This window comes from Micromonospora sp. NPDC047557, assembly GCF_043205095.1.
Taxonomy (GTDB): Bacteria; Actinomycetota; Actinomycetes; order Mycobacteriales; family Micromonosporaceae; genus Micromonospora.
Genome location: NZ_JBIDDK010000003.1, coordinates 226,766 through 282,014, shown reverse-complemented (window position 1 = coordinate 282,014; position 55,249 = coordinate 226,766). Strand labels below are relative to the sequence as shown.

Sequence of the window (55,249 nt, the reverse complement as noted above, 5' to 3'; positions counted from 1 at the left end):
GGGTGACCGGGTCCAGGTGTGGCGCGGCGGGCGGTGGCTGTCGTTCCGGGTGACCGGGTCGCTGCGTACCCGCAAGGACCGGTTCCCGACGGCCGTGGTCTACGGCCCGACGCCCGGGGCGGAGCTGCGCCTGGTCACCTGCGGGGGCGACTTCGACCGGCGGCGCGGGCACTACCGGGACAACGTGGTGGTGTTCGCGGTCGCCGACGGCTGATCAACTCGGCTTGCGGGATGTCGGGGTGTCCGGCTCGGCCCGATGCCCCGGATTCCCGGATCCCGAGTCGATCACCGCACCGCCTGGCGGGGCCGACGTCAGACCGGGCGGCGGCCGACGTCAGACCGGGCGGCGGCCGGCGAAGCCGCACTCGGCGCGGTGGTACCAGCGCACGTCGGAGTCGCCCTCCAGCCAGCACCAGAGCACCGCACGGCCGGCCCGCTCGCCGGGGAAGTCGAGCAGCACCGGCGCGATGCCCTTGACCTGGATCTCGTGCTGGTGCAGCTCCTCGACGACGGCGTGCAGCCGGGCCTCCAGCCCCTTCACCTCGGCCAGCCCGCCGAGCGCGCTGACGCCGTGGTCGGCCAGGTCGACGCGCAGCTCGGCGAGGTCGGCGCGGAGCCGGATCAGCTCGTCGACACGCGGCTGCAGGGTGGCCACCAGGTGCCGGGCCTGAGCGAGTGTGAACACGCCGCCAGTATGCGGCACGTGCCGTGCCGCGCATGCCCCGCGACATGTCGGTCGGCGGGTACGGGCCGCTCGGCGATCGTCAGTCGGCCTGGGCGGCCAGTTCGCGGGCGCGGTCCCGGGCGGCCTCCAGCGCGGCGAGCAGCGCCGCGCGTACGCCGTGCTTCTCCAGCTCGCGGATCGCGGAGATGGTGGTGCCGGCCGGCGACGTGACCGCCTCGCGCAGCTTGACCGGGTGCTCGCCGGAGTCGCGCAGCATCACGGCGGAGCCGATCGCGGTCTGCACGATCAGCTCGTGCGCCACCTGCCGGGGCAGCCCGAGCAGGATCCCGGCGTCGATCATGGCTTCGACCAGCAGGTAGAAGTAGGCCGGGCCGGAGCCGGAGAGCGCCGTGACCGCGTCCTGCTGCGACTCGGGCACCCGGATCGTCTGGCCGAGGGGCTTGAACATCTCCTCGGCCAGGGCGAGGTGTTCCCCGGTGGCGTACGCGCCCGCCGAGATGGCCGTCATCGCCTGGTCGACAAGCGCCGGGGTGTTGGTCATGACGCGGACCACCGGGGTGCCCTCGGGCAGCCGGCGGTTGAAGAAGCTGGTGGGCAGGCCGGCGCAGAGCGAGATGACCAGCTTGTCGGCGGGCACCTTGGGGCCGATCTCGTCCAGCAGCGCGGCGGCGTCCTGTGGCTTGACCGAGACCGCGAGCACGGCCGCCTCGTCGACGGCGGCCAGGTTGTCGACCACCCGGACGCCGTAGCGGGCGGTCAGCTCCTCGGCGCGGGCCGGTCGGCGGGCGGTGGCGAGCAGCCGCTCCACCGGCCATCCGGAGCGCAGCAGCCCGGAGAGCATCAGCTCACCGATCTTGCCCGCGCCGATCACCGCGACCGTGTGCACCTCGGCTGACATCTCGGCCGTACCCCCTCGCGTCGGGTCGCGGCGTGGCGGGCGGTGGGCCCGATGCGCCGCCGAACGTCGGGTCGCGGCGCGGCTGGCCCCGTGGCCCGCCGCGCCGCCTACCATCGATCAGCTGCCGAAGAAGACCTCAGCCTCGGCGTACCGCTCCAGCGGCACGGTCTTCAGCTCGCGGGTGGCCTCCGCGAGGGGCACCCGGACGATGTCGGTGCTCTGCATCGCGACCATCTTGCCCCAGTCGCCGTCGTTGACCGCGTCGATGGCCTGCAGGCCCAGGCGGGTGGCGAGCACCCGGTCGAAGGCGGTCGGGGTGCCACCGCGCTGGATGTGGCCCAGCACCACGGTGCGGGCCTCCTTGCCGGTCTTGGCCTCCAACTGCTCGGCCAGCCACTGGCCGATGCCGCCCAGGCGGACGTGACCGAACGAGTCCAGCTCCTGGTTGTGCAGCACCATCTGACCGTCCAGCGGCTGGGCGCCCTCGGCGACCACGACGATCGGGGCGTACTGGTGCTGGAAGCGCTTCTCGACGTAGCCGGCCACCTGGTCGACGTCGAACTGCCGCTCGGGCAGCAGGATCACGTTGGCGCCGCCGGCCAGGCCGGCGTGCAGGGCGATCCAGCCGGCGTGCCGGCCCATCACCTCGACGACCAGGGTGCGGTGGTGGCTCTCCGCGGTGGTGTGCAGCCGGTCGATGGCCTCCATCGCGATGTTGACCGCGGTGTCGAAGCCGAAGGTGTAGTCGGTGGCGCCGAGGTCGTTGTCGATCGTCTTCGGCACGCCGACGACGTGCACGCCCAGCTCGTAGAGCTTGGTGGCCACGCCGAGGGTGTCCTCGCCGCCGATCGCGATCAGCGCGTCCACGCCCTGGCTGGCGAGGTTGTCCTTGATCCGCTCGACGCCGTTCTCGATCTTGAACGGGTTGGTCCGGGACGAACCGAGGATGGTGCCGCCACGGGGCAGGATGCCGCGGACGTCCGCGATGCCCAGGGGACGGGACAGACCCTCCAGCGGGCCCTTCCAACCGTCCCGGAAGCCCACGAACTCGTGACCGTAGGTGGCGACGCCCTTGCGGACCACCGCCCGGATGACCGCGTTGAGACCTGGGCAGTCGCCGCCGCCGGTGAGCACGCCGATACGCATGATCCGCTCATCCTCCTGGAGCATCAGGTAAAGCCCGATATGCCCCAGGTATGTGTCAAGTCAGACCATCGGCGCCATTGCCGGCCCGGGGCGGGCCGTCACTGCGAACTGTAGTCGGCCTACCTGCGCGACGACAGCGCGCCCCGGGGGCGGCGGGTCAGTAGGTCACCTCGTGGTTCTCGCCGGGAGCCGGTGGGTGGCCGGTGACGGCGGCCTTGGCGAAGCCGAGCAGGTTGACCACCCTGCTGCTCGGCGACTCCCAGTACTCGGCGGAGCTGGCGTGCACCTTGATCAGGGTCAGGCCGGGCGTGTCCAACCCGTCCGGGAACCAGGCCTTGAGCAGCGGGTTCCACAGCCGCTTGGCACGCTCGGCGTCGAAGCCCTCATTGGCGGTGCCCGAGACCGACACCCAGGCGTTGTGCTTCTGGTCCGAGAAGGCGACGTTGACCTCCGGGTTCACCCGGATCTGGCGCACCTTGGCGGAGTCTGCGTAGGCGAAGAACCACAGGTCGCCGTCGAACTCGGCCTCCTGCAGCCCCATCGGCCGGCTCACCTGCCGCCCGTCCACCGCGATCGTGGTGAGCATGCCGATGCGTGCGGCACGGATCAGCTCGGTGACCCGCGTCCGGGCCTCGGCGACGCTTGTCGGCTCGTTGCTCATGGCACTCTCCCTCGGCTCGACTGGTCGAACCGTTGCCCGGGACAGAACCGGTCAAACCTCCAAACGTACGACGACTCTCAGCGCGCCGTCATCGCCCGCCAGCGGGCCAGGTTGTGCCGGGCGTCGACCAGGGCGTCGTGCCGGGCCGCGTCCGCGTCCGGCAGGGTCGGCCGGCCCCGGTCGTCCCAGAGCTGCCGCAGGTCCTTGGTGAACCGGGGGATCTCCCGGGGCAGCGCCGGCATCGCCCCCCAGAGCTGGGCGAGGACCACGTGGTCGTACGCCGCGTACCAGGCCCACAGCTCCAGCTGCTCCCCCGGCCGGTCGCGGACCGGCTCCATGAGGAAGTCGTACAGGTCGTCACGGATGCGCTCCCGCGAACGCCAGGCCCGGTCCGCCGGAGACGGCAGCCGGTCCAGCACGTTACGCCGGACCCAGGGCACGGCACGGGAGTCGTCGAACTCGGTGGAGACCGCGTAGAACTCGCGGCCGTACTCGTCGACGACGCCGATCGACACGAGGTCGACGATCCGGCCGTCCTCGATGAACTCGCAGTCGTAGAAATAGCGGTAGACCATTCCGGCCATCCTCGCCCACGGCCGGCCGGCGGCGCCCGGCGGGGCCCCGGGTGCGACCCACGGTCGGTCCGTCGCGGACCAGCGCCGACCTGCGACCGAGGGCCGGCGCAGGGAGTACGCCGCAGCTCGCGACGGTCACGGAAGTGCTTCGAGGGGTGTACAGCAAGCGACCGGACCGTCATGATCTGATGTGTACCGCTACCGGACGCCGAATCGGTGTCAGTTCACCTTGTCAGGGCCATCAGGTTCACCCGGTGAGCGATTGTGTGGTCCATGACCGGGGAGGGGTTGGGCCGTGGAGATGCGCCTGCCGGAGCCGGGTGACGCGCTCACGGGTGTCGAGATGTTCGCCGGGTTGGAGCCCGAGGTGCGCCAGCGCGTCATCGCGGCCGCTGTCCCGCGCACCTACCGCAAGGGTCAGTTGCTCTTCGTGGAGAACGACCCGGGCGAGTCGCTGATCGTGCTGCGCCGCGGCGCGGTCGCCGTCTTCCGCACCGCGCCGACCGGCGAGCGGGCGGTGCTGTCGGTGATCCGTCCGCCGGACGTGCTCGGCGAGGTCTCCCTGCTCGACGCCTCCACCCGGTCCGCGTCGGCCGAGGCCATCGAGGACTGCGCGGCGCTCGCGCTCTCCCGGGGCGCGTTCATGGAACTGGTGCACTCCAACCCGCGCATCCTGGACGCGGTGATGCGCTCGCTGGGCGGCCTGATCCGTCGGCTCACCGAGCAGAACGCCGACCACGTCTTCCTCGACCTGCCCGGCCGGGTCGCCAAGACACTGGTCCGGCTGGCCGGCGAGAGCCAGGCCCCGATGATCACGATCGAGCTCAACCAGAGCCAGCTCGCCGAGATGGCCGGTGGTTCCCGTCAGAGCGTCAACCAGGCCATCGGCTCCTTCGCCAGCCGGGGCTGGCTGCGGACCGAGGGGCGCCGGATCGTGGTCACCGACGTGGCCGCGCTGCGCCGCCGCGCCGGCATGAACGACCGCTGAGCCACACCTCCGCCGCGCCGGCATGAACGACCACTGAGCCGCGTCGACGGGCAGCGCACCTCGACACGACACGGCCGGGTCACCCGTGGGCGGCCCGGCCGTGTCGTCGCGTCACCGACGCGTGGTTCAGACTCCGGAGCTGCCCGGGCCGGCCCACTTGTCCGGGCCCTTGCCGTCGCCGCCCGGGCCGTGGGACTGCTCACTGACGATGCCCTCGGCCTGGAGCGTGGCGAGCGTGGCGGCGTCGACGTCCACCGACTCACCCGCGGAGTGGTTGACCCCGTTGCCGTCGGTCCAGTCGCTCTCCAGCTTGACGTACACCATTGACCTGTCCCCCTCTGGTCGCTGATCGAAGATGTGGCGGACTGAATGTAGTCCGCCGGACCCTTGGTGGACTGTCCACAAGCCAACAGGCCGGTACCTGACAGCCGCGCGGGCGGTGATACTCCCTGTGACGGGACGACGGGGGGCGTCGGTCCGGATCGCCATGGAGGGTGTGTCATCGCCGCGCAGTGTGGGCGCTGTGGACGCACGGCCGCCGACGGTGACCGCTTCTGCGGTGGCTGCGGCGCCGAGCTCGGTGCCGTCTGCCCGCACTGCCTTCGCCCCCTCGCCTCGGACGTCACGTTCTGCACGTCGTGCGGATCGCCCCGGCCGGGCGCGGACCGGCCGGTCGCCGTGGCGCCGCAGGAGGATCGCCGCCGGGTGAGCGTGCTCTTCGTCGACCTCATCGACTTCACCCCGTACGTCGAGCGGGCCGACCCGGAGCAGGTCCGCGGCATGCAGACCGGCTTCTTCTCCGCGGCCCGCCGGGTCGTCGGCCAGTACGGCGGGGTGGTGGAGAAGTACATCGGCGACGCGGTGATGGCACTGTTCGGCGCCCCGATCGCCACCGAGACCGACGCGCTGCGCTGCGTCCGGGCCGGGCTGGAGCTGCAACGGGTGCTCACCCGGTTCGCGCCGACCGGCAGCACCGAGATGCGGTTCCGGGTGGGGGTGGCCACCGGGGAGGCACTCGTCGACGTTGCCGCCGCCCGCGACGGCGGGCAGGCGATCGTTGCCGGCGACGTGGTGAACACCGCCTCCCGCATGCAGTCGGTCGCGCCACCGGGCGGGGTGCTGGTCTGCGGCACCACGCACGCGCTGACCAGGGACACGATCCGCTACGAGGAGCAGCCCCCGGTCACCCTGCGCGGCAGGTCGTCGCCGACCGAGGTGTGGCTTGCGCTGTCGCCGCTGCGCCGCCTGCCGACCGACCGGGAGCCGGACACCACGCCGCTTGTCGACCGCGAGCACGAGCTGGGCATGCTGGTCAACGCGCTGCACCGGTCGCTGCGCGACCGGCTGCCGCAGGTGGTGACGATCTTCGGCCGCGCCGGCATCGGCAAGAGCCGGCTGCTGCGCGAGCTGTACCGGCACACGGGCCGGCTGGTGGACGAGCCGCTGACGTGGCGGACGGGGCGCTGCCCGCCGTTCGGGGAGAACGTCACGTTCGCCGCGCTGGCCGACATCGTCAAGACCGAGGCCGGCATCCTGGACACCGACCCGGCCGCCAGCGCGGCGCAGCGGCTGACCGCCGCCGTGAACGAGCTGATCGGCCCGGGCGAGCGGGACCGGGTGGTGGACGCCCTACGCCCGCTGGTCGGGCTGCCCGGCACGCCGCTGCCGGCGGAGGAGGCCGAGTCCGCGTGGCGGCGGTTCCTGCTGGCGTTGGCCGCCCGCCGCCCCACCGTGCTGGTCTTCGAGGACCTGCACTGGGCCGACGACGCGATGCTGCGCTTCGTGGAACTGCTCGGGGCGGCGGCCCGCGAGGCGCCGCTGCTGCTGCTCTGCACCGCCCGCCCGGAACTGGTCGACCGGGACCCGAGCTGGGCCGGGACCATCACCGGCTCGGTGACCATCACCCTGCCGCCCCTGCGCGACACCGGCATCGCCGCCCTGTACGCGCACCTGTTCGGCCAGGCGGCGTTCTCCGCCGACATGCTGACCCCGCTCATCGAGGTGGCCGGCGGCAACCCGCTCTACGCGCACGAGTACGTCCGGATGCTCATCGAACAGGGCGCGCTGCGCCAGTCCGGGCGGGGCTGGTCGCTGGACAAGCAGCTCGAACTGACCATGCCGGAGAGCGTGCACGCGGTGATCGCCAACCGGGTGGACCTGCTCGACGCCAAGGACCGCTCGGTGCTGCTGGCGGCCTCGGTGGTCGGGGTGCAGTTCTGGCCGGGCGCGGTGGCCGCCGCGCTGGGGCAGCCGGTCGAGTCGGTCGAGCGTGCGCTGCGCCGGCTGGAGCAGCGCGACTTCGTGCACGAGCAGGCCGCGTCGACGATGGCGGGGCAGGCGGAGTTCCGGTTCCGGCATGTGCTGGTGCGCGACGTCTGCTACCAGCGGCTGCCGCGCACCGAGCGGGTGGCCCGGCACGAACGGGCCGCGGACTGGCTCGACGCGCTGTCGCAGAGCCGCGACACCGACCTGGCCGAGGTGCTCGCCCACCACCGCTGGGCGGCCCACGAGATCGCCCGCTCGCTCGGTATGCAGGTCCGCCGGTACGCGGGGCCGGCGCGGCAGGCGCTGCACCGGGCGGCCCGCCGGGCGTACGCCCTGCACGGGCTGGACGCGGCGGCGAGCCACGCGGGTCGGGCGCTGGGCCTGGCCGACGACAGCGACCCGGTGGGCCGGCTCCAACTGGAGCTGCTCAGCACGGAGATCTCGTTCTACCGCGACGGCAACGCGTTCCTCTCCGGCGGTGGGCCGGAGCAGGTGCACGCGCTGGCCGACCGGCTGGCGGCGCACGGCGACGACGCGTGCGCCGCGCGGGCGTGGACGCTGCTCGGCCAGGCGGCGTGGCTACGCGCCGACCGGGGTGAGGCGCTGGCCTGCCTGGATCACGCGGTCCAACTGTTCGAGCAGCTACCGGACAGCCCGCAGAAGGCCGACGCGTACGCCGAACTGGCCCGCCTGCACATGCTCAACTACGAGCGCGACCCGGCCGTGTCGGCGGCGGACACGGCGGCGGAGATCGCGGAGCGGCTGGGCCTGACCGAGACGCGCACCAACGCGCGGATCACCGCGGCCACCGCCCGCTACCAGGCCGGCGACCGGGTCGGCCTGGACGAGTTGCACGCGATCGTCGAGTTCGCCCGCGCCGGTCAGCTGCTCGCGCTGCCCCGGGCCACGCAGAACCTGGCCTGGGCCATCCGTGAGGAGGGCGACTGGCTGCGCTCGGACGCCCTGCTCTCGGCCGCGCCGGAGCGTACGGCCAGCGGGCAGACGCTGACCACCAGCTATTCGGCCGAGGCGATGCGGGCCTGGTTCGAGGGCGACTTCGGCGGGCTGCTCGCCGCGGCGGAGGCGTTCGTGGACACGCCGACCGGCAGTTGGGACATGCAGGTACGGGGGCTGCGCTGCTGCCTGCTCGTGCTGCGCGACGATGAGGACCCGGCCGACCTGGCCGACGCGCTGGCCACCGCCCGGCGCAGCGGCTTCCACCGCCCGCGCTGGACGATGCTGGGCATGGCGGCGCTGTGCCGGGCGTTGCAGGAACGCCACGCCGAGGCGGCGGAGCTGATCGACGAGCTGGACCGGTCCTGGTCGGCCGTGCCGGCGCTGGCCAGCGGGGAGTGGATCGCCGCCGCCGCGTACGCCGCCGCCCTGGCCGGGCGGGACACCGCCGTGCGGGTCCGGGCGATGCTGGACCGGGTCGGGCATCGGACGCCGTGGTCGGAGGCGGCGCTGCGGACGGTGACGGCGGCGGTGGCGGCGGCCGACGGCGACCACCGGCGGGCGGCCGAGCTGCACCTGGCCGCCGCCGAGACGTACGGGCGGATTCCGGACGTCAGCGACCGGGTGCTGGCGCTGGCGCTGGCGGCGGCGGAGCTGGCCCGCGCCGGCGACCCGGCGGGCGCCCGGGAGCCGCGAGCCGAGGTCCGCACCTTCGCGCTGCGCAACGACGCCCCGGGCCTGCTGGCGCTGGCCGGCCGGCCGATCAGCCCGACCGGGCCGGCCGTGGCCTGCTGAGACGACTCAGGCGGGCACCGGCTTGAGCTTCTGCGCGTAGATGTCGACGTACTCGCGGCCGGAGAGCTCCATCAGCTCGTACATGATCTCGTCGGTGACCGCGCGCTCGACGAACCGGTCGCCGGCCAGCCCCGCGTAGCGGGAGAAGTCCAGCGGGGCGCCGAAGCGGATCCGCACCCGGTCGATCCGGGGGATGAGCGTGCCGGGCGGTTGGATCTCGTCGGCGTTGAGCATCGCCACGGGGACGACCACCGCGCCGCTCTCCAGCGCGAGCCGCGCGACCCCGGTCTTGCCCCGGTAGAGCCGCCCGTCCGGGGAGCGGGTGCCCTCGGGGTAGATGCCGGCCACTCCCCCGGCACGCAGCACCCGCAGCTGGGTGTCCAGGGCGGCGCGGGCGGCCTGGCCGCCGGAGCGGTCCACCGGGATGGTGCCGGTGCCGACAAAGAACATCTTCGTCAACCAGCCCTTGATCCCCTTGCCGGTGAAGTACTCGGCCTTGGCCACGAAGGTGACCTTCCGCGAGATGATCAACGGGGTGAAGATCGAGTCGGAGAAGGAGAGGTGGTTGCTGGCCAGGATCACCGGCCCGGTCGCCGGCACGTGGTGCAGGCCCTCCACCTGCGGGCGGAAGATCAGCTTGAGCAGCGGACCGAGGAGAACGTACTTCAACAGCCAGTAGAGCACCGGCGTCCTTTCCCGTGATGTGCCCGCGACAGCGCCAGCCGTCGTCGCCGACGAGCCTACGAAGCCAGCGCTCGCACCACAACGGACGTTGACGCCTCTCATTCTCCCGATCGTCGGAGGGCTCGGCGGCGCGGCGTGGGCGGGTCGAACCACCCGGTCGCCGACGATCACCGAGATCGCACGTGTCGCGCAAGAACGGACAAAGAGCCACCGCCGCGACCTGCGACAGTGCCCCTGACTTTGGAAGACGCGACACAACGCACTCCCGGAACCGGCCTCCGACGTGTCACGATTCAGAGCACGGCGTGCGGACGGGCGCCGAGGGGGCAGGGGCGGCCGCGCCGATGGCGCGTTGAGGAGGATTGCCGGGTGTCAGCGGGTGGGGCCCGCCGGGGACGGCGGGACAACGGGCTCGACGCGAGCGAGTACGCCGTCGTCGGCGACGTCGATCCGCGCGTCGGCGAGCACCTGCTCGACGTGCTGGCCGCCGGCGGCATTGCCGCCTACCTGCAACCCTCCGCCGACCTCAACCCCGTCACCCGCACCACCACGGTTCCGGCCCGCCCGGTCGACCGGCTCTACGTCGACCGCTCGCACCTGACCACGGCCCGCGACTACCTCACCCAACTCGCCGACGAGAGCGCCCCGGAGCAGCCGCCGGCCCGCGACGAGCCGGACATCGACGCCGAGTGGGCCCGGATCGTGGCCGGCTTCCACACCACCTCGACCGCCGACGAGCGCCCCTGGCCGGCAGCGGAGGACGTGGACGAGCGCGACGACCGGGAAACCCGGGACGAGCCGACGGCTGGTCCGCTCGCCCGCTCCGGCGCCGACGAGGCCGGTCCGACCGCCACCGACGTCCGCCGCCTGCCATCGGCCACCGACTTCTCCGGGATCTCGGTCGGCCGGGGCACCCGCGGTGACGAGCCCTCGCTGCTGGACGGTCTGGACACCTTCGGCGCCGATCTGCCCGACGACGACGAGGACGAGGGTTACCACCCGCCGCCACCCCCGCCACTGCCGCGGATCTCCAAGTACGCGGTGGTCGGCGCGCTCGCGGTGGTCGTCGGGTTCGTGCTCTTCCTCTTTCCGTCGCTGCTCCCGGTGGACCGCTCGGCGGTCACCCTGTTCGGGTTCACCGGCATCCTGGCCGGCTTCGTCACGCTGATCTGGCGCCTGCGCCCCGGCGACGAAGACGACGACGACCCGGACAACGGCGCCGTCGTCTGACTCCCGCGCCCGCCGACCGCATTCCGGGACGACAACGCCCCCGTCCGGGGCGTAACAATGGTGTAACTTACTGTCAGTAGGAATACCGCTGTACGTCACTTCCCCCGCTGACTGACCGGTTTTTCCTTGCTCGTGGCGGTCAGTCCTCTGCTGATCGGAATGCCCGAGATGCGACAGAGTTCCCTCGTGGTGGTGGCCAACCGCCTCCCCATCGACGACAGCCAAGCGCCCGACGGCGCCTGCGAGTGGCGCCGCAGCCCGGGTGGGCTGGTCAGCGCGCTGCACCCCCTGCTCCGGCACACCCCGGCGACCTGGGTCGGCTGGGCCGGGGGCACCGGGGCCGCGCCCGCCCTGCCGGACGTGGACGGCGTCCACATGCACACCGTCGCCCTCAGCCACGAGGATCTGCGGGACCACTACGAGGGTTTCTCCAACGCCACCCTCTGGCCGCTCTACCACGACGCCGTCGAGCAACCCGAGCACCACCGCCGCTGGTGGGAGGCGTACCAGCGGGTCAACCAACGCTTCGCCGAGGCGACCGCCGAGGTGGCCGAGCCGGGCGGCGTGGTCTGGGTGCAGGACTACCACCTGCAGCTGGTCCCCGGGCAACTGCGCGCGCTCCGCCCCGACCTGCGCATCGGGTTCTTCCTGCACGTGCCGTTCCCGCCGCCGGAGCTGTTCATGCAGTTGCCCCGTCGAGCGGAACTGCTGCGCGGCATGCTCGGCGCCGACCTGGTCGGCTTCCAGCGCGCCCAGGCGGCGCACAACTTCGCCCAACTGGTCACCCGGGTGCTGGAGCTGCCGGCCACCGACCGCCGGATCGGGATCGACGACCGGGTCGTGCGCATCGGCGCCTTCCCGGTCTCCATCGACACGGCCGAGATGGCCGCCCTCGCCGCCCGCCCCGACGTTGCCGCGCGGGCCCGCCGCCTGCGCCAGGACCTCGGCGACCCCCGCCAGGTCATCCTCAGCGTCGACCGGATGGACTACACCAAGGGCATCGAGCAGCGCCTCAAGGCGTACAGCGAGCTGCTCGCCAGCGGCGACGTCAAGGTCCGCGACACGGTGTTGGTGCAGGTCGCCATGCCGAGCCGGGAACGCGTCGGGCAGTACCAGATCCTGCGCGAGCGGATCGAGCGCGAGGTGGGCCGCATCAACGGCGAGTTCGGCCGGGTCGGCGAGCCCGCCATCCACTACCTCACCCAGCCGTTCGACCGGGCCGAGCTGGCCGCGCTCTACCGGGTCGCCGACGTGATGGCGGTGACCCCGCTGCGCGACGGGATGAACCTGGTCGCCAAGGAGTACGTCGCCGCCCGGGTGGACGACACGGGCGCGCTGCTGCTCAGCGAGTTCGCCGGCACGGCCGCCGAGCTGTCCCAGGCGTACCTGGTGAACCCGCACGACCTGGAAGGGCTCAAGCAGGCGCTGCAAACGGCGCTGCGGGCCAGCCCCGCCGACACCACCGAACGCATGCGGGCCATGCGCGCCCACCTGCACCAGCACGACATCCGGGCCTGGGCGCGCTCCTACCTGAGCGCGCTGGACGAGCGCGGCGCCCTGGTCGGCCGCCTCACCAGCGCCGACGGCACCCCGCTGGTGCCGCGCCCGGCGACCCGGGCCGCCTCCGCGACGCAGCACGCCGGCGGCTGACCGGCGCGACCATTCATCGCGAAGCGGGCTCCTTCTCCAGCCAGTCCAGGATCGCGTCGATCGGCTCGGCCCAGCGCGCGTCGAGCATCAGGTCGTGCCCCATGCCGGGGAAGAGCAGCGGAGCCGAACCGTACCGGCGGGCGATCCGCGTCAACGTCGACGCCGGCACCACCCGGTCGTCCGGGCTGCCCAGCACCAGGACCGGCGGCGTGCCCACGGCCGGCTCGGCCTCCGGCTCGCCCAGCAGCGCCCACTGCGCCCGCCGACCGGCCCGACCCAGCCGCGCCACGTACCGCCGGGCCTCCTCGTCGGGCAACTCGCGGCTGAACAACTGCGTGCGGCTGAGCCGCAGCGGCCCGCCGAACACCGCCGGCAGCGTCCCGGCCGGGTTGCGGCGCACCGCCGCGGAGAGCACCCCCCAGCCGCCGAAGACCGGCGCCACCAGCACCGCGCCGCGCGCCGGGTAGCGCGCCAACGCGTGCGCCACCACGAGCGCCCCGGCGCCGTGTCCCACCAGCACCGCCTGGCGCGGCAGGCTCGCGGCCACCTGGACCACATCGTGGGCGTACGCGCGCAGCGTCGCCTCCGGCGCCGGCTCGCTGCCGCCGTGCCCCCGCAGGCTCAGCGCGTACGCCGGAAAGCCCCGCGACGCGGCGTGACCCAGCCAGTGCTCGGCGAACGCCCACGCGCCGTGCCCGAACCCGGGAACGAAGAGCAGCGGAGGACGCCCCTCTTCCACCTCGGGAACGGCGCTGAGCACCTCGCGTCGCGCCGGCCGGACCGGCCGGGACCACTCCCGCCCCCGCATGATCCGCAGCTCGCTCACTGATCCTGCCTTCCGTTCGCGACTGCGGGGCTCGCAAGCTCACTCCTCGCGCTCACTTGGCCTCCAGGTCGTGCAGGGCGCGCTGGACGGCGCGCAGGTAGTCGGCGTGCCCGACCTCGAACCAGTGCCGGCTACTGTCCTTGACCTGCCCCGAGTAGCGCTCCCCGGCCCGGTCGCGCACCCGCTGCGCGAACGCCGCGGCCCGCTCGGGCCGGTCCCGGCGGGCCCGCAACAGCCGAGCGAAGAGCACCGTCTGCCAGTGCGCCAGGGTGAACATCCCGGAGTCCGGTTGCACGAGGCCGGCGACCGCCAGCGTGGGGTGCCCCGGCGTGAAGGCGTTGAGCCAGAGCGTGGGCCGGCCCGTGCCGGCGCTGTCGCCGAACACCGACGCGTCGAGGAACTCGAAGCGCGGCAGGTAACCGGTGGCGAAGATGACCAGGTCCGGGTCGATCTCGCGGCCGTCGGCCAGTTCCACGGCGTACGGGCGGAAGCGGGCCAGGTCGGGCACCGGGGCGATCCCGCCGTGGCCCACGTAGTAGACGAGCTGGCTGTTGGCGATCGGGTGCGTCTCGTACACCCGGTGGTCGGGCTTGGGCAGGCCGAAGCGGGTCAGGTCGCCGACGGTCAGGCGCAGCGTCCAGTGGTAGAGCCACTGGCGGACCCGCAGCGGCACCCTCAGCGCCAGCAGGGCGTCGTTGACCTGGTCGGCCGGGCGCCCGAGGACGTACTTCGGGGCGTACCAGTAGCCGCGCCGGGTGGAGTGCCAGCACCGCGACGCCTGCTGGGCGGCCTCGACGGCGATGTCACAGCCGGTGTTGCCGGCGCCGACCACCAGCACCCGCTTGCCGCGCAGCTGCGCCGGGTCCTTGTAGGACGACGCGTGCATGATCTCGCCGCGGAACTCCTCCAGCCCTTCGTAGCGGGGCAGTTTCGGCGACCAGTTGTGCCCGTTGGCGATGACCACGGCCGCGTATCGGGAGGTGCGCTCCGGCCCGTACCCGCCGGTGGAACGGGTGGTCACGTCCCAGCGGTCCCCCTCGGCGGGCTCCACCCGGATCACCTCGGTGCCGAACCAGACGTGCGACCGCAGGTCGAAGTGGTCGGCGTACCGCTCGAAGTACGCCAGGAGCTGGCTGTGGTGCGGGTAGTCCGGCCACGAGTCCGGCATCGGGAAGTCGGGGAACTGGGTGAACGGCTTCGACGACAGCAGGTGGGTGCTCGCGTACACCGGGCTGCGGTCGTGTCGCCAGTTCCAGGCGCCGCCGACGCCGGTCTCCCGTTCGTAGCAGTCCACCCCGAACCCGTGCTCGCGCAGGTTCTTGATGGCCGTCAGGCCGCTGGCCCCGGCCCCGATGACGCAGACCGTGTCGCCCCGGTCGGAGAGCGGACGGCCGTCGGGGCTCTGCGCGGACGGGGTCGCATCCGGGTCGGGCCGGCCGTGGTCGGTGGAGGTGGACACCGGGACATCTCCTTTTGTGCGGCACGGGTGCCGGTCGCCGCGAAATCCTCTCCACATCGGAGCCGGATGTCCAGCCCTGGCGCGGACCGATCGGCGGGTACCGGCCGGTGGGGGTCAGCCGGCGGTGGGCAGCAGCAGGTCGACGAGGACCGGGAAGTGATCGCTGGCCCGGCGGGTCTGCGGGGTGTCCACCACGTCGTAGTCGACCACGCTGATCCGGGGATCGACGAAGAGCGCGTCGATGCGGCGGCGCGGGTCGGCGCACGAGTAGGTGAGCCGGTCCGCCCGGTCGGCGGCGATCGCCGCGTCGGTCAGGCCACGCGCCACCGTGGCCCACGCCGGCCCGTCCGGACCCTCGTTCAGGTCGGCCCCGGCCACCACCGGGCTGCTCGCCGCGTCCAGCCCTCGCCGGAACTCGGCGGCCTGCGCCGGCCGCTCGGTCGGGTCGGTGGACAGGTGCGATCCGGCGAGGGTGAACCGGGCGTCGCCGACCCGGCAGTCGGCGTACGCGGCGCCGCGCAGGTGTCGGCCCGGGGTCAGCGGGAAGCGCTGGCAACGGGTGCCGCGCACCTGCACCCGCAGGCTGGTCAGCAGCAGGTTGCCCAGGGCGGGCAGACCCCCGGCGGCCACCACCAGGCCGAACGACTCGGCCAGGGTGGCGGACTTCTGCCGCCACCGGAACCGGCGCGGCCCCTCCTGCACGATCACCACGTCCGGCCTCGCGGCCCGGACCACCGCCGCCAGCGCGGCGGTGTCGTCGCGCTGGCTGTGGATGTTGTACGACACCACGCGCAGCGGTACGCCGGAAGCCTCACCCATCGCCGACCGCCTCAGATCCGGCGGGCCAGGTCGGCCGCGCCGATCACCCCTGCGCTGTTGCCCAGCTCGGCGGGGAGCACCTCGGCCACCGGCAGGCGCCCCCGCTGGGCGAGCGCGTCGAGGTACGAGCGGCGCGTCGGGCCGAGCAGCAGGTCACCGGCGTCGATCACGCCGCCGCCGACGACCAGGGTCTGCGGGTCGAGGATCTGCGCCATGTCGGCGAGGCTGGTGCCCAGCCACCTGCCGATCTGCGCGAACGCCTCGGCGGAGACCGGGTCGCCGCCCTGCGCGGCGGCGGTCACCATGTGGCCGGTGATCGCCTCGGCCTCGCCGCCGGCCAGGTCCAGGAGGGCCGCGGCCCGCTGCGGTTCCTGCCGGGCGCCCGCGCGGGCGAAGCGGACCAGTGCGCTGCCGCTGGCGTACTGCTCGATGCAGCCCAGCCGCCCGCAGCCGCACTGGTGCCCGTCCGGTACGGCCAGCATGTGGCCCAGCTCCGCGGCGACGCCGTGCGCGCCGCGCATCAGCTCGCCGCCGAGCACGATGCCGCCGCCGACGCCGGTGCCGATGGTGAACATGATCATGGAGTCGTCGGCGTCCCGGGCCGCGCCGTAGCGGAACTCGGCCCAGGCGGCCACGTTGGCGTCGTTCTCCACGATCACCGGCAGGCCGACGGCGCCGCTGACGTACTCGCGCAGCGGCTCGTCACGCCAGGCCAGGTTCGGGGCGAAGAGCACTGTCGAGCGGGTGGCGTCGATCCAGCCGGCCGCGCCGATTCCGACGGCCTCGATCGTCCGCCCGGCTGCCAGCTCGCCGACCAGCTCGATGATGACGTCGCGGGTCTTGCCGACGTCATCGGCGGGAGTGTCCCGTCGGCTCTGCACGAGAACCGTGCCGGTGTCGTCCACGACACCGCCGGCCACCTTCGTGCCACCGACGTCGACTCCGATGGTCAGCGTCACCGCTGCCGCTCCCCTCTGCTGTGCTGTCCGGTCCGCGCGCGCCGATGACGCGCCGGTCCGGATTGCGATGTCCCGCGCTCAGGCGCCGCCGCCCGGCGCGTCCGCGCCGGTGTCGTCGGACGCCCGCGTCGCGGGCACCACGGGTCGGCTGGTCGGCGCCGGCGCGACCACCCACCCGGCGTCGTCGACGGGTGCTGCGGTGGCCGGGGCGGGTGGGTCCGCCGTCCGGGTGGCGGCCGACCAGACATCCCGCTCCGGCGCCGGCTGAGAATCATGCCCGGTGCGGGTGGCATCGCGCCACACGTGCTCGTCGTCGGTCTCGGCGGACCGGTCGGCCGGAGCGAAGGGTGGGGCGTCGTCGTCGCTGCTCGTGGCGGACGTCGGCTGCGCCGGCGCGGTCGGCTGCGGTGCGGTCGCCGGAGGTGGCTCCGGCGGCGCGAACGCGCGGAGCAGGCTGGCCACGCCGGCCGCGAGGTCTCCGGCACCGGTGGCCAGGCGTTCGGCGAATTCCGGACTCGGATCACGCAACGCGGCGATGCCGCGACAGACCGGGCAGACACAGCATTCGGCCGAACCGGTGGCGAAACCACCACCGCCGTGGGCGCCGCCGCCCGCAGCGGCACTGTGACCGAGGACACCGGCCAGCATCCCGCCCAGCGGGCCGAACGCGCCGCCCACCGACCCGCCGGAGGCCAGTCGCGCCCCCGCGAGCAGGGTGGCGACCAGTCGCTCCGCCTCTTCCCGGGCCGAACCCGGATCCGTTCCGCCCACCCTCGGCTCCTCTACCCTGCCGCCGGACGCGTCACTGCGCCGCACCGGGTGCTTCTACCCGGCGCTTGAGCTGCTTCAACGCGGTGTCCATGATCATTTTCTCGGCCTTGCGCCGAAACATGCCGAGCATCCCCACCGACAGCTCGACCTCCAGCGTGTACGTCACCGTGGTGCTCCCGTCCGGGTTCGCCACCAGGTCGTACGAGCCGCGCTGGCTCTTCTGCATCTTCGAGGGGGCGAGCAGGTGCCACTCGACGCGGGACAGGTCCTCGGCGTACTCGTAGGCGAGCACGTACTCGTCGGCCATCACCCCGGCGTCGATGGCGAACCGCACCTGGCTGGCGTAGCCGTCCTCGTACTCCTCGATCACCTCGGCGTGGCGCACCGCCTCGGTCCACTCCGGGTACCTCGGAAAGTCGCAGATGACCGCCGCCACCCGGTCCGGTGACGCGCCGATGATGATCGACTGGGTGGAGGAGTCCGCCATGGGGGGAGGCTACCCGGCGGGTACCGCCCGCACGCCGCGCCGCCCCCGCCGGGTAGGTTTCGACAGAGCCGAAGACCGTGGATGGGCAGCGGCCGGCCAGTGCGAGCACGAAGGAGTGCAGGTGCGCGAGTTCTCCGTTCCGCCGATCGTCACCGTTGGCGACGCGGCCAACCTCACCGATCCGGTCTGGGACAACGCCGAGGCCGCGCCGGACACGGTCCAGTTCGCCCGCGCCACCCGCTCGGCCGACGGCAGCGGCACGACCTGGGCCGAGGTGACCTGCCTGGCGTTCCGCGACGAGGTGGTGGCGGTGGCCCGGGGCCTGATCGCCGCCGGCGTCTCCCCGGGCGCCCGGGTCGCGCTGATGAGCCGGACCCGCTACGAGTGGACGCTGCTCGACTACGCCATCTGGACGGTCGGCGCGGTCACCGTGCCGATCTACGAGACCTCCAGCGCCGAGCAGGCCGCCTGGATCCTGGCCGACTCCGGCGCGGTCGCCGCCGTGGTGGAGACCGACGCGCACGCCGACCTGGTCGCCGGCGTCCGCGACCGCCTGCCCGAGCTGGTCCACCTCTGGCAGATCGACCGCGGCGGGGTCGACGAGCTGGTCACCGCCGGCGCCGCCGTCGAGCTGGCCGAGGTCGAGCAGCGCCGCAAGGCCGTCCGGGCCAGCGACCTGGCCACGATCATCTACACCAGCGGCACCACCGGCCGCCCCAAGGGTTGCGTGCTCACCCACCGCAACATGTACGCCGACATCGCCAACGCGGTGCCGGTGCTGCCGAACCTGTTCAACGCCGGCGCGGCCACCCTGCTCTTCCTGCCGCTGGCGCACGCGTTCGCCCGGCTCATTCAGATCGGCGTGGTGCAGGCCCGGGCCACCCTGGCGCACTGCGCGGACACCAAGAACCTGGTCGGCGAGTTGCAGGAGTTCCGCCCCACCTTCGTGCTCTCCGTGCCACGGGTGTTCGAGAAGGTCTACAACGCGGCCAAGCAGAAGGCCGAGGCCGACGGCAAGGGCGGCATCTTCGCCCGCGCCGAGCAGGTCGCCATCGCGTACAGCGAGGCTCTGGAGACCCCGCGCGGGCCCGGCCTGGCGCTGCGCGCCCAGCACGCGGTCTTCGACCGGCTCGTCTACCGCAAGCTGCGCGCCGCGCTCGGCGGGCGGTGCCGCGACGCCATCTCCGGCGGCGCTCCGCTGGGGCCCCGGCTCGGTCACTTCTTCCGGGGCGTCGGCGTGACGATCCTGGAGGGGTACGGGCTGACCGAGACCTCGCCCGCGGCCGCCGCGAACCTGCCCACCGGCACCCGGATCGGCACCGTCGGCCGGCCGCTGCCCGGCGTGACCGTCCGGATCGAGGACGACGGCGAGATCCTGATCTCCGGCGACCTGGTTTTCCAGGGCTACTGGCACAACGAGGCGGCGACCGCGGAGGCGCTCAGCGCCGACGGCTGGTTCCGCACCGGCGACCTGGGCCAGCTCGACGCCGACGGCTACCTGAGCATCACCGGCCGCAAGAAGGAGCTGATCGTGACCGCGGGCGGCAAGAACGTCGCCCCCGCGGTGCTGGAGGACCAGGTCCGCGCCCACCCGCTGATCAGCCAGTGCGTCGTCGTCGGGGACGCGAAGCCGTTCATCGGCGCGCTGGTCACCATCGACGAGGAGGCGTTGCCGACGTTCCTCGCGAGCGCCGGACTGCCCCCGGACACCCCGGTCGAGAAGCTGCGCGAGCACGAGGGTCTGCGCGCCGAGGTCCAGTCCGCGATCGACACCGCGAACCAGTCCGTGTCGAAGGCAGAGGCGATCAAGGTCTTCCGGATCCTGCCCCGCGACTTCGCCGAGGCGACCGGTGAGCTGACCCCGTCGCTGAAGGTCAAGCGACAGGTCGTCCACAAGACGTACGCGGCGGAGATCGCCGACATCTACCGCGGCTGACTACCATCCGTCACGTGCCCGCATCCGCATCCGCCCCACCACATCCGCATCCCCTCGCCGCGGCCGCCCGCCTGGTGATGCTGGCGCTGGTCGCGATCCTGACCCTGTTCGCCACCCGCGACGTCACCCAGCTGTGGTGGATCGCGCTGCTGGCGGTCGCCGGAGCGCCCTCCCTGCTCGCCCCGCAGCACCGGCTGATCGGGCCGCTGAGCCGGGTGGCCGAGGTGGTGGTGCTGGGGCTGGCCGCGAGCCAGGTCGCCGCCGTCGCGTCGATCGGGGGCACTGTCGACGGGCTCGGCGCCTCCGCGGTGCTGCCCTACCTGGCGGTGCCGGTGACCGTCACCGCCCTGCGCCGCCGCTTCCGCGAGGGCGCGGCGCTGCTCGCGGTGACCGCCGGCACGCTGCTGGTCAGCGGCGCGTTGACCCAGGTCGACGGCGGGCGTCAGCTCGGCCAGGTGGGCTACCTCGCGGTCTGCGCGCAGTGGCTGATCCTCGCCGCGCTCGGGCTCTACGCGGCCGGCACCCTGCACCGGGTGATGGCCGTCCGCGCCGACGGCAAGCCCCAGCCGTACGCCGAGGCGACCCGGCTGCTGACCCAGCTGCGGACGGTGGCCCGGCAACTGCCCGGGGCGACCCTGGACCCGGGCGGCATCTCCGAGCACCTGCTGGAGGAGCTGCGCACGGTGGCCCGGGCGGACCGGGGCGCGGTGCTGTCGGCCAGCGGCGGGGGCCGGCTCGTGGTGCTCGCCCAGGCCGGGGTGGACCGGGTGGACTGGGAGACGACCCTGGACGCGGACTCGGCGATCGCCGACGCCTGGGCCAGCCAGCAGGCCACGACGGCCGCCCGCTCGCAGTCGCGCTCCCACCGGGGTGGGGACGTGTCGGCGCTGATCGTCCCGCTGGTCGCCGGGGTGCGCACGGTGGGGCTGGTGGTGCTGGAGGCGGACGTCGCGCAGGCGTACCCGCCGCCGGTGGTGTCCCGGGTGACCGGGCTGACCCAGCCGGCCGCGCTGCGGCTGGAGGCGGCGCTGCTGTTCGACGAGGTCCGTTCGCTGGCCACCAACGAGGAGCGTCAGCGGCTGGCCCGGGAGATCCACGACGGGGTGGCGCAGGAGCTGGTGATGGTCGGCTACGGCATCGACAACGCCCTGGCCACCGTCTTCGACGACGCGGACGAGACCGCCGAGGCGCTGCGTACGCTGCGCGGCGAGGTGACCCGGGTGATCCAGGAGCTGCGGCTGAGCCTGTTCGAGCTGCGCAGCGAGGTGGACCGCCAGGGCGGCCTGGCCGCGGCGATCGCCGAGTACGCCCGGACCGTGGGCGCCTCGGGCGGGTTGCGGGTGCACCTGTCGCTGGACGAGTCCACCGCGCGCCTGCCGGCGGCCACCGAGGCCGAGTTGCTGCGCATCGCGCAGGAGGCGGTGACCAACGCCCGCAAGCACGCCGGAGCCTCAAATCTCTGGGTCACGTGTGAGGTGGACCCCCCGTACGCTCAAATTGAAGTGTCGGATGACGGTCAGGGGATGGCTGACCAGCGCCCCGACGGACGGTACGGTCTTGCGATCATGGCCGAGAGGGCGGAACGTATCCGGGGCCGGTTGGAGATCAGGCCGCGGCAACCCAGCGGCACGACCGTGGCGGTGGTTCTCGGCACCTCGTCCCGGCGCGACAACGTGCGCGACAGCGCAGCACCAGAAGGGGAGTAACCCGAGGATGACCACAAGTCCGACACCGGCCACCCGCACCAAGGTTCTCCTTGTCGACGATCATGACCTGATTCGCAAGGGCCTGCGGCACGCCTTCGAGCGCGACCGTCAGTTCGAGGTCGTCGGCGAGGCCGCGACCGCGGCTGAGGGGGTACGCCAGGCCGGCGCCCTGCAGCCGGACGTGGTGATCATGGATCTGCGACTGCCCGACGGCAGCGGCCTGGAGGCCACCCGCGCGCTGCGCAAGTCCAGCGCGTCGATGGGCATCGTGGTGCTGACCATGTACGCGGGCGACGACCAGCTCTTCGGCGCCCTGGAGGCCGGCGCGAGCGCCTTCGTGCCGAAGACCGCCCCGGCCGACGAGGTGGTGGCCGCCGCGCGGCACGCCGCCTCCTCGCCCAGCGCGTTCACCGCCGCCGACCTGGCCGAGGCGATGAAGCGTCGGCTCGCCCCGTCCGGCCCGCAGCTCTCTCCCCGGGAGGGTCAGGTGCTGCGGCTGCTCGCCGACGGGATGAGCGTGGCGGGCATCGCGAAGCAGCTGTTCGTGAGCGAGTCCACCGCCAAGACCCACATCTCGAAGCTCTACGAGAAGCTCGGCGCCGCCAACCGGGCACAGGCGCTGATGACCGCGCTGCGGCTCGGCCTGCTCGAAGCGCCGGACGCCCCGAAGTTCTGACCCGCGCCCGCTCGTCGAGCGGGACACCGCGATCGAAGGTCCGTGCCGGCCCACCGCCGGCGCGGACCTTCGCGTATCGACCGACGTCGGCGGGAATTCGGCGGCACGCTATGGTCTGGCGGGTACGTCGGGGGCAGAATACCCGCGCGGGCGACGACGCCCGCGTCGCGGACTCAAGGGGTTGAACGCATGCAGCGGCCGGACTGGGCACCCGACACCATCGACATCGAGCGCCCGAGCGTCGCGCGGATGTACGACTACTACCTCGGCGGATCGCACAACTTCGCCGCCGACCGGGCCGCCGCGCAGGCGATGGTGGCCGCCGTCCCGGAGGCGCCGCTGATGGCGCAGGCCAACCGGGCGTTCCTGCGCCGAGCGGTCCACCACCTCGCCGAGGCCGGCGTCCGACAGTTCCTCGACATCGGCTCGGGCATTCCCACCGTCGGCAACGTGCACGAGATCGCCCAGCGCATCGACCCGGAGTCGCGGGTGGTCTATGTGGACGTCGATCCGGTCGCGGTGGCGCACAGCCGGGAGATCCTGGCCGGCAACGACCGCGCGGTGGTCGTACAGGAGGACCTGCGGCACCCGGAGCGGATCCTGGCGCACCCCGACGTCCGCAAGCTGCTCGACCTGAGCCAGCCGGTGGCCGTGATGATCGTGGCCGTCCTGCACTTCGTCTCCGACGACGACCGGCCGGCGGAGCTGCTGGCGACGCTGCGCGACGCGTTGGCGCCCGGCAGCTACCTGGTGCTGTCGCAGGCCAGCGACGACGGGCGCAGCGAGGACGAGCGCGCCGAGGCCGAGCGGGTCTACCGGCGTACCGACAGCCCGCTCTGGATCCGTAACCGGGCCGAGCTGACCGCGCTCTTCGACGGGTTCGAGCTGGTCGACCCGGGCGTCGTCTGGGTGCCACAGTGGCGACCGGACACCCCGGAGAGCGCGGAGGACGCCGAGCGCGCGGTCTTCATGGGCGGCGTCGGACGACTCGGTGACTGAGTCGCCCGGGGAGGCCACCCGCCCGGGCACCTTCGCCCGCGCATGGGCCAAGGCGGTCTCCGGCACGAGCTACCTGCCGATGACCCAGGCTCAGCTCGAGGCCCTGCTGCACCGGCTCACCGGGCAGCTGGCCGGCGCGCTGCTCGCCGAGCCGTTCGACCTGCGGGCCGGGCACCGGGTCGGCGCCGAGTTGGTCGCCGCGCACATCGCGTCCGCGGAGGGGCTGGGTCGTACGGTCGAGGTCATCCAGCTCCGGCTCGTACGGGACCTGGGACTGGTGGCCGAGGACGTCGAGGACCGGATGGCGCGGTTGCTCGCCGCCGTGGCGACCGGCTACGCCCGCGCGCTGCGCGACCGGACGCTCGACGAGCAGGAGTCGATCCGCCGGGCCGCCATGATGGCCCGGACGCAGGCCGAGCGGGCGCTGCGGGCCAGCGAGGCCCGATTCCGCCACCAGGCCACCCACGACCCGCTCACCGGCCTGCCCAACCGGACGCTGTTCACCGAACGACTCACCGCCGCGCTCAACGAGCCGGGCCGGGGCGCCCAGCGCATGGGGGTGTGCTTCCTCGACCTGGACCGCTTCAAGGTCGTCAACGACAGCCTGGGGCACCAGGTGGGCGACCGGCTGCTGACCACGGTGGCCGAGCGGCTGCGCCAGGCCCTCGGTGAACACCTGGTGGCCCGCCTCGGCGGCGACGAGTTCGTCATCCTGGTGGAGGACGCCGGCGGCACCGACGCCGTGGTGGAGGTGGCCGAGAGCGCCCTGGCCGCGGTCCGCACACCGGCGGTGGTCGACGGGCACGAACTCCAGGTCACGGCGAGCATCGGCATCGTCGAGCGGCAGGTGGCCGGGGCCACCCCCGGCGACCTGATGCGGGCGGCCGACAGCACTCTGCACTGGGCGAAGTCGGCCGGCGGGGCGCGCTGGGCGCTCTACGACGCCGAGCGCAACCGCCGTGAGCTGGCCCGCTACGCCCTCTCGGCGGCCATCCCGGCCGCGCTGGAGCGGGGCGAGTTCTACCTCGACTACCAACCCCTGACCTCGCTGCGCGACGGCCGGCTGCTCGGCGTGGAGGCGCTGGTCCGCTGGCGCCATCCGGAGCTGGGCGTCCTGCGGCCGGACAGCTTCATCGCGCTGGCCGAGGAGACCGGCCTGATCGTGCAGCTGGGTGGGTGGGTGCTGGCCGAGGCGTGCCGGGAGGCGGAGGCGTGGTCGGCGGAGGGCGTCCAGGCGCCGTTCGTGAGCGTCAACCTGGCGGTCCGGCAGGTGCACCGGCCCGGCCTGGTGCAGGAGGTCCGCACGCTGCTGCGCCAGACCGGCCTGCCGCCCGAGCGACTCCAGTTGGAGATCACCGAGAGCACGATGATGAGCAGCGCCAAGGAGCCCGTGCGCGCGCTGCGGGTGCTTGCCGATCTCGGGGTACGCATCGCCATCGACGACTTCGGCACCGGCTACAGCAACCTGGCGTACCTGCGGGACCTGCCCGTCACCGAGCTGAAGGTGGCCGGGGAGTTCGTGGCCGGCCTGCGCTCGCCGGCGGTGGGGCGTACCGACGAGCGGATCCTCGCCTCGCTGGTGTCGCTGGCGCACGCGCTGGACCTGACGGTGACCGCCGAGGGTGTGGAGACCGCCGGGCAGGCCGAGCGGCTGCGGGCGATCGGCTGCGACGCCGCCCAGGGCTGGCACTTCGGCCGGCCGGCCCCCGCCGACCGCATCCTGGCCCGCATCCGCTGAATCCCCCGCACGGCCCGTAGACATCGTCTACGTCCGCCTGGTAGACACTGTCTATGAGCGAGGGGGAGGCGGGCCTGCGGGCCCGACTGGTGGCCGCCGGGGTGGACCTCGTGCTGAGCGAGGGCCAGTCGGCGGTGTCACTTCGGGAGATCGCCCGCCGGGCGGGCGTCTCACACGGCGCCCCGCGCCGCTACTTCCCCACCCACGTCGACCTGCTCTCCGCCATCGCCCGGGAGGGCTTCGCCGACCTCACCGCCCGCGTCGAGGAGACCCTGCGCGCGGCCGGCACGGGTCCGCGTACCCGCTTGGTCGCGCTGGCCCGGACGTACCTGGACTTCGCCGCGGCGCACCACGGCATGTTCGAGCTGATGTTCCGCCACGACCTGCTGGCCAGCAGTCGTCTGCGGCTGCGCGAGACGAGCCTGCCGCTGTTCACCCTCCTGGTCGACCTGGTCGCCCAGGCACGCCAGCCGACCGACGCGCCCGCCCCGGTGCTGGCCGGCGCGCTCTGGGCCAACCTGCACGGCATCGCCCAGCTCTGGGCCTGGGGCAGCCTGCCGCTGGCCACCGGCGTCACCGACGACGACACCCTCCTGCGGGCCGCGCTCGACGCGCACCTCGGCCCCGCCCCGCACTGAACCGGGAGAAGACGTGCCCCTGCTGTACGACATCGGCAAACTGACCGTCGGCACCACCCTGCGGCTGGGCTGGCGGCCCCGCGTGGAAGGGCTGGAGCACCTCCCCCGCCACGGCGGCGCCATCCTCGCCGGCAACCACCTGTCCGTCGCCGACGAGGTGTTCCTCGGCTGCCTGACGCCGCGCCACGTCACCTTCTGGGCCAAGGCCGAGTACTTCACCGGCCGAGGCCCGAGCGGCTGGCTCAGCCGGCGGATCGTCGCCGGCATGGGCGCCATCCGGGTCGAGCGCGCCGGCGGCCGGGCCGCCCTCACGGCCCTCGACGCGGCCGTGCCGGTGCTGCGCGCCGGCGGTCTCGTCGCCATCTACCCGGAGGGCACCCGGTCCCCGGACGGGCGGCTCTACCGCGGTCGGGTCGGCATGACCCGGCTGGCCCGCGACGCCGAGGTGCCGATCATCCCGGTCGGTGTGCTCGGCACCGCCGAGGTGCTGCCGGTCGACGCGCGGGTGCCCCGCCGACACCCGGTCACCCTGCGGTTCGGTCCGCCGATCCCGGTCGCCGGCCGCATCACCGGGCCCCGCGACATCCGGACGATCACCGATGAGGTGATGGCCGCGATCCAACGGCTCACCGACCAGGAGTACGTGCCGCGCTACGCCCCGCCCCGGCCGGCCCGCAGCTGAACACGGGCGGCGGTCAGCCGGCGAGCAGAGCCGCCATCCGCTGTGCCTGCGCCTCCCAGCGCCACTCCCGCTCCACCCACGCCCGGCCGGCTGCGCCGAGTTGGCGGGCCAGATCCCGGTCGGCGAGCAACCGGGCGACCCGGTCGGCGAGCTGGGCGACGTCCCGGCCGCGGACCACGTACCCGGTCTCGCCCTCACGGACCGCGTCCGGGGCGCCGCCGGAGTCCCCGGCCACCACCGGCAGACCGGTCGCGGACGCCTCTAGGTAGACGATGCCCAGCCCCTCCACGTCCAGGCCGCGGTTGCGGGTGCGGCAGGGCATCGCGTAGACGTCGCCGGCCGCGTAGTGCGCCGGCAGCGCGGCCGCCGGCACCGAACCGGTGAACACCACGTCCCGCTCGACGCCCATCTGCCGGGCCAGCTTCTCCAGGGTCGCCCGGTACGGACCGCCGCCGACGATCAGCAGCGCCGCGTCGGGCACCCGGCGGCGGATCTCCGGCAGCGCCCGGATCAGCATGTCCTGACCCTTGCGCGGCACCAGCCGGGACACGCACACCACCACCGGCCGGTCGGTCAGCCCCAACCGGGCCCGGACCGGCTCACCGTCCACCGTCGGGTGGTAGGTGTCCACGTCCACCCCGGGCGCCAGCCGGCGCAGGTCGGTCACCCCGTCCAGCACGCGGGCCAGCCGGACGCGGGTGTACTCGCCGAGGTAGGTGGTCACGTCGACACCCCGACCGATGCGCCGCAGCGCCGGCCGGCCAGCCGGCAGCGCCGCCCAGCCGACCTCGTGGCCGTGGGTCTGCGCCACCACCCGGCGTACGCCCGCCCGGCGGCGCAGGCCGGCCGCGAGCAACCCCAGCGGGGCCGCCGCGCCGAACCACACGGTGTCGCAGTCGTACGCGCGGGCGAGGCGGGCCGCCCGGCGGGCGATCAGCGGGGTGGGCAGCAGCACCCGGGTGCGCTCGCGGATCACCTCGAACGGTTGGTCGGCGTCGAACTTCGCGGCGCCGCGCCAGCTCGACGCGTACACGACCACCGACCCGGCTGGCTGACGCACGGCGAGGTTGTGCACGAAGGACTGGATGCCGCCCGGACGGGGCGGGAAGTCGTTGGTGATCAGCAGCGTGCGGCTCATCGGCTGGCCTCCCGGGCGTACGCGCGGGCGGCGGCCATCCGCTCCACGGTGGACGGATGCGAGGCCGAGTAGAGATATTCCCAGCGTGGCGGGTCGGGGTCGCCGAGGTTGACCGAGCCGAGGCGGCGTTGCATCGACTCGAAGGCCACCGGGTCGCGGGTGAGCGCGAGCGCGTGCGCGTCGGCTCGCGCCTCCACCCGCCGCGACATCAGCGCCTGCACCGGGGTGGCGACCAGGCCGGCCACCGTGACCAGGGCGATCAGCAGCGGAAACGCGCGCGGATCGGCCACCGAGTCGACGCCGGCCAACCGCAGCAGCAGCCCCCGCGAGCCGAGCAGGTAGAGCGCCACCACGGCGGCGGCCGCGCCCAGCGCCCCGGTCAGCGTGCCCACCGCCACGTCGGAGTCCTTCGCGTGCCCCAACTCGTGCGCCACCACGGCGGTCACCTCGGCGGGCGTGGCCTCGTTCAGCAGCGTGTCGTAGACGACCACCCGGCGGGTCGGCCCGAGGCCGGAGACGTACGCGTTGACCGCCCTGGTGCGCCGCGAGGCGTCCGCGACCAGCACGTCGCGCACCGGCACCCCGTCGCGGGCGGCCATGCTCATCAGCTCGGTGCGCAGCGGACCCTGCTCCATCGGGGTGAACTTGTTGAAGACCGGCTCCACCAGCACCGGCAGCACGAACGAGAGCAGCACCACCAGCAGGGCCGCGCCCGCCGCGCCGAACGCCCACCACCAGCGCGGCGCGAACCGGATGACCGCGTAGAAGCCGAACAGCGCCACCGCGCCGATCACGGCGCTGACCGCGTACGACTTGAGCAGGTCGACGGCCCAGCCACTCCATCCGTTGGTGCTCAGCCCGTAGCGGGTCAGCACGCTCTGGCGCCACGCGGAGAACGGGAGGGTGAGCAGGTCGGCGACGAGCACCGCGGCGAGACCACCGAGCACCGCCCGCGCGATCCAGTGCCCACCGAACGGCCGGCCCACCAGCTCGACCAGGCGGCTGCCCAGCGGGGTGAGGCCGAGCGCGACGGCGATCAACAGCCCGACGGCGAGCGCGGCGTAGCTTCCGGGGCGCAGCGCGGCACGGAACGCACGCCCCTTGGCCACCTGCTCCGCCGGGAGATCACGCAGCGCGGCGAGCTGGTCGGCGCGGGGCGCCGGTGGCCGGTGCCAGGGAATGAACAGCGCGGCGGTCACCAGCAGGGCCACCGTCAACCCGGCCAGCGTCAGCAACGCCCAACCGCGCGGGGTCACCGGGGCCCGCCGTGCTCGCGTCGTACCCCGTTCATCCCGCCGCTCCTCCCGCCGTGACCGCCCATCCTATGGCCCGCGAAAAGCCCGCTTCGCCCACGGTGTCGCGCTCCGGCGACGCGGACGGCCGTGCGGGAACTCAGGCCACCCGGCGGACCCGGCGTACGGCGACGTCGGGCCGCGCGGGCGCGGCCAGCACCTCGACGTCGAAGCCGGCCCGGGCGAGCACCTCGATCGCCTCGACCTCGGCGGCGACCAGCCCGGCCGCCGGGGACGTCTCGTCGAACAGGGCGGTCAGCGGGCAGCCGGAACAGCCGTCGGCCCGTTTCGCGCACCCGTCGCAGTCGATGAGCATCACGCCTCCTGATCGCTGGCGATGCGCGGTCGACGCCCTGTCGTCGTCGCCCGAGCACCGTCGGTCACATCGACGCTATCCACCGGGTACGACAGAAACCCCGTCCGACCGCCCGTTGGGGGCGAGATCCACTCCAGATCAGCGAAATCGGGGTATCCCGGCCGACCGGACACCCCGACATCGCCGACCTCGTGTCGATCAAGGTGCCGGGGTAGCCCACGGGCCCTCGATCGTCGTCGATCCAATCGCCGGTCAACTGCCGGTCAAGCGCCTGTTCCCTCGACCGGGGCCGCTGCGATCGTTGCCCTACGGCCGATCCACCGCCCGCCGAGGGTCCACCGACGCACCTGCCGGGCTGGGTGCAGCCGGCCGTCCACGTTGATCCATCGGAGGATTCGAATGCGCGGACCATCCTCGACCACACGCTCCCGGCTCCCGGCCGTCGCGCTCCTCGCGGCCATCGCGACGGCCGCGGGCGGGCTCGTCGCCACGCCGGCGCAGGCCAGCTCGGCATTCGGCTGCAACTACCCCCGCGTCTGCTTCTGGGTGACCGGGAACCCGTACGACGGCGCCGCACCGACCGCGTCGTTCCAGGACAACTACTACCAGACCCTCGGGTCCCGGAGCAGGGGCGCGGACTGGGTCTACAACAGCCGCAACGACGACGGCGCGAAGATCTTCTACTCCAACGGCGACTGGGTCTGCGTCTCCCCGGGCGAGCTGGCCTACCTCGAGCCGTACGGCTACGCGGTGGCCCTCGACATCATGGACTCCCCGTACTGCTCCTACTGACCGCTCGCCGGAGGTTGAAGACATGAATCCACGACGTCTCCTGGCCGCGTGTGCCGTCACGGTGACCGCTGCGGTCGGCCTGGTCGCCACACCGGCGTTCGCCGGTGGCTACTTCCAGACGAAGACGGACCTGAACCTGCGCTACTGCCAGTGGCTGAACAACTCGCAGTGCTCGGTCATCCTCACGATCCCGAAGGGCCAGTCGGTCTACCTGAACTGCTGGGCGACCGGCTCGTCGGTCAACGGCGACACCGTCTGGTACAACGCGTTCTACGGCAACGCGAACGGCATGCTCGCCGGTGACTACATGTACACCGGCCACGACCCGAACCCCGCCGTCTCCCGCTGCGGCTGACACGCGATCCGGCCGCTGGCGCTGACGCGCCAGCGGCCGGATCAGGACGTCACGGGTAGTACACCCGAGGGCTGGTGAAGATGCCGTGCAACGTTCCGCTGCACGTGTAGACCTCGACCACCGCCACGGCGGAGCCCTTGAAGTTGTTCATCACGTTGACGTTGCGGCTGATCGGCCCGAACCGGCCGGTCCGGTTGAGGTCGTAGTAGATCCAGGAGGTGTTGCCGTTGTTCGTGGTCCGCAGCTGGAGGTACGCCGTGCACCGGGACCCGTCCGGTGTGGCGTTCATGTAGAAGTCACCCACCACGGTCTGGTTGGAGCCCTGGTACGAGATGCACGAGCTGATCGGGTAAGCGCCGGTGCAGCCGCCACCCGAGGCCGCCAGGGCCGGTCCCGGGGCGACGAGGAGCGCCGCCAGTGTGACAACCGTGCCGAGGATGGTGCCCAGCAGTCTTTTTCTCATACCGTTCGCCTGCCTTTGTCCGGTGCCCGACGATGGCGGGCGGATGCGGACACCGTCGCCGACCGAACCTGCAGGAACCTCGCCGGATTCTTGCCCGCCCCGACGGCTCGGCCCGGGCACGCGGTTCAGGAGCGGGCGAGGCGGCGCAGCAGCGAGTCGGCCCCCAGGGGGTACGCGCCGTGCCGGCGTACCCCGTCGGCGACCTCGCGGTCGGACGAGACCACGACGACCGGGCGGCCCGCCGGCTCGGCGCGGACCAGGCGGCGGATCAGCTCGTCGGCGGTCTCGCCCTTGCGGGAGAAGAGCACCCGGACGCCGCGGGGCGCGGGCGGCAGCCCGTGCATCCGTTCGGCGCCGTCGAACACGACCGTGACCTCGTCGCCGGTCTGCGCGGCGATCCCGCCCAGCCCGGTGATGAGGCGCTTGCGCTGCTGCTCCAACGACATCTCGCCGAAGCCGCGCTTGGTGACGTTGTAGCCGTCCACCACGAGGTGCGCCCGGGGCAGGGCGAGCAGCTGGTCCAGTCGGGCCGGATCGTCGGTGTCGCGGGCACGGGCGGCCGGGCCGGCGGGGGCGGTGCCCGGCTGCTCGGCGAACGCGTCGGCGACGAAGTCGGCGGGGAGCTTGTCCACCGGGTCGAGCGCCAGCTCCCGGCGCAGCCCGACGGCGGCCTGACCGATGGTCTCCAGCAGCAGCCAGAGGCGGGCGTCGTCGACCGAACGCGCCTCCTTGGCGCTGGCCCGGGCCACCCCGGCGGCGGCCTCCGCCTCGGCGAGCCGGGCGCGGGCGCGGCGGAGTTCGGCGTCCACGTCGGCGCTGGCGCGTGCGGCCCGGCCGCGTTCGGTGGCCAGGAGTTCGGTGGCCCTGCGCTCACGGGTCTGCGTCTCGCGCAGGGTACGGGCCAGCTGACGGGACTCCTCGCGGAGCTGGCCCAGCTCCTCGCGGACCCGCGCCAGCTCGTCGCGGAGCTTCTCGGCCTCGACCCGGGCCACCGCCCGGTCGTGTTCGGCGCGGGTGGCCCGCTGCTCGGCCTCGCGGACCAGTTCGGCGACGACGGCGCTGTCCGCCTCGGCGCGGACCGCGGCGCCGCTGGCGTCGATCAGCTCCCGCCAGCCACGGGGTCGGGCCAGGTAGGCCAGCGCGGCCACCTCGACCGGGTCGGCGACGGCCGGCGCGGTGCCCTCGACCACGGCCGCGCCGAGGTCGCCGGCGTCGGCCAGCACCCGGGCGGTGACCCGCTGCCGGAACAGCGGGTCGGCGGTGAGCTGGGCGGCGATGGCCGGGGCGCCGAGCCGGGCGCGGCGGTTGGGGGCGAACTTGGCCACCCGGCGCAGCGGCACCGGCACCTCGTCGGCGGGCAGGGTGGGCAGCACGGTGGCGGTCAGCGCCACGATCCGCTGCCGGACCGGCTCGGGCAGCGTCGGCTCCGGCTCGACCGCCGGGTCGCCACCCGAATCGGCAGGTGTGTCACTGCTGTCCGGATCGCCCACGGCACCGTCGCCCGCGACCGGATCCTCCTGCGGGAGGTGGTCGTCGTACGGCTCGGTGAGGGGCATGTGGCAAGTCTCCCACCGCGACCGGGCCCACCGCCCGGTGAGTGAGCCGATCTCTCATCCTAGCCCCATGGTGACTGCTGGGACGGCTGCGACGGGAGTGTCGGACCGGGGCGCTAGCGTGCCGCCGATGGCACAGGCGGAGTACGTCCAGGAGTCACTGGCCGGTCTCGACCCGGCGGTGGGCGGGGTGGACCCGGCCCTGCCGCTGTACGCGACGACCTTCGTGGTGGTCGACCTGGAGACGACCGGCGGCGCACCCGACGGCGGCGGCATCACCGAGATCGGCGCGGTCAAGGTGCGCGGAGGCGAGCACCTGGGCGAGCTGGCCACCCTGGTCAACCCGGGGCAGCCCATTCCGCCGTTCATCACCGTGCTGACCGGGATCACCCAGGCCATGCTGCTGCCGGCGCCGCCGATCGAGCAGGTGCTGCCCAGCTTCCTGGAGTTCATCGCCGACGCGGTGCTGGTCGCTCACAACGCCCCGTACGACGTGGGTTTCCTCAAGGCCGCCTGCGCGAAGCACGGGTACCGCTGGCCCAATCCGCGCGTACTGGACACGGCGGCGTTGGCCCGGCGGGTGCTGACCCGCGACGAGGTGCCCAACCGCAAGCTGGGCACCCTGGCCGCCTACTTCCGCACCGCCACCCAGCCCACCCACCGGGCGCTCGACGACGCGAAGGCCACCGTCGACGTGCTGCACGGGCTGATCGGCCGGCTCGGTGGGCACCGGGTCGACACCGTCGGCGACGCCATCGAGTTCGCCCGCGCGGTCACCCCGACGCAGCGCCGCAAGCGCCACCTGGCCGAGGGGCTGCCCAAGGTCCCGGGCGTCTACATCTTCCGGGCCGCCGACGACCGGCCGCTCTACGTCGGCACCTCGGGCGACATCGCCACCCGGGTGCGCAGCTACTTCACGGCCGGCGAGAAGCGCGCCCGGATCTCCGAGATGTTGGGCGCGGCCGAGCGGGTCGAGGCGGTGGAGTGCGCCCACTCGCTGGAGGCGGAGGTCCGCGAGCTGCGGTTGATCGCCGCGCACGCTCCGCCGTACAACCGGCGGTCGAAATACCCGGAGCGGATGGTCTGGCTCAAGCTGACCGACGGGCCGTACCCCCGGTTGTCGATCGTCCGGGCCCTCTCCCCCACGGACACCGCCTACCTCGGGCCCTTCACCTCCCGGCGGGCCGCCGAGCTGGCCGCCGCCGGCTTCCACGACGCGGTGCCGCTGCGCCAGTGCACGCACCGGCTCTCGCTGCGCACCGTCACGCCGGCCTGCGCGCTGGCCGAGCTGGGTCGCTGCCCGGCGCCCTGCGAACACAAGATCACCCCGGAGGAGTACGACGACAGAGCAGCCGGGCCGTTTCGCACCGCGACCGCCAGCGACCCGCAGCCGGTGGTCGACGCGCTGCTGGCCCGGATCGACGTGCTCGCGGCCGACCAGCGCTACGAGGAGGCCGCCGTGGTGCGGTCCCGGCTGGCCGCGGTGCTGCGCGCCACCGTGCGGATGCAGCGGCTGGCGGCGCTTACCGGGATCGTGGAGCTGGCCGCCGCCCGACCGGCCGCCCGGGGCGGCTGGGAGCTGGCCCTGGTCCGGCACGGTCGTCTGGCCGGGGCCGGGGTGTCCCCGCCCGGCGTCCACCCGCGACCCACGCTGAACGCCATCCGCGCCACCGCCGAGACGGTGTCGGGCGGGCACGGCCCGGTGCCGTCGGCCACGGCGGAGGAATCCGAGCGCATCCTGTCCTGGTTGGAGCGGCCGGAGACCCGGCTGGTCGAGATGTCGTCCGGTTGGTCCTCGCCGGCGGGCGGGGCGGGCCGCTTCCGTGACCTGCTGGCGAAGGCCGAGAGCGGGGCGTCGCACCAACTCTCGACCGAACGCTCATGACCAACTGACCGATCGGACTACGTCGACTCCCTTAGGCTGTTAGAGAAGTGCAGTCCTGCCCGTTTCGTGGGCCTGCTCCCGATCGCCCGGTCCGGCGGTCGCGGAGCCGGGGTGAGGAGGTGTCCCTCGTGGACGTCGACGCCGGACACGGCGCCGCCCTGGGGGGCGCCCTGCCGACCCGGTCGGGTGAGCTGCCCCTGACCCGCCGACTGCGGTCGTTGCTGACCTGGCCGACCACCGACTCCGACCCGGTGACCCACCTGGTCCGCACCCATCGCGGCATCCACGCGGGCACCGACCCCGCCGTGCTGCGCCGGGCGTACACGATCGCGGAAAACATGCACCGCGGCCAGTTCCGCAAGAGCGGGGAACCGTACATCACCCACCCCCTCGCGGTGGCGCAGATCTGCGCCGAGCTGGGCATGGACACCACGACCCTGGTGGCGGCGCTGCTGCACGACACGGTCGAGGACACCCGCTACACGCTCCAGGCGCTGTCGGAGGACTTCGGCGGCGAGGTGGCCCACCTGGTCGACGGGGTAACGAAATTCGACAAGGCGTTCTACGGCAAGGCCGCCGAGGCGGAGACGATCCGCAAGATGATCGTCGCGGCCGCCAAGGACGTCCGGGTGCTGATCATCAAGCTGGCCGACCGGCTGCACAACATGCGCACGCTCGGAGTGCGCTCCGCGGCGTCCCGGGAACGGATCGCCCGCAAGACCCAGGAGGTGCTGGTCCCGCTCTGCGACCGGCTGGGCATCCAGACCCTCAAGCGCGAGCTGGACGACGTGGTGCTGCTGCACCTGGAGCCCGAGGAGCACGCCCGGCTGGCCCGGCACGTGCACGATCGGCCCGGCTGGGACTCCTACCTCGACGCGGTGGTCACACGGGCCCGGGTGGCGCTGCGCCGCAGCCGGGTCGACGCCGAGGTGAGCCCGCGCCCCCGGCACCTCTACTCGATCTGGAAGGACACCATCGCCGGCGGCCACACCGCACCGTACGACCTGCCCCGCATCTCGGTGGTGGTCGACGGTCCGGCCACCGACTGTTACGCCGCGCTGGGCGCGATCCACGGCACGTGGCGGCCGATCCCGGGCCGTTTCAAGGACTTCATCGCCTCACCGAAGAACAACCTCTACCGCTCGCTGCACACCAGCGTCTGCGGCCCGCAGGACCGCACGGTGGAGGTGCTGATCCGCACCGAGGAGATGCACCGCTCGGCCGAGTACGGCATCGCCGCCGACTTCCGCTTCCCGCGCTCGGGCAGCGGCAGCGCGGCCGCCCGGGCCGAGCAGTTGGACTGGCTGCGCCGCGTGCTCGACTGGGAGCCGGACGCCGCCGACCCGGCACAGTTCTACGAGTCGCTGCGCTGCGACCTCGCCGAGGGCCAGATCCAGGTCTTCGCCGACGGGCGTCAGGTGGTGCTGCCGGCCGGCGCCACACCTGTCGACCTGGCGTACGAGCTGGGCAGCCAGCGGGGCGACCACTGCCTCGCCGCCCGGATCAACGGCCGGCTCGCGCCGCTGAGCTCGGAGCTGGACGAGGGCGACGTGGTGGAGATCTTCACCGAGAGCGACGGTGACAACGGCTTCGAGGCCGGCGTGGCGCCGCGCGGCCCGCGCAAGGAGTGGCTGAGCTTCGTCAAGTCGCCGAACGCGCAGATGCAGATCAACAGATGGTTCGCCGAGCACACCGAGCCGGGCATCACGATCAGCGACAAGGTCCGCCTCGGTCGGGCCACCATCGGGCTCGCCCTGCGCCAGCACAACCGCGGCCTCGCCAGCGACCTGCCGCTGCTGCGGCTCTCCGAGGAGCTGGGCTATCCCGACCTGGAGACCCTGCTGGTCGCGGTCTTCGACCGGGTGATCGAACCGGACACCGTGGTACGCCAGCTCATCGACCTGGTCGACCATCGACAGTGACCCGCCCAGCCCCAGCGCGTCCGAAGGACATTCGTGACCACTAGCCTGGGGTCATGATCCCCCGTTCCCGCGCCACCGGTCGGGCCATCTTCTACCAGGCCTTCTACCGATTGCCGCTGCCGGTGCGCCGTCGCCTGGTCAAGCTGGCCGTGCCCAAGTACATCGTCGGGGCGGTCACCCTGGTCCGTGACTCCGAGGCGACGGGTGCGGGCCGACTGCTGATGCTGCGCCAGCCCCCCGGCAAGGGCTGGTCACTGCCAGCCGGCCTGCTCAACCGGGCCGAGCCTCCGGTCGTGGGCGCGGTCCGCGAACTGTTCGAGGAGTCCGGCATCCGGCTGCCGCCGTCCCGGCTGCGCCCGGCGGTGCCGAACGCGATCGTGCACGCCAAGGGCTGGGTGGACATGGTCTTCGAGACGGAGGTGCCGGCGTCCAGCACAGAGCTGGTGGTCGACGGCGCGGAGGTCTTCGAGGCCGCCTGGCATCCGCTGGACGACCTGCCCAAGCTGACCTGGCCGACGGCCCGGCTGCTCGCCTACTACGACATCGGGCCGCTGGCCGGGCAGTTCCCGCCCCCGGTGCCCGACACCGCGCCGTGAAAGGAGCGGGCGGGCCGGCGGACCTCTGCGCGGTCGTGCTCGCCGCGGGTGAGGGCACCCGGCTGCGCCCGCTCACCGCACGGGTGCCCAAGGCGCTCTGCCCGGTCGGCAACGTGGCACTGCTGGACCGGGCGCTGGACCGCCTGGCCGGCCTCGGCCTGAGCGGTCCCGCACGCGTCGCGGTGAACGCCTGCTACCTCGCCGACCAGGTGGTCGCGCACGTCGGCGATCGCGCCCACCTGTCGGTGGAGCCCGGTGACCCGCTCGGCACCGCCGGCGGGGTGGCCAACCTGCGGGACTGGATCGACGGCCGGCCGGTGCTGGTCGGCAACGCCGACGCGTACCTGGCCGACCCGGCCACTCCCCCGGGCCCCGACGTGGCCGCGCTGCTGGACGGCTGGGACGGGGAGTCCGTCCGCCTGCTCGGGCAGCCCGCGGCCGACCCGAGGGCGCCCGGCACCTTCGCCGGGCACTGCTTCACCGGGTTCTCGCTGCTGCCGTGGCGGCTGGTCCGCGACCTGCCGGTGGTCTTCTCCGACCTGGTACGCGCGGTGTGGCGGCCGGCCGAGGCGGCCGGCGCGCTGGAGGTGGTGCCCTACCCGGGCACCTTCTACGACACCGGCACCCCCGCCGACTACCTGGCGGCCAACCTGCACGCCGCAAGGGGCAACGTGCTGGTCGACCCGGCCGCCACGGTGACCGGGCGCTGCGTGGAGTCGGTGGTCGGCGCTGGCGCACGGGTCGACGGCGACGTACGCCGCACCGTGGTCTGGCCGGGCGCGCTCGTGCGCAGCGGCGAACGGCTGCACGACGTGATCCGGTTCGGGGACGCCGGCACCGTCCAAGCCGCCCCGCACGGCTGACCCGCGCGCCCGCGCCGCCGGGCCGGCCGCTCGCCGCGCCCGTGGGCGGACCGCTCGCCGCGCCCGCGGGCCGACCGCTCGCCGGATCCGAGGCCGACCACTCGCCGCGCCCCCGGTCCGAAAGACCCGCAGGCCGACCGCTCGCCGTGCCGCCGGCTCCGCGGTCGACAGACCGGTCGGTTCGGCGCGTCGGCGCGCCGGCGGGATGATTCGTGTGAGCGGTATACCTGTGGGTCATATTTATGACTCACAGGTATACCGCTCGTTGGCGACACGCCTGCCCAAGCCGTGGGCATACCTGGAGCGACGGCTGATGGCGACAGCGCCGGGCACCCGACACCCGAGCAACGGCGACGGGCGCGGGAGGACGGGGCGCGGGAGGACCGGCTCGCGAGGACGGGTGCCGGGTGCACCCGACCCCGGTCCCGGCGGGAACATCTAGCATGGGCAGCGACGCCAACGAACGGAGAATTGCCCCGTGATCACCGCGATCGTGCTGATCGACTGCGCCACCGACGCGATCCCCGAGGTGGCGGAGACCCTCGCCAATGTCACCGGCGTCAGCGAGGTCTACTCGGTGGCCGGGCACGTCGACCTCATCGCCATCGTCCGGGTCCGCGAGTTCGACCAGATCGCGCAGGTCATCGCGGGCAGCATCTCCAAGGTGCCGGGTGTGCTGAACACGGAGTCGCACATCGCGTTCCGGGCGTACTCCCAGCTCGACCTTGAGGAGACGTTCGCGATCGGCCTCGCCGACGCCGACTGACCCGCCGGGCCGCGTGGACGGCCGCCGCCGGACGCGGCGCGGCCGGTCCACCCGTGCGGGTGGACCGGCCGTCTGCTGCCGCTACGTCAGCTTTGGCTGGGCGCGGGCCGCTCGGTCGTGCCGAGGCCCGGTTCCGGGGACTCGGTGATGCCACCCGGAGCGGGCGACTCGGTGGTGCCACCCGGAGCCGACGACGAGGTACCCGGGCTGGGCGTACCGCTGGCGCTGGCCTGCGGGACCGGGATGCCCAACTGGTTGGCGAGCTGGACCAGCTCGTCATAGTGCGTCTGCAGCGTCGGCAGGGCGGTCTGGGCCAGCTGGACCACCGACTGCTCGGAGCCCTGCGAGATCTCCGTCTGGGTGGCCTGGATGGCCTGGACGTGACCGGCCAGCTCACTGGTCACCCAGAGCCTGTCGAACTCCGCGCCGCTGACGTTGTTCAGCTTGTCGATGACCGCCTGCTGGTCGGTCGTGGGCTCCTTCGGCAGTTCGACGTTGAGCTGGGACGCGGTCTGCTGCACCGTCTGGTCCAGCTGGGTGTGGTCGGTCTTGAACATCGCGCCCAGGTCCTTGACCCCCTGGTTCTGGCCCTTCTGCTGAGCCAGGTCACCGGCGGTGATCTCGAACAGGTTCACCTGGTGCAGCGCCTGCAGATACTGGGTGTCCTGCGTCGACGGCTGTGCCGCAGCCTGCGCGGCCGCAGCCGGCGCGACGCCTACCAGCACCAGCGCGGCCAACAGGCCGAGGCGTTTGAGACCCAACATGCTTCCCCCCCTTGAGACGTTGGACCGCACGGATACCCGGCTCACGGGGGTTATTCCTGCGATCGCCCGACGCGCGGGGTCGACCGGTCCCGCCGTGGCCGTCCGACTCCTGCTCGGATGGGCGACGGGACACCGACAACGACGTGACGCCCGCCGGAAGTCCGGCGGGCGTCACGTGACGGTGCTGTCGAGAGGTCAGTGGCGGCTCTCGCCGCTGCCGATCTCCGCGCGCTCGGGCCGGGGCTCGACCGGCGGGTGACCCGGCGAGACCGGCGCCTCGACCGGCTTCTCGATCGGGTAGAAGAAGCCCCGGACCGCCGGGCCGAGGGCCCCGAGCCGGTTCATCTTCTTCGGCACGACCCAGCCGACGTAGTCCAGCTCACCGTGGCCGTCCGCGTGCCCGTTCGCCGCGCTGAGCGGCTGGTGCACCTCGACGAACCGGCCGTCCGGCAGGCGCCGGATGATGCCGGTCTCCACGCCGTGCGCGAGCACCTCCCGGTCGTGCTGCTGCAGGCCCAGGCAGAGCCGGTAGGTGACGTAGTACGCCAGCGGCGGGACCACCAGCAGGCCGACCCGGCCCGCCCAGGTCATCGCGTTCAGGCTGATCTGGAACTTGTCGGCGATCACGTCGTTGGCGCCCGAGAGCGTCAAGACGACGTAGAAGGAGACGGCCATGGCGCCGACGGCCGTACGGGCCGGAACGTCGCGGGGCCGCTGGAGCAGGTTGTGGCTCTTGCGGTCCTTGAGGTGCCGGGCCTCCAGGAACGGGTACATCGTCGACAGGCCGACCAGGATGCCGGGCAGCACGACCGTCGGCCAGAACAGCGGCGGGATGACGTAGTGGTCGCCGATCGGGATGTTGATTTCCCAGGCCGGCATGAGTCGGGTCGAGCCGTCGAGGAACATGACGTACCAGTCGGGCTGGCTGGCGGCCGAGACCACCCACGCCTCGTACGGGCCGAACAGCCAGATCGGGTTGATCTGGAACAGACCGCCCAGCAGCGCGATGACGCCGAAGACGACCATGAAGAAGCCGCCCTGCTTCAGCGCGTAGCGGGGGAACATCCGTTCGCCGACCACGTTGCCGTTGGTCCGGCCGGGGCCGGGCCACTGGGTGTGCTTCTGCTTGAAGACCAGGCCCAGGTGGGCGCTGATCAGCGCGAGCAGCAAACCCGGGATCAGCAGGACGTGGGCGATGAAGAACCGGCTGATGATGATCGTGCCGGGGAACTCGCCACCGAAGATCGACGACGTGAGCCAGGAGCCGATCACCGGGATGGACAGCATGATCGCCGAGGCGATCCGCAGGCCGGTGCCGGACAGGCCGTCGTCCGGCAGCGAGTAGCCGGTGAAGCCGGCCAGGAAGCCGACCCAGAACAGCAGCGAGCCGATGATCCAGTTGGTCTCGCGCGGCTTGCGGAATGCGCCGGTGAAGAACACCCGCAGCATGTGCACGACGATCGCGGCCATGAACAGCAGCGCCGCCCAGTGGTGCATCTGCCGCATCACGAGGCCGCCGCGGACGTCGAACGACAGGTCCAGGCTGGAGGCGTACGCGGCGGACATCGGCGTGCCCTGCAACGGCGCGTAGCTGCCGTCGTAGACCACCTCGGTCATCGCCGGCTCGTAGAAGAAGGTGAGGAACACACCGGTCAGGAGCAGCACGATGAACGAGAACAGCGCGATCTCGCCCAGCAGGAACGACCAGTGGTCCGGGAAGACCTTGTTCAGCAGCCGACGGAGCGGAGTGGCCACCTGGAAGCGGTCGTCCACCCCCACCGCGGCCTTGCCCGGCGTGGCTGCCAGGTCAAACTTTCGACGCTTCATGGCCGCTCCCAGAAATCAGGCCCGACGGTCTCGGTGTAGTCGGACTTCGCCACGAAGAAGCCCTCGGAGTCCACCTCGATCGGCAGCTGCGGCAGCCGCCGGCTGGCGGGGCCGAAGACGGGCCGGGCGTTGTCGGTGATCAGGAACTGGGACTGGTGGCACGGGCAGAGCAGCCGGTTGGTCTGCTGCTCGAACAGGCTCGCGGGGCAGCCGGCGTGCGTGCAGATCTTGGAGAACGCCGCGTAGTTGCCCCACATGTAGTCGCCGTGGCCGACCCGCTCGTTGGCCCGGCGCGACTCCTGCGCGTCCGAGTCACGCAGGTGGATCAGCAGCGTCGGCGAGTCGGCGTGCCGGTTGCTCACACCGTGCTCGATGCCCGGGAAGACCGTCAGCTGACCACCGGTGCTGATGTCCGCCGGGCGTACCGGGCGGCCGTCCTCGCGGACGAGGCGGATCCGCTCGCCGCCCTCGGCGGCGGCGAACCCGGTGGTGAACATCTGGTTGTTCTTGTGCGGCTGCGAGATCAGACCGCCGACCAGCGGCGCCGCCGCGACCGCGGCGACCGGCGCGAGACCGGCCAGCAGCGAGATGCCCAGCAGGGGACGACGCTTCACACCCAGCTCGTCGGCCATGTAGAGCATGGTCTGGCCGGTGATGGTGCGACCGTCGGCGTCCACCGCGCCCTCGTGCCGGTCCTGGATCGAGACCTCCTTGGGCAGCAACTTCTTGCCCCAGGTCAGGATGCCGAAGCCGACGGCGAGCAGCGCGATGCCGAGGGTGGCGCCCAGCAGCGGCGTGTAGAACTTGTCGCCGCCGCGGCCCGGCGCGTACTGCCACGGCCACCAGATGTAGATGGCCAGGAACGCGGTCGCCGCCAGGCCGGTGATCAGGAAGAAGCCAGCCACCACCCGGGTCAGCCGACGCTCGGCCTTCGTGCCGGGCAGCACCTGCGGCTCGTAGTGCACGATCTCGATGTCGTCCCGACGCGCGCCCTCACGGACGATGTCGAACCGGGTCAGCCGGGGGTCGTTCACGTCGAGCGGCTCCTGGCCCTGCGGGGCCTGGTGCTCGGTGTGCGTGCTCATGCCGTCACCTCGCTACGGGTGGCGCCGAGCGGCACCACGGCACTGAATCTGAAGATCCGCTCGGTCACGACTTACCCGCAATCCACAGGCTAGCGAACACGAGCGCCACAATGCCAACCAGGAAGATCGCCAGGCCCTCGGTGGACGGCCCGTACCGACCGAGGTTGAACCCGCCCGGGTCCTGGTCGGTCTTCAGCGTCTCCTGGATGTAGGCGATGATGTCGGCCTTCTGCTCCGGCGTGATCTGGTTGTCACCGAACACCGGCATGTTCTGCGGGCCGCTCAGCATCGCCGCGTAGATCTGGCGGTCGGTCGCCGGGTGCAGGCTCGGGGCGAACTTGCCCGACGAGAGCGCGCCACCGCCACCGCCGAAGGCGTGGCACTGCGAGCAGTTGATTCGGAACAGCTCGCCGCCGGCCGCGACGTTGCCGTTCTCGCGGAGGTCGTCACCCTGCGGGACGACCGGGCCGCCACCCAACTCCTGGATGTACTGGCCGAGCTGACGGGTCTGCTCGTCGGTGAAGACCGGGGGCTTGCGGTGCGCCTGGGCCTCCTGGCGGGCCAGCGGCATACGGCCCGAGCTGACCTGGAACTCGACCGAGGCCGCGCCGACGCCGATCAGGCTCGGCCCGCGGCCCTCGACGCCCTGGGCGTTGCGTCCGTGGCAGGTCACACAGCTCACGTCGAACAGCGCCTTGCCCTCGGCTGCGGCGCCGGTCAGCGGCGGATTGTCCTGCGCCTGGGCACCGGGGGCGAAGACGGTGTAGGCGCCGCCGGCGATCATCAGCGCGGCGAACAGCCGGACCGCGGCGCCCAGCCGGCGGCGGCCCCTGCTGCGCGCGGCGGGCCGCCCGCGCAACCGCGCGAGCAGGCCGCGTCGGCGGTCGTTGTCAGAAGTCATGAGCTGTGTCCTTAACCGGTTGGACCTTGTCTCAGGGGACGGAGCAGCGGCGCGGTTCGTGACGCGCCAAGATCACTGAAGCCAGTAGATCATGGCGTACAGGCCGATCCACACGACGTCGACGAAGTGCCAGTAGTACGACACGACGATCGCCGAGGTCGCCTGCGCCGGGGTGAACCGGCCCATGGTCGTGCGGACCATGAAGATGATGAAGGCGATCAGACCGCCGGTCACGTGCAGGCCGTGGAAGCCGGTCGTCAGGTAGAACATCGAGCCGTAGCCGTCCACGTTGATCTTGACGCCGTCCTCCACCAGGTGGCGGTACTCGTTCACCTGGCCGAGCACGAAGATCAGGCCCATCACGAAGGTGACGGTGAACCAGCGTCGCAACGCGTGCACGTCACCCTTCTCCGCCGCGAAGACGCCGAGCTGGCAGGTCACCGAGGACAGCACGAGGATCACCGTGAAGGTGGTCGCGTACGGGATGTTCAGCGACTCGGTGTGCTTCTCCCACTGCTCCGGCGCTGCCGCGCGGATCGAGAAGTACATCGCGAAGAGCGCCGCGAAGAACATGAGTTCGCTGGAGAGCCACACGATCGTCCCGACGCTGACCATGTTGGGTCGCGTCAGAGAGTGGATCCGGCTCTTGTCAATGGCTGGGGCCGCAGTCACGCCGTCATTATTGCCCCTGACCGGGGCCGGCGATCAGCGGGGTGGCAAACCTGCGCCTTCCGTGGCCCGAGTGTCAGGGTCCGGTTCGCCTGGCCTAGCCTGAAAAGCGTGCTGCACGTCGATAGGATCCTCGCCGCCACCTCGGCCGTCCCGGCCGATGTGCTCGCGGCCACTCCGGCCGGCCCGTCGGCGCTCGCCGCCGGGGCCGAGGCGACCCCGCCACCGTTCACCGTCGGCGCGGTGCTGACCGAGACCCGGCTGGACAGTTGGCTGGCCCTCGGCCTGGTGCTCGCCGCCGGCCTCTACCTCTACGGGGTGCACCGGCTGCGCGTCCGCGGGGACCGCTGGCCGATCGCCCGTACGGTGTTCTTCCTCGGCCCCGGCCTCGGCGGTATCGCGCTGGTCACGGTCAGCGGGCTGCACGCCTACGACACCGCGCTGCTGTCGGTGCACATGGTCCAGCACATGGTGCTCTCCATGGTGTCGCCGATCTTCCTGGCGCTGGGCGCACCGATGACGCTGGCGCTGCGGACCCTGCCGGTCGGGCCGCGCAAGCGCCTCCTGGCGATCGTGCACAGCCGCGTCGCCCGGGTCTACAGCTTCCCGCTGGTGGCGTTCGCCATCTTCGTGGTCAACCCGTTCGCGCTGTACTTCAGCGACCTGTACCGCTTCACCCTGGAACACGCCTGGGCACACGAGCTGGTGCACGCGCACTTCATCATGACCGGCTGCGTGTTCTTCTGGCCGCTGCTCGGCCTCGACCCGCTCCCGGGCCGCTGGCCGTACCCGGCGCGGGCCCTGCTGATGCTGCTCTCCGTGCCGTTCCACACCGTGCTCGGGCTCACCATCATGCAGAGCACCACCCTCTTCGGCGGCGACTGGTACCCGTCGCTCAACCTGAGCTGGGCGGACCCCAAGGCCGACCAGGTGGTCGCCGGCGGCATCCTCTGGGCCGGCGGTGAGTTCGTCAGTGTGACCATGCTCGCGGTGCTGGTCGTGCAGTGGGTGAAGCAGTCCGAGCGGGAGGCCCGCCGGGTGGACCGCGAGCTGGACCGCCAGGAGGCCCGCGAGCGCGCCGCCGACGCCGCGACGACCTGAGCTGCGCAGACGGTACGCCAGCGGCCGAGCGTCGGGCGGGATGTCGGCTACGTCACGTCGACCGGTACGATCGGCGGGCAGCTACGAGGTGGGAGCCTGTCAGCCATGAGCGATCGTCTGTGCACCGTCCTGCTCTACAGCGACGACCCGCAGGTCCGTGACCGGATGCGGCTCGCTGTCGGCACCCGGCCCGCACCCGGGCTGCAGATCGAGTTCGTCGACGCGTCGACGTACGCCGAGACCATCCGGCTGGTCGACGACTACGAGATCGACCTGCTGGTGCTCGACGGCGAGGCGAGCCCCGGCGGCGGCATCGGCATCGCCCGCCAGATCAAGGACGATCGGGACGACGCCCCGCCCACCTGCCTGGTGATCGCCCGGGCCGCGGACCGATGGCTGGCCGCGTACGCCGAGGTCGACGCGACGCTGGTGCACCCGCTCGACCCGGTGACCACCGGCAGCACGGTGGCCGAGCTGCTGCGGACGCACGCACCCGCCTGACGTCCCCCGCTCTCCGGCACCGACACGGCGCCGGATAAGCCGGCGCCGATTCCAGCCCACCCGCACTTCGTACGCTCGGGAGGCCCGCCATGGGCGATCGGACCTGGCCGCACCTGCTCAACTCGCTGCTGCGCGGCGAGGAGCTCTCCACCGCCGACACCGCCTGGGCCATGGGCGAGATCATGGCCGGCTCGGCGGGCGCCGCGCAGGTTGCCGGCTTCGCCGTGGCGCTACGGGCCAAGGGTGAGACCTCGGCCGAGCTGGCCGGCCTGGTGGAGACCATGCTGAGCCGGGCCGTCCCGGTCGACCTTCCCGACGACCTGCGCTCGACGGCTCTGGACGTGGTGGGCACCGGCGGTGACCTCGCCCACACGGTCAACATCTCCACCATGGCCGCGCTGGTCGTGGCGGGTGCCGGCGTCCGGGTGGTCAAGCACGGCAACCGGGCCGCGTCGTCCTCCTGCGGCACCGCCGACCTGCTGGAGTTCCTCGGCGTCCCGCTCGACCTCGACCCGGACGCCATCGTGCGCTGCGTCACCGAGGCCGGCATCGGGTTCTGCTTCGCCGCCCGGTTCCACCCGGGGATGCGGCACACCGGGCCGGTCCGCCGGGAGCTGGGCGTCCCCACCGTGTTCAACTTCCTCGGCCCGCTGACCAACCCGGCCCGCCCCCGCGCCGGCGCCGTCGGCTGCTTCGACGCACGGATGGCGTCGGTGATGGCCGGCGTGTTCGCCGCTCGGGGCGACTCGGTGCTGGTGATGCGCGGCGAGGACGGGCTGGACGAGTTCACCACCGCCGCGCCGACCCGGGTGTGGGCGGCGCAGGGCGGCACCGTACGCGAGGCTGTGCTGGACGCGACCGACCTGGGTGTCCCCCGGTCCACCCTCGGCGACCTGCGCGGCGGTGACGCCGCGTACAACGCCGGGGTGGCCCGTCGCCTGCTGGCCGGTGAGACCGGCCCGGTGCGCGACGCGGTGCTGGTCAACGCGGCGGCGGCGCTCGCGACCCAGGGTCCGCTCGACGGCGACCTGACCGAGGCGCTGCGCGCCGGCCTGGACCGCGCCGCCGACTCCATCGACTCGGGCGCTGCGGCGGCCACTCTGGACCGCTGGATCGAGACCGCCACCACCACCTGATCCGCTGCCCCGGGGCGCGTGCTGCGTGATCGACTCGGGTTCCTGGAATCCGGGGTGTTCGGCCGGCCCGGACACCCCGGATTCACCGATGTCGGGTGGATCACGTCCGGTGGCGTCGGGGCCTGCGGGACGGCGCGTGACCGGCGGGCGCGGGGATTTGTCGGACCCGCGTGGGAAACTACAGGCGAGTAGTTCTCCGCTTCCGTTGTGCGTCGCTGTCGCATTTCGGGGGCGGTTCGCCTGGAGTAAGAGGAGACGCCCGTGTCGCACCGCGATCTCTACTGCGACGTCTGCGAGGGCGTGGCACCGTTCGAGGCGCCGCCCTGCGTCGACGGCCACGGCAGCGACTGTCCCGAGCTGATCTGCACCGGTTGCGGTGCGGCCGTGGTGATCGCCACGTTCGCCGCCCCCGTCACCCGGCTCGCCGATCGCCGACGTCGCCAGCCCACCCGCCGCCACGCCGCCTGACCCGCACCGCCCCGACCGGCGGCACCCCGGTGCGCCACGACGAAGGCCCGCTCCCCGGACGGGGTGCGGGCCTTCGTGGCGGTACGGGGTCGGTCGCGTCGCGGCGACCGGGTCAATCAGTGCTCGGCGGTGCGCCGGGTGCCGGTGTAGTACTCGAACAGCAGGCCGCAGGCGGCGAAGACGACCGCCAACAGGCCGGCGCCGATCAGCCAGAACTGCCAGAACACCATGCCCAGCGCGGCGGTCGCGGCGGCCAGCGCCAGACCGAACGGCCAGTAGCTGCCCGGGCTGAAGAAGCCGACCTCGCCGGCGCCGTCGGAGATCTCGGCGTCTGGCCGGTCCTCCGGGCGCAGGTCGATACGGCGGGAGACGAACCAGAAGAAGCCGCCGCACATCGAGCAGAGCAGGAACGACAGCAGCAGGGCGACGGTGCCCACCCACTCGATGTTGCCGGACTCACCGTGCGTCCAGGCGCCGTAGAGGACGGTTGCGCCGAAGAGGAACAGGGCGATGACCAGGAAGATACGCCACTCGGTCTTCATGCGGCTGCCTCAGCTTCCCGTGCCGGCCGGAGCGTCGTCCGGGTTGAAGTTGCTCTGCGTCCGTCGGGTGTCGAACGGCTGCGTGGTCTCCGCGTACGGCTGCTCACCGATCGCGGCCAGCGCGTCCTGAGTCGACTTGCCACTCTGCTTGGCCGCGAGGAACTGGTCGTACTTCTCCGGCGAGACCACCCGCAGCTCGAAGTTCATGAACGCGTGGTAGCTGCCGCACAGCTCGGCGCAGCGGCCGACGTACGCGCCCTCGGCATCCAAGCTGGAGACCTCGAAGACGTTGCGGATCTTGCCCGGCATGACGTCCCGCTTGAACAGCAGCTCCGGCACCCAGAAGGAGTGGATGACGTCGCGGCTGGTTTCCTCGAACCGGATGGACCGGTTGGTCGGCAGCACGAGCACCGGGATGACCTCACTGGTGCCGAGCGTCGAGGCGGTGGTGCGGGCCTCAGTGCCCTGACCGTCGCGGTAGTTGAACTGCCAGTTCCACTTGAAGGCAACGACCTCGACCGTGACGTCCGGGTTCTTCGACAGCTTGTCGACGTCGGTCTGCACGATCGCCGTGTAGTAGAAGAGCACGGAGACGATCAGGATCGGCGCGATGGTGTAGAGGAACTCCATCGGCAGGTTGTAACGGGTCTGCACCGGCAGCGCGTTACCGCGCTTGCGGTAGCGCACGACACACCAGAAGATCAGGCCCCACACGAAGACGCCGACCGCGAGCGCGGCGACGCAGGAGGCGATCCACAGGTCGTACATCCGGTGCGACTCGGCCGAGATGCCGCCCTGCGGCCAACCGAAGCCGTCGAACGTCTCACCCACGTCACAGCCCGTGAGCAGAACCAGCAGAGCCACGCCCCCGAGACCGAGCCCGGCCAACCGACCAGCACCGCGTCCCCGGCGTCCACCGACCCCTGGGGCAGCACCGTGCCGTACGGCCGACGGCCGTACCTCCGAACTCCTTGCGACCACCTGGTCCTGCCTCCCTAGCGCGCCGCGGTGCGTCTTTCCTCAGCACCGGCGGCAAAGGCGTCACCGACGGTCGCAGATTACTCGACCATGACGGACTCGGCCGTGGTGGGGTCACTGTCCGCCCCCATCGAGGGGATCCTGGGCATAACGTCGCGATAGCGTACTGATCCGTGAGCGCCTCCTCGGTCTACCTGGACGCGGCGACCGCCGCGCCGCTGCATCCGGTCGCCCGGCAGGCGCTGCTGGCCGCCCTGGAAGACGGCTGGGCCGACCCGGGAAAGCTCTACAGCCAGGCACGCCGCGCGCGGCAACTGCTCGACGCCGCCCGCGAGGCGGCCGCGCAGACGCTCGGCGTCCGCGCCGACGAGCTGTCCTTCACCAGCAGCGGTACGACGGCAGCCCACGGCGCGGTGCTCGGCGGCCTGGCGGGACGGCACCGGGCCGGGGCGACGCTTGTGCACTCCGCGATCGAGCATTCCGCCGTCCTGCACGCCGCCGAGCGGCACGTCGCGGCCGGCGGCGTCGCCCACGCGGTGCCGGTCGACCGGGTGGGCCGGCTGGATCTGGCCGCCTGGTCGACGGCCGTGCAGGCGCCGGGGGTCGCGCTGGCCGCGCTGATCACCGCCAGTCACGAGGTGGGCACCGTGCAGCCGGTCGCCGAGGCGGCGGCCGTCTGCGCCGACGTCGGGGTGCCGCTCTACGTCGACGCGGCGCAGTCGGTCGGACGGGTACCCCTGCCGGCCGGTTGGTCGATGCTCAGCGCCAGCGCCCACAAGTGGGGCGGGCCGCCCGGGGTGGGGCTGCTGGCGGTCCGCAAGGGCACCCGCTGGGAGTCGCCCTGGCCGGCCGACGAGCGGGAGGGTGGGCGTACCCCCGGGTCGGTGAACCTGCCCGCGGTGGTGGCGGCGGCGGCGAGCCTGCGCGCGGCGGCGGCCGACGCCGCGGCCGAGCGGGCCCGGCTGGCGCCGCTGGTGGACCGGATCCGGACGCGGGTGTCGGCGGAGGTGCCCGATGTCGAGGTGGTCGGCGACCCGGTGCTGCGCCTGCCCCACCTGGTGACCTTCTCCTGCCTGTACGTCGACGGCGAGACGCTGCTGCACGCGCTGGACCGGCGGGGGTTCGCGGTGTCGTCCGGCTCGTCCTGCACGTCGTCCACGCTGCGGCCGTCGCACGTGTTGGAGGCGATGGGGGTGCTCTCGCACGGCAACGTCCGGGTCAGCCTGCACCGGGACACGACCGAGTCCGACGTCGAGCGGTTCCTCGCCGAGCTGCCCGGGATCGTCGCCGGGCTGCGCGCCGACGCCGGGGTGGTGGGACTGTGACGATGCCGGACGAGGTGATCGACTGCCGGGGCCAACGCTGCCCCCTGCCGGTGATCGCGGCCGCCCGCCGGATGCCGCAGGTGCCGGTCGGCACGGTGGTCCGGGTGCTCGCCGACGACCCGGCCGCGGCGGTGGACATCCCCGCCTGGTGCCGGATGCGTGGCCAGGAGTTCCTTGGCGCGGTGACCGGCCCGGACGGCCCCGCCTACGACATCCGCCGCACCCACTGACCCACCCCTCACCCCGCGATCTTGCAGTTTGCGCGGACAAAACCGCGCAGAAGCCGCGAAACAGCGACAGAAAGTGCAAGATCGCCGGGGTGAGGCGGGTTACGGGAGCAGGTGAGGGCGTACCTCGTCGGCGGCGGTGTCGCCGTAGGACTCGGCGAGGCGCTTGACGAACAGGTCGCGGCGGACGTCGTACTCCTGGGTGCCCACCGTCTCCAGGACCAGCGTGGCCAGCAGCGAGCCGACCTGCGCGGCCCGCTCAAGGCCGAGACCCCAGGAGAGCGCGGTGAAGAAGCCGGCCCGGAAGCCGTCGCCCACCCCGGTCGGGTCGACCGCCCGGATCTCCCGGGCGATGGGCACGTGGATCGGGTCGATGCCGCGGCCGGCGATCTCCACGCCGTCCTTGCCCAGCGTGGTGACCCGCACCTTGACCAGGTCCAGCAGCTGGTCGTCGGTCAGCTGCGCCTTGCTCTGCAGCAGCGACTTCTCGTAGTCGTTGGTCATCAGGTACTCGGCGCCCTCGATCAGCGCCACCACGTCCTCGCCGGGCATCCGGGCGAGCTGCTGGGAGGGGTCGGCCGCGAAGGCGTACCCACGGCTGCGGCACTCGGCCGAGTGCCGCAGCATCGCCTCCGGGTCGTTCGCGCTGACCAGCACCAGGTCCAGCCCGCCGAGCCGGTCGGCGACGGGGGCCAGTTCGATGTTGCGCGCCTCGCTCATCGCACCCGCGTAGAACGACGCGATCTGGCACATGTCGGTGTCGGTGGTGCAGACGAACCGCGCCGTGTGCGCCACCTCACTGATGTGCACGGAGTCACAGTCCACGCCGTGCCGCTCCAGCCAGGAGCGGTAGTCGGCGAAGTCCGCGCCCACCGCCCCGAGCAGCACCGGGCGCAGCCCGAGCTGCGCCATGCCGAAGGAGATGTTCGCCGCCACCCCGCCACGGCGGAGAACCAGGTCGTCCACCAGGAAGGAGAGGGAAACCTTGTGCAGCTGATCGGCGATGAGCTGGTCGGCGAAGCGACCCGGGAAGCTCATCAGGTGATCGGTGGCGATCGAGCCGGTCACGGCGATCTTCATGTCAACCCTCAGGGTCGGGAGCAGGGCGCGGTCAGCCTACCGGCCCGGCAACCCGGACGTGTCCGGTCGGTCGGGCAACGGCAACCGCCCGTCCACCCGTGCGCCAGGGTCACCCGGGACCGCTCCCACCGTCACCCCGTCACCCCGACACGACGACGGGGCCGTCCCGCAGGACGGCCCCGTCGTCGGTGGTGCGTGGTGCGCGACTTAGTTGAACGAGTCGCCGCAGGCGCAGGAGTTGCCCGCGTTGGGGTTGTCGATGGTGAAGCCCTGGGCGTCGATCCGGTCGGCGAAGTCGATCGTCGCGCCGGACAGGTAGGGGGCGCTCATCCGGTCGACGACGACCTCGACGCCACCGAAGTCGCTGACGACGTCACCGTCGAGCGAACGCTCGTCGAAGAAGAGCTGGTACCGCAGGCCGGAGCAGCCACCCGGCTGCACCGCGACGCGGAGCCGCAGGTCGTCGCGGCCCTCCTGCTCGATCAGGGCCTTGACCTTCTGCGCCGCGACGTCGGTGAGGACGACGGAAGTAGGGGCCTGGGCCTCGGTCGACTCGGTCTGCGCTGGCGTGGTCACGTGGAAGTCTCCCTGCGCGGTTTTGGGTCCGGACGCACTGGCCAACGCCGCGCGCCGTCCAGTGATTCCCGGTTGTGGTCCAGTTCCGATCGTACGCCGCCCCGGCCGGACGTACCCGCGTGGCGGGACCAGCGCCCCAGGTCGGCCCGGACGCGACGGCCTGGACCGGGTGGGTCGAGCGCTCAGCGGCTCCACTGCCGGGCCAGTCGGGCGCCCAGCTCGCGCAGCCCGTCGGCGGGACGGCTCAGCGCGGCGTCGAGCCCGCCGGCCTGCTCCCCACCGAAGTGCTCGACCAGGCTGTACGCGTCGGTCACCCCCACCGAGGCGGCCTCCCGTCGGCCAGTGCTGACCTGGCCGGCCACCACCACGCAGGGCACCCCACGGTCCCGGGCGGCCCCGGCCACCCCGGCGACGACCTTGCCGCGCAGCGACTGGTGGTCGAAGGACCCCTCCCCGGTGATCACCAGGTCGGCGGTGTCGAGCGCGGCGTCCAGCCGGGTGGCCCGGGTGACCAGGCCGATGCCCGACTCGCAGGCGCCGCCGAGCGCGAGGATGGCCGCGCCGAGGCCGCCGGCGGCCCCACCGCCGGGCAGCGCTCCGAGCCCCGCCGGGCAGCCGGGAAGGTCCCGCTCCAGCACCGCCGCGAAACGCTCCAGGGCCGCGTCGAGCAGCAGGACGTCGGCGCGGTCGGCGCCCTTCTGCGGGCCGAACACGTTGCTCGCGCCGTGCAGGCCGAGCAGCGGGTTGTCCACGTCGGTGGCGGCGACCAGCCGGGCGCCGCGCAGCCGGGGAGCGCCGTCGAGCGCGTCGACCAGGGCCAACGCCGCCCCGCCGTACGGCAGCGCCGCACCCGTGGCGTCCAGGGGGGTCGCGCCCAGCGCGGTGAGCATGCCGGCGCCGGCGTCGTTGGTGGCGGAGCCGCCCAGCCCGATCACCACCGTCCGGGCCCCGCTCTCCACGGCGGCGGTCACCAGCAGACCCAGCCCGTACGACGTGGTGGTCTTCGGGTCGCGCTCGGCTGCGGAGAGCAGGTGCAGGCCGCAGGCCTGCGCGCTCTCCAGGTAGGCAGTCGTGCCGTCGGCGGTGAGCAGGATCTCACCGGCCGCCGGCCGGCCCAGCGGGTCGACGGTCGACACCATCACCCGCCGGCCGCCGAGCGCCTCGGCGAGCACCTCCACGAAGCCCGGCCCGCCGTCGGCGAGCGGCCGGATCAGCAGGTCGTCACCGTCGGCGACGCTGCGCCAGCCGTCCGCCACCGCGGCGGCGACCTCCGGTGCGGGCAGGGTGCCGGCGAACTTGTCGGGGCAGAGCAGCACGCGCATGTCGAGCAGTGTGGCAGCACACACCGAGCGGAGCTGCGGCGCGCTCGCGCTGTGGGACCATGGGCTACGTGACTTCGACCTGGGTGGAACCCTCCAACACGGCGACGGCTCTGCTGCTGCTCGGCCGGGGCAGCGACCCCGACACCGAGCGCGGCGTCGAGTGTCCGGGCGACCTGCCGGCGCCCAGCGACCCGGATCTGGTGGCCCGTGCCACGGCGGCGAAGGCGAAGCTGGGCAGCAAGGTCTTCGTGCTGGGGCACCACTACCAGCGCGACGAGGTGATCCAGTTCGCGGACGTGACCGGCGACTCGTTCAAGCTGGCCCGGGAGGCCGCCGCCCGGCCGGACGCCGAGTACATCGTCTTCTGCGGCGTGCACTTCATGGCCGAGAGCGCCGACATCCTCACCACGGACGCCCAGCGGGTGATCCTGCCCGACCTGGCGGCCGGCTGTTCGATGGCGGACATGGCCGTGCTGGGTCAGGTCGAGGCAGCCTGGGACACGCTCGCCGAGCTGGGCATCGCCGGCGAGACCGTGCCGGTGACGTACATGAACTCCTCGGCCGACATCAAGGGTTTCGTCGGCCGCAACGGCGGCGTGGTCTGCACCTCGTCCAACGCCAAGCGTGCCCTGGACTGGGCGTTCGAGCAGGGCTCGAAGGTGCTCTTCCTGCCGGACCAGCACCTGGGCCGCAACACGGCGGTGCTGGAGATGGGCCTGTCGCTGGACGACTGCGTGCTCTACGACCCGCACAAGCCCGGTGGCGGGCTCACGCCGGAGCAGCTGCGCGACGCCAAGATGATCCTGTGGCGAGGGCACTGCTCGGTGCACGGCCGGTTCACCCTGGAGAGCGTCAACGACGTGCGGGCGCGGGTGCCCGGGGTCAACGTGCTGGTCCACCCGGAGTGCCGGCACGAGGTGGTCACGGCCGCCGACCACGTCGGCTCGACCGAGTACATCATCAAGACCATCGAGGCGGCGCCGGCCGGCTCGGAGTGGGCGCTGGGCACCGAGCTGAACCTGGTCCGCCGGTTGGCGCTGGCCCACCCGGACAAGCAGATCATGTTCCTGGACAAGGCGGTCTGCTACTGCTCGACCATGAACCGGATCGATCTGCCACACCTGGTCTGGGCCTTGGAGGAGCTGGTGGCGGGCCGTGTCGTCAACCAGATCACGGTCGACGCCGACACCGCGCACCACGCCCGGGTGGCACTGGACCAGATGCTCGCCCTGCCGGGTGCGTGATCACTTTCCGTGACGCCCTTGGTACGCAAAAGTGCCGGATCACCGATTAATGCCACACACGCCGGTGTGACCGAGTCCTTTTTCGTCACCGAGGGCTATGCTGCCGGAGCGAGGACGCAAGCGGGCCGTTTCGATATGGCCGCATCCGGGGTAGCGACAGAGTTCAGACTCCCCACCATCAACACAGCAGCACCGAAGCGCTGGAGGTTGCGTTGACCGACGACGTCCTGATCGTGCATGGAGGCACTCCGCTCGAAGGGCGGATCCGCGTGCGCGGCGCGAAGAACCTGGTTTCGAAGGCGATGGTCGCCGCACTGTTGGGCGACAGCCCGAGCCGGCTGTTCGACGTGCCGAAGATCCGCGACGTCGAGGTGGTCCGGGGTCTGCTCGGTCTGCACGGCGTCAAGGTGACCGACGGCGCCGAGGACGGCGAGCTCGTCTTCGACCCGGCGAACGTGGAGAGCGCCAGCACCGACCAGATCAACGTGCACGCCGGTTCGAGCCGGATCCCGATCCTGTTCTGCGGGCCGCTGCTGCACCGGCTCGGGCACGCGTTCATCCCGGATCTGGGCGGCTGCCACATCGGCCCGCGCCCGATCGACTTCCACCTGCAGGCGCTGCGGGAGTTCGGCGCGACTGTCGACAAGCGGCCCGAGGGGCTGCACCTGTCCGCGCCGAACGGGCTGCACGGCACCAAGTTCGCCCTGCCGTACCCGAGCGTCGGCGCCACCGAGCAGGTGCTGCTGACCGCGGTGATGGCCGAGGGCGTCACCGAACTGCGCAACGCCGCGGTGGAGCCGGAGATCATCGACCTGATCTGCATCCTGCAGAAGATGGGCGCGATCATCAAGGTCCACACCGACCGGGTGATCGAGATCCAGGGCGTGCCGAAGCTGCACGGGTACACCCACCGGCCGATCCCCGACCGGATCGAGGCCGCCAGCTGGGCCGCGGCCGCGCTGGCCACCCGCGGCCACGTCGAGGTGCTCGGCGCGCAGCAGGCCGACATGATGACCTTCCTGAACATCTTCCGGTCCGTCGGCGGCGAGTACGAGGTCACCGACACCCGGCCGCCGAAGCTGGGCGACCCGGGCCAGGAGGGCGGCATCCGCTTCTGGCACCCCGGCGGCGAGCTGAACGCGGTGGCGCTGGAGACCGACGTCCACCCCGGCTTCATGACCGACTGGCAGCAGCCGCTGGTCGTGGCGCTGACCCAGGCCCGCGGCCTGTCGATCGTGCACGAGACGGTCTACGAGCAGCGGCTGGGCTACACCGAGGCGCTGAACTCGATGGGCGCCAACATCCAGGTCTACCGGGACTGCCTCGGCGGCACCC

Annotated in this window: 55 protein-coding genes (2 of these 55 cut by a window edge); 27 read left to right on the top strand and 28 right to left on the bottom strand. The window is 72.7% G+C overall.

Annotated features, from left to right (window positions below; translation table 11 throughout):
• Window positions 1-214, top strand: the 3' portion of a protein-coding gene (locus ACGGAQ_RS11765; RefSeq protein WP_393047436.1) for a class F sortase. Its footprint begins 458 nt before the window's first position; only the last 214 of its 672 coding nucleotides appear in the window; its start codon lies beyond the left edge, outside the window; its stop codon occupies window positions 212-214.
• Between the two features lie 120 nt (window positions 215-334).
• On the opposite strand, the gene ACGGAQ_RS11760 is transcribed toward ACGGAQ_RS11765, so the two are convergent.
• The 5 genes from ACGGAQ_RS11760 to ACGGAQ_RS11740 form a co-directional block, all read right to left on the bottom strand.
• The gene (locus ACGGAQ_RS11760) at window positions 335-685 is read right to left on the bottom strand and encodes a DUF2203 domain-containing protein (RefSeq protein WP_234586913.1); all 351 of its coding nucleotides are present in this window, start codon (window positions 683-685) and stop codon (window positions 335-337) included.
• A 79-nt stretch (window positions 686-764) separates the two neighbouring features.
• The gene (gene proC, locus ACGGAQ_RS11755) at window positions 765-1,583 is read right to left on the bottom strand and encodes a pyrroline-5-carboxylate reductase (RefSeq protein ID WP_357496744.1); all 819 of its coding nucleotides are present in this window, start codon (window positions 1,581-1,583) and stop codon (window positions 765-767) included.
• A gap of 117 nt (window positions 1,584-1,700) precedes the next feature.
• Window positions 1,701-2,729: a 6-phosphofructokinase gene (locus ACGGAQ_RS11750; protein ID WP_393047881.1), complete on the bottom strand. Its 1,029-nt coding sequence runs from the start codon at window positions 2,727-2,729 to the stop codon at window positions 1,701-1,703.
• A 157-nt stretch (window positions 2,730-2,886) separates the two neighbouring features.
• Window positions 2,887-3,390: a pyridoxamine 5'-phosphate oxidase family protein gene (locus tag ACGGAQ_RS11745; protein ID WP_393047433.1), complete on the bottom strand. Its 504-nt coding sequence runs from the start codon at window positions 3,388-3,390 to the stop codon at window positions 2,887-2,889.
• A 77-nt stretch (window positions 3,391-3,467) separates the two neighbouring features.
• On the bottom strand, window positions 3,468-3,965 hold the full coding sequence (locus ACGGAQ_RS11740) for a polyadenylate-specific 3'-exoribonuclease AS (RefSeq protein ID WP_374109293.1): 498 nt from the start codon (window positions 3,963-3,965) through the stop codon (window positions 3,468-3,470).
• A 295-nt stretch (window positions 3,966-4,260) separates the two neighbouring features.
• Here ACGGAQ_RS11740 and ACGGAQ_RS11735 point away from each other — a divergent pair, with 295 nt between their 5' ends.
• On the top strand, window positions 4,261-4,953 hold the full coding sequence (locus ACGGAQ_RS11735; RefSeq protein WP_007463121.1) for a Crp/Fnr family transcriptional regulator: 693 nt from the start codon (window positions 4,261-4,263) through the stop codon (window positions 4,951-4,953).
• Between the two features lie 126 nt (window positions 4,954-5,079).
• Here the strand turns inward: ACGGAQ_RS11735 and ACGGAQ_RS11730 are convergent, their stop codons facing one another.
• The gene (locus ACGGAQ_RS11730; RefSeq protein ID WP_354858223.1) at window positions 5,080-5,277 is read right to left on the bottom strand and encodes a hypothetical protein; all 198 of its coding nucleotides are present in this window, start codon (window positions 5,275-5,277) and stop codon (window positions 5,080-5,082) included.
• A 66-nt stretch (window positions 5,278-5,343) separates the two neighbouring features.
• On the opposite strand from ACGGAQ_RS11730, the gene ACGGAQ_RS11725 reads away from it, so the two are divergent.
• Window positions 5,344-8,967, top strand: a complete 3,624-nt coding sequence (locus ACGGAQ_RS11725; RefSeq protein WP_393047428.1) for an ATP-binding protein — start codon at window positions 5,344-5,346, stop codon at window positions 8,965-8,967.
• A gap of 6 nt (window positions 8,968-8,973) precedes the next feature.
• Here ACGGAQ_RS11725 and ACGGAQ_RS11720 read toward each other — a convergent pair whose 3' ends face one another.
• Window positions 8,974-9,651, bottom strand: coding sequence for a 1-acyl-sn-glycerol-3-phosphate acyltransferase (locus ACGGAQ_RS11720; RefSeq protein WP_234586923.1), 678 nt, complete (start codon window positions 9,649-9,651; stop codon window positions 8,974-8,976).
• Window positions 9,652-10,020: 369 nt separating this feature from the next.
• On the opposite strand from ACGGAQ_RS11720, the gene ACGGAQ_RS11715 reads away from it, so the two are divergent.
• Window positions 10,021-10,881: a DUF308 domain-containing protein gene (locus ACGGAQ_RS11715; protein WP_393047423.1), complete on the top strand. Its 861-nt coding sequence runs from the start codon at window positions 10,021-10,023 to the stop codon at window positions 10,879-10,881.
• A gap of 168 nt (window positions 10,882-11,049) precedes the next feature.
• On the top strand, window positions 11,050-12,531 hold the full coding sequence (locus tag ACGGAQ_RS11710; protein WP_393047878.1) for a trehalose-6-phosphate synthase: 1,482 nt from the start codon (window positions 11,050-11,052) through the stop codon (window positions 12,529-12,531).
• Window positions 12,532-12,544: 13 nt separating this feature from the next.
• Here ACGGAQ_RS11710 and ACGGAQ_RS11705 read toward each other — a convergent pair whose 3' ends face one another.
• The 6 genes from ACGGAQ_RS11705 to ACGGAQ_RS11680 form a co-directional block, all read right to left on the bottom strand.
• Window positions 12,545-13,339, bottom strand: coding sequence for an alpha/beta fold hydrolase (locus tag ACGGAQ_RS11705; protein ID WP_354858263.1), 795 nt, complete (start codon window positions 13,337-13,339; stop codon window positions 12,545-12,547).
• Window positions 13,340-13,409: 70 nt separating this feature from the next.
• Entirely contained in the window at window positions 13,410-14,816 is a 1,407-nt protein-coding gene (locus tag ACGGAQ_RS11700) for a flavin-containing monooxygenase (protein WP_393047420.1), read from the bottom strand.
• 114 nt (window positions 14,817-14,930) lie between these two features.
• On the bottom strand, window positions 14,931-15,635 hold the full coding sequence (locus ACGGAQ_RS11695) for an endonuclease/exonuclease/phosphatase family protein (protein ID WP_393047416.1): 705 nt from the start codon (window positions 15,633-15,635) through the stop codon (window positions 14,931-14,933).
• Window positions 15,636-15,646: 11 nt separating this feature from the next.
• Window positions 15,647-16,594 (bottom strand): ROK family glucokinase, encoded by a 948-nt coding sequence (locus ACGGAQ_RS11690; RefSeq protein WP_393047414.1) that lies wholly within the window; start codon window positions 16,592-16,594, stop codon window positions 15,647-15,649.
• Between the two features lie 78 nt (window positions 16,595-16,672).
• Window positions 16,673-17,365 (bottom strand): hypothetical protein, encoded by a 693-nt coding sequence (locus ACGGAQ_RS11685; protein ID WP_393047411.1) that lies wholly within the window; start codon window positions 17,363-17,365, stop codon window positions 16,673-16,675.
• Window positions 17,366-17,396: 31 nt separating this feature from the next.
• Window positions 17,397-17,852 (bottom strand): SRPBCC family protein, encoded by a 456-nt coding sequence (locus ACGGAQ_RS11680; protein WP_363942255.1) that lies wholly within the window; start codon window positions 17,850-17,852, stop codon window positions 17,397-17,399.
• A gap of 121 nt (window positions 17,853-17,973) precedes the next feature.
• Between ACGGAQ_RS11680 and ACGGAQ_RS11675 the strand changes: the two genes are divergently transcribed.
• From ACGGAQ_RS11675 to ACGGAQ_RS11645, 7 genes are all read left to right on the top strand, one after another.
• Window positions 17,974-19,788 (top strand): AMP-dependent synthetase/ligase, encoded by a 1,815-nt coding sequence (locus ACGGAQ_RS11675; RefSeq protein WP_393047407.1) that lies wholly within the window; start codon window positions 17,974-17,976, stop codon window positions 19,786-19,788.
• Window positions 19,789-19,865: 77 nt separating this feature from the next.
• Complete coding sequence (locus ACGGAQ_RS11670; protein WP_393047875.1) at window positions 19,866-21,494, top strand: GAF domain-containing sensor histidine kinase; 1,629 nt, start codon at window positions 19,866-19,868, stop codon at window positions 21,492-21,494.
• A 7-nt stretch (window positions 21,495-21,501) separates the two neighbouring features.
• Complete coding sequence (locus ACGGAQ_RS11665; RefSeq protein ID WP_007072219.1) at window positions 21,502-22,170, top strand: response regulator transcription factor; 669 nt, start codon at window positions 21,502-21,504, stop codon at window positions 22,168-22,170.
• A gap of 189 nt (window positions 22,171-22,359) precedes the next feature.
• Complete coding sequence (locus tag ACGGAQ_RS11660; protein WP_354858194.1) at window positions 22,360-23,169, top strand: SAM-dependent methyltransferase; 810 nt, start codon at window positions 22,360-22,362, stop codon at window positions 23,167-23,169.
• 79 nt (window positions 23,170-23,248) lie between these two features.
• Entirely contained in the window at window positions 23,249-24,907 is a 1,659-nt protein-coding gene (locus tag ACGGAQ_RS11655) for a putative bifunctional diguanylate cyclase/phosphodiesterase (protein WP_393047873.1), read from the top strand.
• 53 nt (window positions 24,908-24,960) lie between these two features.
• A complete protein-coding gene (locus ACGGAQ_RS11650; RefSeq protein WP_393047404.1) occupies window positions 24,961-25,545 on the top strand; it encodes a TetR/AcrR family transcriptional regulator in 585 nt (194 codons plus the stop codon).
• A 13-nt stretch (window positions 25,546-25,558) separates the two neighbouring features.
• Complete coding sequence (locus ACGGAQ_RS11645) at window positions 25,559-26,227, top strand: lysophospholipid acyltransferase family protein (RefSeq protein ID WP_393047402.1); 669 nt, start codon at window positions 25,559-25,561, stop codon at window positions 26,225-26,227.
• A 13-nt stretch (window positions 26,228-26,240) separates the two neighbouring features.
• Here ACGGAQ_RS11645 and ACGGAQ_RS11640 read toward each other — a convergent pair whose 3' ends face one another.
• The 3 genes from ACGGAQ_RS11640 to ACGGAQ_RS11630 form a co-directional block, all read right to left on the bottom strand.
• Window positions 26,241-27,365 carry a glycosyltransferase family 4 protein gene (locus ACGGAQ_RS11640; protein ID WP_393047399.1) on the bottom strand — a complete coding sequence of 375 codons (1,125 nt, stop codon included), beginning with the start codon at window positions 27,363-27,365 and terminating at the stop codon, window positions 26,241-26,243.
• A complete protein-coding gene (locus tag ACGGAQ_RS11635) occupies window positions 27,362-28,621 on the bottom strand; it encodes a M48 family metallopeptidase (RefSeq protein ID WP_393047397.1) in 1,260 nt (419 codons plus the stop codon). The genes ACGGAQ_RS11640 and ACGGAQ_RS11635 overlap by 4 nt, the downstream gene beginning before the upstream one ends.
• A gap of 136 nt (window positions 28,622-28,757) precedes the next feature.
• On the bottom strand, window positions 28,758-28,973 hold the full coding sequence (locus ACGGAQ_RS11630) for a hypothetical protein (protein WP_393047395.1): 216 nt from the start codon (window positions 28,971-28,973) through the stop codon (window positions 28,758-28,760).
• Between the two features lie 399 nt (window positions 28,974-29,372).
• On the opposite strand from ACGGAQ_RS11630, the gene ACGGAQ_RS11625 reads away from it, so the two are divergent.
• Together ACGGAQ_RS11625 and ACGGAQ_RS11620 are read left to right on the top strand one after the other, a co-directional pair.
• On the top strand, window positions 29,373-29,765 hold the full coding sequence (locus tag ACGGAQ_RS11625; RefSeq protein WP_393047392.1) for a hypothetical protein: 393 nt from the start codon (window positions 29,373-29,375) through the stop codon (window positions 29,763-29,765).
• Between the two features lie 22 nt (window positions 29,766-29,787).
• Complete coding sequence (locus ACGGAQ_RS11620) at window positions 29,788-30,120, top strand: hypothetical protein (RefSeq protein ID WP_354858181.1); 333 nt, start codon at window positions 29,788-29,790, stop codon at window positions 30,118-30,120.
• Between the two features lie 49 nt (window positions 30,121-30,169).
• Here the strand turns inward: ACGGAQ_RS11620 and ACGGAQ_RS11615 are convergent, their stop codons facing one another.
• Together ACGGAQ_RS11615 and ACGGAQ_RS11610 are read right to left on the bottom strand one after the other, a co-directional pair.
• On the bottom strand, window positions 30,170-30,583 hold the full coding sequence (locus tag ACGGAQ_RS11615) for a hypothetical protein (RefSeq protein ID WP_393047390.1): 414 nt from the start codon (window positions 30,581-30,583) through the stop codon (window positions 30,170-30,172).
• 125 nt (window positions 30,584-30,708) lie between these two features.
• Complete coding sequence (locus ACGGAQ_RS11610) at window positions 30,709-32,139, bottom strand: NYN domain-containing protein (protein WP_393047387.1); 1,431 nt, start codon at window positions 32,137-32,139, stop codon at window positions 30,709-30,711.
• A 127-nt stretch (window positions 32,140-32,266) separates the two neighbouring features.
• On the opposite strand from ACGGAQ_RS11610, the gene ACGGAQ_RS11605 reads away from it, so the two are divergent.
• The 5 genes from ACGGAQ_RS11605 (at window position 32,267) to ACGGAQ_RS11585 (ending at window position 38,168) form a co-directional block, all read left to right on the top strand.
• Entirely contained in the window at window positions 32,267-34,021 is a 1,755-nt protein-coding gene (locus ACGGAQ_RS11605) for a DEDD exonuclease domain-containing protein (protein ID WP_393047384.1), read from the top strand.
• Window positions 34,022-34,149: 128 nt separating this feature from the next.
• Window positions 34,150-35,943: a RelA/SpoT family protein gene (locus tag ACGGAQ_RS11600; RefSeq protein ID WP_393047871.1), complete on the top strand. Its 1,794-nt coding sequence runs from the start codon at window positions 34,150-34,152 to the stop codon at window positions 35,941-35,943.
• Window positions 35,944-35,996: 53 nt separating this feature from the next.
• Window positions 35,997-36,539: an NUDIX hydrolase gene (locus ACGGAQ_RS11595; protein ID WP_393047381.1), complete on the top strand. Its 543-nt coding sequence runs from the start codon at window positions 35,997-35,999 to the stop codon at window positions 36,537-36,539.
• Window positions 36,536-37,402, top strand: coding sequence for an NDP-sugar synthase (locus tag ACGGAQ_RS11590; RefSeq protein WP_393047378.1), 867 nt, complete (start codon window positions 36,536-36,538; stop codon window positions 37,400-37,402). Before ACGGAQ_RS11595 ends, ACGGAQ_RS11590 begins: the two co-directional genes overlap by 4 nt.
• Before the next feature lie 478 nt (window positions 37,403-37,880).
• On the top strand, window positions 37,881-38,168 hold the full coding sequence (locus tag ACGGAQ_RS11585; RefSeq protein WP_007463184.1) for an Lrp/AsnC family transcriptional regulator: 288 nt from the start codon (window positions 37,881-37,883) through the stop codon (window positions 38,166-38,168).
• Window positions 38,169-38,254: 86 nt separating this feature from the next.
• Here the strand turns inward: ACGGAQ_RS11585 and ACGGAQ_RS11580 are convergent, their stop codons facing one another.
• From ACGGAQ_RS11580 to ACGGAQ_RS11560, 5 genes are all read right to left on the bottom strand, one after another.
• A complete protein-coding gene (locus ACGGAQ_RS11580) occupies window positions 38,255-38,932 on the bottom strand; it encodes a DUF4142 domain-containing protein (RefSeq protein WP_393047374.1) in 678 nt (225 codons plus the stop codon).
• A 195-nt stretch (window positions 38,933-39,127) separates the two neighbouring features.
• Complete coding sequence (locus tag ACGGAQ_RS11575) at window positions 39,128-40,759, bottom strand: cytochrome b N-terminal domain-containing protein (RefSeq protein WP_354861555.1); 1,632 nt, start codon at window positions 40,757-40,759, stop codon at window positions 39,128-39,130.
• Window positions 40,756-41,844, bottom strand: coding sequence for a ubiquinol-cytochrome c reductase iron-sulfur subunit (locus tag ACGGAQ_RS11570; RefSeq protein WP_393047372.1), 1,089 nt, complete (start codon window positions 41,842-41,844; stop codon window positions 40,756-40,758). Before ACGGAQ_RS11570 ends, ACGGAQ_RS11575 begins: the two co-directional genes overlap by 4 nt.
• A gap of 64 nt (window positions 41,845-41,908) precedes the next feature.
• Window positions 41,909-42,745, bottom strand: coding sequence for a cytochrome c (locus ACGGAQ_RS11565; protein WP_393047369.1), 837 nt, complete (start codon window positions 42,743-42,745; stop codon window positions 41,909-41,911).
• A 72-nt stretch (window positions 42,746-42,817) separates the two neighbouring features.
• Window positions 42,818-43,417, bottom strand: a complete 600-nt coding sequence (locus ACGGAQ_RS11560; RefSeq protein ID WP_377505384.1) for a heme-copper oxidase subunit III — start codon at window positions 43,415-43,417, stop codon at window positions 42,818-42,820.
• Window positions 43,418-43,525: 108 nt separating this feature from the next.
• Between ACGGAQ_RS11560 and ACGGAQ_RS11555 the strand changes: the two genes are divergently transcribed.
• From ACGGAQ_RS11555 to ACGGAQ_RS11540, 4 genes are all read left to right on the top strand, one after another.
• Window positions 43,526-44,515 (top strand): cytochrome c oxidase assembly protein, encoded by a 990-nt coding sequence (locus ACGGAQ_RS11555; RefSeq protein WP_393047366.1) that lies wholly within the window; start codon window positions 43,526-43,528, stop codon window positions 44,513-44,515.
• Window positions 44,516-44,620: 105 nt separating this feature from the next.
• A complete protein-coding gene (locus ACGGAQ_RS11550) occupies window positions 44,621-45,016 on the top strand; it encodes a hypothetical protein (protein ID WP_007463197.1) in 396 nt (131 codons plus the stop codon).
• A gap of 89 nt (window positions 45,017-45,105) precedes the next feature.
• Window positions 45,106-46,152, top strand: a complete 1,047-nt coding sequence (trpD, locus tag ACGGAQ_RS11545; RefSeq protein ID WP_393047363.1) for an anthranilate phosphoribosyltransferase — start codon at window positions 45,106-45,108, stop codon at window positions 46,150-46,152.
• A 261-nt stretch (window positions 46,153-46,413) separates the two neighbouring features.
• Window positions 46,414-46,620 carry a hypothetical protein gene (locus ACGGAQ_RS11540; protein ID WP_354861566.1) on the top strand — a complete coding sequence of 69 codons (207 nt, stop codon included), beginning with the start codon at window positions 46,414-46,416 and terminating at the stop codon, window positions 46,618-46,620.
• 116 nt (window positions 46,621-46,736) lie between these two features.
• On the opposite strand, the gene ACGGAQ_RS11535 is transcribed toward ACGGAQ_RS11540, so the two are convergent.
• On the bottom strand, window positions 46,737-47,162 hold the full coding sequence (locus tag ACGGAQ_RS11535; protein WP_393047359.1) for a cytochrome c oxidase subunit 4: 426 nt from the start codon (window positions 47,160-47,162) through the stop codon (window positions 46,737-46,739).
• A gap of 9 nt (window positions 47,163-47,171) precedes the next feature.
• The gene (gene coxB, locus ACGGAQ_RS11530) at window positions 47,172-48,143 is read right to left on the bottom strand and encodes a cytochrome c oxidase subunit II (protein ID WP_393047357.1); all 972 of its coding nucleotides are present in this window, start codon (window positions 48,141-48,143) and stop codon (window positions 47,172-47,174) included.
• 170 nt (window positions 48,144-48,313) lie between these two features.
• On the opposite strand from coxB, the gene ACGGAQ_RS11525 reads away from it, so the two are divergent.
• Together ACGGAQ_RS11525 and ACGGAQ_RS11520 are read left to right on the top strand one after the other, a co-directional pair.
• Window positions 48,314-49,465, top strand: a complete 1,152-nt coding sequence (locus ACGGAQ_RS11525; RefSeq protein ID WP_393047355.1) for a cysteine desulfurase family protein — start codon at window positions 48,314-48,316, stop codon at window positions 49,463-49,465.
• A complete protein-coding gene (locus tag ACGGAQ_RS11520; protein WP_393047352.1) occupies window positions 49,462-49,695 on the top strand; it encodes a sulfurtransferase TusA family protein in 234 nt (77 codons plus the stop codon). The genes ACGGAQ_RS11525 and ACGGAQ_RS11520 overlap by 4 nt, the downstream gene beginning before the upstream one ends.
• A 99-nt stretch (window positions 49,696-49,794) precedes the next feature.
• Here ACGGAQ_RS11520 and ACGGAQ_RS11515 read toward each other — a convergent pair whose 3' ends face one another.
• The 3 genes from ACGGAQ_RS11515 to ACGGAQ_RS11505 all read right to left on the bottom strand — a co-directional run bounded on the left by ACGGAQ_RS11515 (window position 49,795) and on the right by ACGGAQ_RS11505 (window position 52,670).
• Window positions 49,795-50,772, bottom strand: a complete 978-nt coding sequence (locus tag ACGGAQ_RS11515) for a carbohydrate kinase family protein (RefSeq protein ID WP_393047349.1) — start codon at window positions 50,770-50,772, stop codon at window positions 49,795-49,797.
• Window positions 50,773-50,979: 207 nt separating this feature from the next.
• Window positions 50,980-51,348, bottom strand: coding sequence for an iron-sulfur cluster insertion protein ErpA (erpA, locus tag ACGGAQ_RS11510; RefSeq protein WP_234587006.1), 369 nt, complete (start codon window positions 51,346-51,348; stop codon window positions 50,980-50,982).
• 182 nt (window positions 51,349-51,530) lie between these two features.
• Window positions 51,531-52,670 (bottom strand): glycerate kinase, encoded by a 1,140-nt coding sequence (locus ACGGAQ_RS11505; RefSeq protein WP_393047346.1) that lies wholly within the window; start codon window positions 52,668-52,670, stop codon window positions 51,531-51,533.
• Window positions 52,671-52,738: 68 nt separating this feature from the next.
• Between ACGGAQ_RS11505 and nadA the strand changes: the two genes are divergently transcribed.
• Both nadA and murA read left to right on the top strand, forming a co-directional pair.
• A complete protein-coding gene (nadA, locus tag ACGGAQ_RS11500) occupies window positions 52,739-53,914 on the top strand; it encodes a quinolinate synthase NadA (protein WP_393047343.1) in 1,176 nt (391 codons plus the stop codon).
• 212 nt (window positions 53,915-54,126) lie between these two features.
• Window positions 54,127-55,249, top strand: the 5' portion of a protein-coding gene (gene murA / locus ACGGAQ_RS11495) for a UDP-N-acetylglucosamine 1-carboxyvinyltransferase (protein WP_308195384.1). It continues 233 nt past the right edge of the window; only the first 1,123 of its 1,356 coding nucleotides appear in the window; its start codon is at window positions 54,127-54,129; its stop codon lies beyond the right edge, outside the window.

What these genes read in the sequence shown, in the direction of transcription:
- proC (WP_357496744.1), bottom strand. Translation starts at nt 1,583, where the DNA reads ATGTCAGCCGAGGTGCACACGGTCGCGGTGATCGGCGCGGGCAAGATC.
- ACGGAQ_RS11750 (WP_393047881.1), bottom strand. Translation starts at nt 2,729, where the DNA reads ATGCGTATCGGCGTGCTCACCGGCGGCGGCGACTGCCCAGGTCTCAAC.
- ACGGAQ_RS11745 (WP_393047433.1), bottom strand. Translation starts at nt 3,390, where the DNA reads ATGAGCAACGAGCCGACAAGCGTCGCCGAGGCCCGGACGCGGGTCACC.
- ACGGAQ_RS11740 (WP_374109293.1), bottom strand. Translation starts at nt 3,965, where the DNA reads ATGGTCTACCGCTATTTCTACGACTGCGAGTTCATCGAGGACGGCCGG.
- ACGGAQ_RS11730 (WP_354858223.1), bottom strand. Translation starts at nt 5,277, where the DNA reads ATGGTGTACGTCAAGCTGGAGAGCGACTGGACCGACGGCAACGGGGTC.
- ACGGAQ_RS11710 (WP_393047878.1), top strand. Translation starts at nt 11,050, where the DNA reads ATGCGACAGAGTTCCCTCGTGGTGGTGGCCAACCGCCTCCCCATCGAC.
- ACGGAQ_RS11705 (WP_354858263.1), bottom strand. Translation starts at nt 13,339, where the DNA reads ATGCGGGGGCGGGAGTGGTCCCGGCCGGTCCGGCCGGCGCGACGCGAG.
- ACGGAQ_RS11695 (WP_393047416.1), bottom strand. Translation starts at nt 15,635, where the DNA reads ATGGGTGAGGCTTCCGGCGTACCGCTGCGCGTGGTGTCGTACAACATC.
- ACGGAQ_RS11680 (WP_363942255.1), bottom strand. Translation starts at nt 17,852, where the DNA reads ATGGCGGACTCCTCCACCCAGTCGATCATCATCGGCGCGTCACCGGAC.
- ACGGAQ_RS11670 (WP_393047875.1), top strand. Translation starts at nt 19,866, where the DNA reads ATGCTGGCGCTGGTCGCGATCCTGACCCTGTTCGCCACCCGCGACGTC.
- ACGGAQ_RS11665 (WP_007072219.1), top strand. Translation starts at nt 21,502, where the DNA reads ATGACCACAAGTCCGACACCGGCCACCCGCACCAAGGTTCTCCTTGTC.
- ACGGAQ_RS11660 (WP_354858194.1), top strand. Translation starts at nt 22,360, where the DNA reads ATGCAGCGGCCGGACTGGGCACCCGACACCATCGACATCGAGCGCCCG.
- ACGGAQ_RS11655 (WP_393047873.1), top strand. Translation starts at nt 23,249, where the DNA reads ATGACCCAGGCTCAGCTCGAGGCCCTGCTGCACCGGCTCACCGGGCAG.
- ACGGAQ_RS11650 (WP_393047404.1), top strand. Translation starts at nt 24,961, where the DNA reads ATGAGCGAGGGGGAGGCGGGCCTGCGGGCCCGACTGGTGGCCGCCGGG.
- ACGGAQ_RS11640 (WP_393047399.1), bottom strand. Translation starts at nt 27,365, where the DNA reads ATGAGCCGCACGCTGCTGATCACCAACGACTTCCCGCCCCGTCCGGGC.
- ACGGAQ_RS11630 (WP_393047395.1), bottom strand. Translation starts at nt 28,973, where the DNA reads ATGCTCATCGACTGCGACGGGTGCGCGAAACGGGCCGACGGCTGTTCC.
- ACGGAQ_RS11625 (WP_393047392.1), top strand. Translation starts at nt 29,373, where the DNA reads ATGCGCGGACCATCCTCGACCACACGCTCCCGGCTCCCGGCCGTCGCG.
- ACGGAQ_RS11620 (WP_354858181.1), top strand. Translation starts at nt 29,788, where the DNA reads ATGAATCCACGACGTCTCCTGGCCGCGTGTGCCGTCACGGTGACCGCT.
- ACGGAQ_RS11615 (WP_393047390.1), bottom strand. Translation starts at nt 30,583, where the DNA reads ATGAGAAAAAGACTGCTGGGCACCATCCTCGGCACGGTTGTCACACTG.
- ACGGAQ_RS11610 (WP_393047387.1), bottom strand. Translation starts at nt 32,139, where the DNA reads ATGCCCCTCACCGAGCCGTACGACGACCACCTCCCGCAGGAGGATCCG.
- ACGGAQ_RS11605 (WP_393047384.1), top strand. Translation starts at nt 32,267, where the DNA reads ATGGCACAGGCGGAGTACGTCCAGGAGTCACTGGCCGGTCTCGACCCG.
- ACGGAQ_RS11595 (WP_393047381.1), top strand. Translation starts at nt 35,997, where the DNA reads ATGATCCCCCGTTCCCGCGCCACCGGTCGGGCCATCTTCTACCAGGCC.
- ACGGAQ_RS11580 (WP_393047374.1), bottom strand. Translation starts at nt 38,932, where the DNA reads ATGTTGGGTCTCAAACGCCTCGGCCTGTTGGCCGCGCTGGTGCTGGTA.
- ACGGAQ_RS11575 (WP_354861555.1), bottom strand. Translation starts at nt 40,759, where the DNA reads ATGAAGCGTCGAAAGTTTGACCTGGCAGCCACGCCGGGCAAGGCCGCG.
- ACGGAQ_RS11570 (WP_393047372.1), bottom strand. Translation starts at nt 41,844, where the DNA reads ATGAGCACGCACACCGAGCACCAGGCCCCGCAGGGCCAGGAGCCGCTC.
- ACGGAQ_RS11565 (WP_393047369.1), bottom strand. Translation starts at nt 42,745, where the DNA reads ATGACTTCTGACAACGACCGCCGACGCGGCCTGCTCGCGCGGTTGCGC.
- ACGGAQ_RS11550 (WP_007463197.1), top strand. Translation starts at nt 44,621, where the DNA reads ATGAGCGATCGTCTGTGCACCGTCCTGCTCTACAGCGACGACCCGCAG.
- trpD (WP_393047363.1), top strand. Translation starts at nt 45,106, where the DNA reads ATGGGCGATCGGACCTGGCCGCACCTGCTCAACTCGCTGCTGCGCGGC.
- ACGGAQ_RS11535 (WP_393047359.1), bottom strand. Translation starts at nt 47,162, where the DNA reads ATGAAGACCGAGTGGCGTATCTTCCTGGTCATCGCCCTGTTCCTCTTC.
- ACGGAQ_RS11515 (WP_393047349.1), bottom strand. Translation starts at nt 50,772, where the DNA reads ATGAAGATCGCCGTGACCGGCTCGATCGCCACCGATCACCTGATGAGC.
- ACGGAQ_RS11505 (WP_393047346.1), bottom strand. Translation starts at nt 52,670, where the DNA reads ATGCGCGTGCTGCTCTGCCCCGACAAGTTCGCCGGCACCCTGCCCGCA.